Raw genomic sequence first — 53,643 nt, forward strand, 5'->3', positions numbered from 1 at the left:
CATCGAGGACCAAGTTCACGTCTTTGAGCAGGTGGCGTGTCGAGAAGTTCGGCCGGTCATAGTTTCGGTCCGTCAGCCGCGGGAGCTTCTTGTCGAACATCGGAGCATAGAGGGCGCTCTTGCGGAGCAGTGCCATAAAATCCTCCACCGTGATGCCCGCTTGCCGCACCAGGCCCAGACTGAGGGCAAAGGCGGTGATCTCTGCGGCAATGAGCTGATTCAGCGCAAGCTTCAGCTGGGCCGCGGTTCCGACCGGGCCGATTAAGCGCACGTCGGACCCCAAGCTGCGCAAGAGCGCTTCCTGTTCGATAAATAACTCCGTCGTCGATCCGACCATGATGAGCAGATGACCGGCCAGCGCCTCCGCAATACTCCCAAGGACAGGCGCCTCCATGTAGCGACCTCCCAAACGTTCGACGGCCTGCTGGAGAGCCTGGCTCTCCTGCGGCCCAATCGTGCCCATCTGGATGATGGTGCGCCCTCGGATGGCTCGGCTCTCTTCGGGACCGAAGATGACCGCCTGAATGGCCGATGTATCCGAAAGCAGGAGCAGGACCGCCTCTGCGGTGGCCATGGCTTCGGCGGCCTGGGAGGTGATGCGGATTCCGGCCTGCGCAAGCGCCCCCATCTTTTCAGGAGAACGGTTATAGGCGCTTACCTTGTGGCCGACGACGTGTAATCGTTTCGCCACAGCGTGCCCCAACAATCCTGTCCCCAACAGAGCGATGTGCATGGATCTCCTCCTCACGGTACGGTCAAGGTCCGTATCGTACAGGGATGTGGTCCGGCTGAAAAGGTTCAGCGGGAGGAGGCAGGTCCGGCGGAGGCTCTGCGCCCGAGGCGGAGCAGCTGGGTGCGAGCGGCCTCCGGTGTCTTTGCGCCGATCGCCACGGTCCCCTGCAGGCGTGGGTCGGTCCGATTGAAGGCAAACGGCTCACCTGCCGGGGTCGTTGCACTGCCGCCGCCTTCTTCAACGAGCAGGATGCCGGCGGCGATATCCCATTCGTTACCCCCTTGAAGCATCACCGCTGCGTCGGCCTGTTCCGACGCGACCAATGCGAGGGCGTAGGCGATCGAACCGATCGGACGACAACGCATGTGTGGTTCCAGGGAGCGAAGGTGTCCGGCTCGATGTTCCCAGGGATTGACCAGCGCCACCGGGCGTTCGGCCACTGAAAATGGCGGTTGAGTGGGCGGGGCCTTGCGTTCCATGCGGAGGCCTTGATTGCGGATGGCCGAAAACAACTCGCCGGTGGAGGGGTTGAAGATGGCGGCGACGATCGGCCGTCCTTTCTCCACGAGGGCGGCCGATAGACAGAACTCCGGGACCCCTCGCACGAACGCCCTGGTACCGTCGATCGGATCCACGATCCACACGCGGGGTCGAGAGAGGCGGTCTGGACTATCCGCCGTTTCCTCCGACAACCAACCATCATCCGGAAAGGCGGCCGACAGGTGGTCGCGCAACATCTGGTTCACGGCCAGATCGGCCGAGGTGACCGGTGAGCGGTCCGCCTTCGTGTAGGTGTCAAATCCTTCCACTGCCAGCCGAAGCGCTTCCTGCCCGGCTCGAATCATGATATCGGCTAGAGTGGCCAGTTCTCGTTCCATGGTACACGCTACCAGGTCTTGAGCCCCCTTGACCACTGTCGAGGTTCCGCGTACAAGCTGAGAAAGGTATGAAGCTCGTCCATAAACATTCCCGCAAGGCGGGACTGCCCCCCGGTACGCTGGTCCATATCGGAGAAAAGAAATCCGAGACGGTCAAGATTACCGTGTATGAGTATGGGGAAGGCCAGTTCCACGAACGGTCCGTCGCGAAACCGGAAGAGGTGATCCTGGTGGGGGAACCGACCGTCCGGTGGGTGGACATCGGCGGCATCCACAAGATGGAGGTCCTGGAGGCCTTTGGAAAACTGTTCGGGCTCCATCCACTCTTACTGGAAGACATCGCGAATACGGATCAGCGGCCCAAACTCGACGATTACGGCACCTATGGCTATGTCGTGCTGAAGATGCTCTACGAAGGGCGGCGCGAGGGCGATATCAACGTCGAGCAGGTCAGCCTGGTGTTCGGGGAGAATTTCCTTCTGTCATTTCAAGAGAACGGCGGCGATGTGTTTCAAGGAGTCAAGGAGCGTCTGCGGAATGGCAAGGGACGCCTGCGGCATGCCGGCGCCGACTATCTGCTCTATGCCTTGATGGACTCGATCGTCGATCGATACTTCGTGGTGCTGGAACACTTGGGGGAGAAAATCGAAGCGTTGCAGGATCGCTGTGTCACCAATCCAGGCCCGGAGACATTGCGGGATATCCACACGCTCAAGCGACAGCTGCTGTTCCTGCGCCGCTCCGTCTGGCCCCTCCGCGAGGTGATGAACAACCTCTCGCGGTCGGATGGCCAATTTCTCCAGGGATCGACGAAGGTATTCTTTCGCGATGTGTACGACCACATCATCCAGATCGGAGACACCATCGAAACCCTGCGCGAAATGGTGTCCTCGATGATGGAGGTCTACCTGTCGAGCGTGAGTTATCGCTTGAATACGGTCATGAAGGTCCTGACGATCATTACCACGATCTTCATGCCGTTGAGTTTCATCGCCAGCATTTACGGGATGAATTTTGAGCACATGCCGGAACTGAAATCGCCCTGGGGGTACCCGGCGGTGCTGGGTGTCATGGCCGTGACTGGAACGGCCATGCTGTATTTTTTCAAACAGAAGGATTGGTTGTAGCGGAGAACCGAAAGGGGCTCAATCCATGAGCTCGACGCGATCGACGAAGTAGGTCGTTTCGCCGAAGCAGGTCGTGGGGATATAGCGATACTCCTTGTAGTGCAGCACTACGCGTTTTCCCATCTGGCCGTCCAACTTCTTGGCGACCGCCTCGTCCCAGACGCTGAAATTCCATAACACCGGCGCCACACCGGGAACCGTGGTCATCGCCAGTTCGCCTTCCTGCGTCTTGCAGACCCACCCTTTGCGGGAAAATTTCTGAAGGTAGCCGACGCGATCGCCATCCGAATAACTCCAGTTGAAGACGATCAAGAGATAGGCCGCTGCGCCGAACAAGAGCACCGCAAGAAACCGTAGCATAGACCTCCTATTCTTGGGTGGCGTCTGGAAACAGCCAGGGGGCGTCGGCACGGCGGCGCCGCTCATAGGCGGCGATGGCATCGGCATGTTGGAGCGTCAGGCCAATGGCGTCCAGGCCGCGATAGAGACAATCTTTTCGGAAGGGATCGATGGCGAAGGGATAGGACGTGCCGTCCGGGGTGGTGACCCGTTGGGCGGCGAGGTCCACCGTGAGGCGATACCCTTCCTGGGCGGCGACTCCCTCGAACAGGGCTTGAATTTCGACCCCCGCCAACACCACCGGCAGAATGCCGTTCTGAAAACAATTGTTGTAGAAAATGTCGGCAAAGCTGGGCGCGAGCACGCAACGGAATCCTTGGTCCAACAGGGCCCAGGGCGCATGTTCACGCGACGAGCCGCATCCGAAGTTATCCCTTGTCAACAGGATGGTAGCGTGTTGGTAGCGGGGCTGGTTGAGAAAGAAACTCGGATCCGGTGATCCATCCTTCAGGCGGCGCCAGTCGTAGAACAATCCTTCGCGTAACCCGGTCCGCTGGATGGTCTTCAAGAACTGTTTGGGAATGATTTGATCGGTGTCGACATTGAGCCGATCGAGGGGGGCCACGAGGCCTGTGAGTGTGGTGAAGGCTTGCATCATCTATCCTTTGTTATCTCATGCAGTCAGCCGAGCAGGCTGTGCTGTCAGGACCAATGGCGAATGTCTACGAAGTGCCCTTCGATGGCGGCGGCCACGGCCATGGCAGGGGAGACCAAATGGGTCCGCCCGCCCGCTCCCTGCCGGCCTTCGAAATTGCGGTTGCTGGTGGAGGCGCAGCGTTCGCCCGGTTGCAGCACGTCGGCGTTCATCGCAAGGCACATGCTGCACCCCGCTTCCCGCCACTCGAAGCCCGATTCCTTGAAAATGCGATCCAGCCCTTCCTGCTCCGCCTGTTGTTTGACCAGCCCGGACCCGGGGACGACCATGGCGTGGACCGTGCCTGCCACCTTTTTCCCCTTCGCGAAGGAGGCGGCGAGGCGTAGGTCTTCGATGCGTGAGTTGGTGCAGGAGCCGATGAAGACTCGGTCGATCTTGATGTCGCGAATCGGCATGCCGGGCGTCAGCGCCATATACTCAAGGGCCCGTTCGGTGGCCTGCCGGAGCTTGGCATCGTCCATGGTCCGGGGATCAGGTACCGTTCCGTCCACACCCGTCACCATGCCTGGGCTGGTCCCCCATGTGACCTGCGGGGCAATAGACTCGGCCTTCAGCTCCACGATCGCGTCGTAACGGGCGCCGGGGTCGGTCGTGAGTCGACGCCATGCCGCGACCGCCTGATCCCAGAGGGCGCCCTTGGGTGCCATCGGCCGGCCCTTGATGTAAGCAAACGTGGTCTCATCCGGGGCCACCATCCCGGCGCGGGCTCCGCCTTCGATGGACATGTTGCAGAGGGTCATCCGACCCTCCATGCTCAGGCTGCGAATGGTCGAGCCCGTGTACTCGATGACGTAGCCGGTACCGCCGGCCGTGCCGATTTTGCCGATGATGGCGAGGATCACATCTTTGGCGGAGCAGCGCGGGGAGAGTCGGCCCTCCACCCTGACTTCCATCGTTTTCGGGCGCTTCTGCACCAGGCATTGTGTGGCCAGCACATGCTCGACCTCGCTCGTCCCGATTCCGAAGGCCAGCGCACCGAAGGCGCCATGGGTGGAGGTGTGCGAATCGCCACAGACGATTGTCATGCCCGGCAACGTGAACCCCTGTTCCGGCCCGATGACATGGACTACCCCCTGCCGGATGTCGTTCATCCCGAATAGGGTAATGCCGAAAGCGGCACAATTGTCTTCCAAGGTTTGAATCTGCTTGGCACTGATTGGGTCGGCAATGGCGAGACGACGATCCGTGGTCGGAACGTTGTGGTCGGGCACTGCCAGCGCGGCGGCGGCCCGGCGCGGCGTCCGCCCCGCGACCCTCAATCCTTCGAACGCTTGCGGTGAGGTCACTTCGTGCACCAGGTGCCGATCGATATAGAGCAGGGTGGTGCCGTCGGCTTCAGCCCGCACCACGTGCTCGTCCCAGATTTTTTCGAATAATGTGTGCGCGGCCATGGTTCTACTCCTTCATAGCGCCGTGCGACCGAGACGCCGGAACGGCGCGGAAATACAGCGGCATCATTATACATGCGAGCAGGCCCGTCGCATCAAGGGCAAAGGGGCCGGCGCGTAAACTCTCTTTAGATTTTTCGACCGGCATCCGATAGAGGGGCCATGGCACAGGAACCTCCCGAGAGCGAACGCATCACGATCCCGCGTTGGACGATCAAGCGCGACCCGCGGGCCTTGGGCTGTTCGGTGTGTGGCTCGGCCATCGTGAAGATCACGGCAGAGTGGAGGCAGGTGTCCTTCTGCACCTGCCGCTTGATCGAATACCGCGTGTTGCCGCGCGCCCCCAAGGCCTTGCCGGCTCCTCCGGCCGCCGACCTACGGAACGACCCCTGATCGCCCGTCTGGTTGTGCGACTGCACGGACCATCGCCCGCCTTTCTGATGAATCGTGACTGCCCACTTGGTGCGATCACCTTCTGATCGCGACACAGAAGGAGGATTCGATGAAGCGAGCCGTGGAATTATTGGTATTGCTGAGCCTCCTTCTGACGGTAGATCTCACCGAAGCGCGGGATCGCCTATCGGCCTCATCGGCCGGCGCGGCCAAGTCTGCCATTGAACAGCAGTCCCTACGTCTCTGCGTGGGCAGCGACCTGCCCGGCAATTGGCGACTGGTTCAATTCGGAGCGCCCCGTCGCTTCAAGAACTCGCAGGCTCCGTACCTTTTTCCTCACCAGACGTTTCAGTATTCCGTCGAAGGCAGCATGCGGTCTGTGCATTCGCGGCAGCCGATTCCTGATCGGTTGGATCGCCTGTTCGCCTCCGTGCCGTCGGCCTTGAGTTATCGCATCGACGGCGCCGGCCGCGTGGTCCTCACGGTCGACGGGCAACGCACTGCCGTGGAGACCTGGTCCTGCCTGGTCGTAAGTCGTGGTGGCTACGATCAGACTCAGGAGATGGCCCTGCAACCGGGCGACCTGGTCATGACGTTGCACGGCTCGCAGGGACAACCCCTCTTCGTGCGCCAGTTGCGCAGGGTCTAGTTGCCGACCGATTGCATCGGGCCCTCCATCGTGGTACGACCGTGCGGATATCTGTTCGCCGGTTGTTCCCTGAGGAGCCATGCACGAAACGGAAGAGATCTGGTCTCGGCCGTCGGTCATCGAATGGAGTCAACACTTGCTGGACAGCTACCGCCACTGGATCGGTCGGGAATTGTTGCCGCGGGCGGGATCACCGGCTGAGCAGGCGTGCGCGCTCTTTCTGGCTCCCTTCGTCGTGGTGTCGCACGGGATAGAAGCCGACCCGATTCTCAACTACGGCTCGGACCTTGCGTTGCGCCTGTGGGAGACCAGCTGGGAGGAATTCCGCCGCACCCCCTCGCGTTTGACGGCGGAACCGGTGAACCGGGCGGAACGAGAACGGTTGTTGGAGCAGGCCCGTACGCGGGGGTTTGTCGAGCGCTATCGGGGCGTAAGGGTGTCGAGCCAGGGACGACGTTTTCTGGTCGATCAGGCAACCGTGTGGAACGTGATCGACTCGGCCGGTCTTCAGATCGGGCAGGCCGCGACCTTTTCAGGCTGGACCTTCCTCCAGCCGGCGGAACCGAGGGATCAGGGTTCCGCCGACCGGGACTGATTCGAGAAACATCTCCATCGGTCTGATCCACAGACTCCCTTCCCCATAGAGCTGCCGATAGACCACAAACTCTTCTTCGGTCTCGGAGTGGCGAGCCACGCCGACAACCTCGTAGTCTTGGCCCTTGTAGTGCCGATAGCGACCTGGTTTGATCATGGTGTATCCTGTTCGGCGAATGATCACAATAGTGTAACGAACCCTGCATGTCGCGACAACTCGACTCCGTTCCAGAGCGGCGACACGATGTCGTCGTCATCGGCGGTGGGTCGGCCGGCTATGCGGCGGCACGCACCGCCCGTGATGCCGGCGCCGACGTTGCCATCGTCGATGAAGGTCCCTTAGGCGGCCTCTGCATCCTGCGGGGCTGCATGCCGACCAAAACCATCTTGCGATCGGCAGAAATCCTCGCGCTCATGCGGCGCGCGCGCGAATTCGGGCTGGCACCCACCCAGGTCCGCGCCGACCTATCGGCCATCGTCGACCGAAAGAATCGCTTGGTGCAGGAGTTTGCGCAGGACCGTATCGCATCGCTGTGCGATTCAAAGTTCACCCTGTACGAGTCGCGCGCCGAGTTTGTGTCGCCCCAGGAGATACTTGCGGGCGATGTGCGTGTTCGCGCCCAGGTCTTCGTCATTGCCACCGGTTCCGAAATCAACGACGTGCCCATTCCCGGCTTGCAGGAGGCCGGCTATTTCACCAGTGACACGATCCTTGATCTTCGGCAGCTGCCGAACTCCATGCTCGTGTTGGGCGGGGGAATGGTGGCGGTGGAAATCGGACAATTCTTCGCCCGCATCGGGACCAAAGTCACGATGCTGCAGCGTGGTCCCACCCTGTTGGCCGACTTGGATAGCGACATCGGCTCGGCGCTGGAAGGCGCCTTTCGCGAGGAAGGCATCGAAGTCCTGACGAATTGCACCTTGCAGGGCATCACGGCGACGCCCGGGACCAAAAGCCTGCAATTCGTGCGCGAAGGCGTTGTGCAGAGCCGTTCGGCCGACGCCCTCTTCCAGGCGCTAGGGCGCCGGCCTCGTCTTGGAGGGCTGCACCTGGAGGCGGCTGAGGTGCTGGTGGAGGACGGTCATGTCGCCGTCGGGCCTGATATGCGGACCTCCCAACCGCACATTTTCGCCGTCGGCGATGTGAACGACCTGACGCCGATCGTCCATCTGGCCATCCAGCAAGGAGAGGTGGCCGGCTTCAATGCGACGCACCCGCAGGAGCCTCCGCGGACGATCGACCACCGGCTCGACGTGGAAGCGGTGTTCACCGATCCGCAAGTCGCGGTGGTGGGCCTCAGCGAGCGGCAATGTCGGCAACGGCGGATCCCGTACCTGGTGGCTTCCTACCCATTTGCCGATCACGGCAAGGCGATGTGTTTGGGCGCTGCCCATGGGTTCGTCAAACTCCTGTGTGACCCGACGCGCGGCGAAGTGCTCGGGGCGCAGATCGTCGGACCAGAGGCGGCGGAACTGATCCATGAATTGATCGCCGTCATGTATTTTCACGGGACCGCACAGGATCTCCTCCGCATTCCTCACTACCATCCTACGCTGGCGGAGATTGTCACGTATCCGGCGGAATCCATCCTTGAGCAAATGAGCCGACCATGAGACCGATCTTGGGCGCCTGCGTTGCCGTGCTGCTTGGGCTGGGAGCCGTGGCTTGCGGTCAACAGACGTGGGACAGTGCCATGCAAGCCGGTGATGCGGCGCTGCAGCGGGGACAATACCAGGAAGCGGAACGTATTTTTTCGCTCGCGGTCCGCAAGGCGGAGGAATTCGGTCCACAGGACCGACGGCTGGCCGTGGCCTTGAGCCATCTGGGCCAGGTCTATAGCGCGCAGGGAAAATTTGTGGAGGCAGAGCCGGTCTACCTCCAGGCGCTCAAGATCTATCAGGACGTGCATGGGGAGAATCATCTCGACGTCGCCGCCATGTTAAACAATCTCGGTGTGTTGCATCGCAAGCATGGGCAGTTTGCCGATGCGCAACGACTCTTGACGCGGGCACTCTCCATCAAAGAGCGGTTGCTGGGTGTGGACCATTTGGACGTGGCCTTGGCGCTGAGCAATCTCGCGGCGATGCATGTAGCTCAGGGTGATGCCGGTCAGGCTGCGGGATTCCTTGCGCGCGCCTTGAGCATACGAGAAAAGCAATTGGGGCCTGATCATCTGGAGGTGGCCAAGACCCTGGAAGAGTATGCGGGCGCACTCCGGAAGCTCGGGCGCCAAGTAGAGGCTGAGCCGTTGGAAGCGAGGGTTGCGGCAATCCGGAGCAAGACGATGCCGTGAGGCGTCTCCATGTGTGAGTTGAACAGGTAGTCAGGGTCAGTGTAGCGTACGGGTTCCTAGGAAGAGACCATGTCGGACTTGCGGACCAATGCGATGATTGCGCGCGGAGTCGGCGTCGCCTGTATCTCCGCAGGGTTCATGCTTGGTATCTATGGGCTGGAGCATCCTGAGACGCTGTGGTTGCGGACGGCACTGGGCCTGTTGGTGACCGGGATGCTGGCTCAGGGGTATGCGATGTATTGTTCGATTCAATGGGTGAGACGCCAGCGTGATTCAAAGTGGTAACAGCATGAAGGACGGCACCTCGGGCCGGAGGCACCTGCGCGGCTGGCAGTGCGGCCTGCTTTTTGTGCTCTGCGCCCTATTCCTGGGCGGGTGCGGCGGGCCCTGGCGCGACCAATACTTGAAAGGCGGCGTCCGGAAGCTGACTCAGGACGACGTAGTCGAGAAGTTCGGTCCTCCCCATACGGCGAAAACCCCTGTCTTGGGTGGGGACACCGTCTGGACGTACCGTGTACCGATGGGGGATCGGGAAGTTCATCCCTGGGATCCCAGCACCTTGACCGCCGGGCGTAAGACCAAGGCGCCTCCCTCCCCTTCGCCCTTCGGCAAGAGTTTGGCGGGCAGTGAAGAGCCCTATCGGGAGCCGCTCTACTGTTATCGTTACACCCTGGCCTTCGACGAACAGAAGATCCTCAAGGAGTGGAAACGGGAGGAATGTGTTCCCCGCCAAACAGAGGACGAGGGGGCGTCTCAGTAAGGCCGAGCCACACGATGCAAGACTACCTGCCGGTTATCGGGTCCAGCGTCTTTTTCGATCTCCTGAAATCCCTTCTGCTGCTGTTGCTGCTCCTCATTACCCGCACCCTCCTGGTTCGCTCGATCGCGCGCAATGCGACCTTGTCGATTGAGGCGAAGCGCCGTTGGATCGTCACGGTCCGCAACAGTACCGTGCTCAGTTTGAGTGTCGGGTTGGTGGTAATTTGGGCGCATGAGTTGGAAGCCTTCGCCGTGTCCTTGGTGGCCCTGGCGGCCGCGGTAGTCCTTGCGACCAAAGAGTTGATCCTCTGCTGGAGTGGAGCTGCCTTACGAGTGGGCGGCGGTGTCTATGCCGTGGGTGATCGGATCCAGCTAGGAAATTATCGCGGCGTGGTACTGGACCATGGGGCATTTGCGACCAAGTTGCTGGAAATCGGGCCGGGTCAGACGTCGCATCTATACACAGGCCGCATCGTCATGTTTCCCAACAGTTTGCTGTTAAGCAGTCCGCTGGTCAAAGAAAACCCATCGCAGGAGTACGGTTTGTATGTCTTGTGTGTACCGCTGCAGAGCCACGAGAATTGGCGCGCGGCGGAACATGCGCTCCTCGAAGCTGCCAGAGCGGAATGTGCTCCCTTCATGGACGAAATGGGTCGGCAGATGAAGCTGTTGGAACAGCGCAACCTGCTGGAAGCGCCGTCGCCCGATCCGCGTGTGACCATCCAACTCCCTGAGCCAGGCCGAATCCACCTCGTGCTACGGTTCCCTGCTCCGGACCGAGGCCGCTCCCGAGTGGAACAGGCCATCCTCCGGCGGTACCTCGCGGCCATGCGTCCCTGACGGCGGCGGGGTCTGCCGCTCTGATCACGGCGCAGGAGCCGGTCTCCCCGCAAAAACCGGCAAATTAATTGGCAACTGATCGGCTTGCAGGTATTCATAGGTACCGCGCTCGATCGATCCCTTCAGGGAATCGGGCGTCGGAGTTCAACCTTGAGGGAGGTCTGTCGATGAGAAGGTCGATCGGGTGGGTGGTTGCCGCCGCCGTCATGGGCGTCAGTTCGTTTGCCTTCGCCGACGAGCTGGGGATGGGAAGAATGTCGGAGGACATGCGCCAGGAAATGGGTGGGATTTCGGATGAGATGAAGGCGCACAAGGATGTGATGGTTGAGGACCTCAAGAGCCAGAAGGAGTCCACGAAGAGTCAGATGAAGGCGAAACGTGAAGAGGCGAAGGCCAAGCGAAAGCAGGCCCAAGCTGCAGCGAAGGCCAAGAAGGAGCAGCTCAAGGCCAAAGCCAAGGCGAAGAAGGACGCGGCGCATGCCAAGGCGAAGGAAGCAAAGAGTGCGGCTGCTGATATGGCTCAAGGGGTCGAGGATACAAAACAAGACTTCATTGACGCGGTTCGGAACTGACGCACCAGACGAGGTGGCGGGAAGGCTCTCTTCACCGCCGGTGAGCGATGACGGCCTGCAGTCGATCTCTCGACTCGCAGGCCGCCGTGTTTTTTCCCGTCCGAGTTGTTGGCGTTGCCGGTGCTCTGGTAGAATCCGCGTCTCGCCATGAAAATTGCGACCTTCAACGTCAATTCACTTCGGAAGCGCCTGTCCATCGTCCTGGGGTGGCTCGAGCAGCATCAGCCCGACGTATTGTGTCTTCAGGAGACCAAAGTTCAGGACAGCGAATTTCCCTTGGCTGCGCTGGCGACCTCCGGTTACGAAATTACCTTTCGCGGCATGAAATCGTACAACGGGGTCGCGATCCTCAGCCGCACGAAGCCCGAGGCGATCGCCTATGGATTTGATGATGGTGGGGATGTCGAAGATGCGCGCCTGTTGCGGGTGGTCATTCGAGGGATTCCGATCGTCAATACCTACGTTCCGCAGGGCTTTGAAATCGATTCACCCAAATACCAGTACAAGTTATCCTGGTTCGACCGGCTGCGGAACTATTTCGACTCTCACTTCTCCCCGAAGGAGCCGGCGATCTGGTGTGGGGACATGAATGTGGCCCCAAGACCCATTGATGTCCACAGTCCGGAGAAGCATCTCAAACACGTCTGTTATCACGAAGACGCGCGCAACGCCTATGGGAAGACAATTGCGTGGGGCTTCGAAGATGTGTTCTGCAAACTGTATCCAGATCGCCAGCAATTCACATTTTGGGATTACCGAGCTCCGAGTTCATTCGCTTCCAATAAGGGATGGCGAATCGATCATATCTTGGCAACCCCCCCGCTGGCCGAACAGTGTCTGCGGGCTGACGTGGACATTAATCCACGGCGCGCCAGCGATCCGTCCGATCATACGGTGCTCTGGGCAGAATTCAACATCTGACCTTCCATCGAGTCGAAACGGGGCTGTGTCCCGTCCGGACTCTTGAGGTCTCCTCACTGTAACGCCTCCACCGGTTCCAACAACAACTGCTCAGCCATTCGTGTGCGCCGATTTTGTTCGATCAGAGGATCGACGATTGATCCACAGTTGATACATCGCCATACAAACGTTTCCGGAGAAAAATCGGGGCGCCATTCATCGACCATAAATCCTTTGCATCGTCCGCATGTCATGGCTTCTACCTCCTTCAGTTTGTATTCCCTCGGGGGGACGTACCCACGAGAGGAAAGGTAACAGCGGGAGATTAGAGAGGAGTTAGCGAGATGTTAAAACAATTTAATCCTCAATGGTGAGGAATATGAATGACTTGAGACTCGACGATTGGACAAATCAGCAGGCCTGTGGCGCAGGTCTGTCTAAGGGAGAAGATGCGAATCGTGCGCGGCCAACATCAACCACTGACTTTCTTGACAGATATCCGATGATCCGATAACGGTTGAACGCTATGGGTAAACCGCTGATCTGCCCGCAATGCGGACAAGCCAATGTGTTGCGTTCCCGCTGCCGAACGCTCCTTGAGCGCTTACAGTCGCTCGCCTGTTTCGTGCCCTTCCATTGTCAGTCCTGTACCTATCGCTTCCCCGCTCCTCGATGGGGCCGCGGAGCGGGGGGGCGGATCATGGACAGGCGGGAGCATCTCCGCATTCCGGTGCATCTTTTTCTGTCGTTTTCCGGCGGAAAAGTTCGGGGTGAAGGCGTGGTGTTGGACATTTCGATGGGTGGGTGCATCATCGAGAGCCAAGCGGCGGTGCATGTGGACGATATCTTCTATCTCCAGATTGCGCTGGACAAGGATCAACCACCTCTGGAGGTGGCGGCCATGGTCCGGTCCGTGAGCTCGCGGGGGATCGCCTTCAAATTTCTCCGGGCCGCTCAAGAAAATCAACGGCTCCTCGCCTTCGTGCAGGCCAAGACCGAGTCTTTGGGGAGTAGTCACGCGGCTGCAGTCAAAGACTGACGCTGAGTCTTCCGGCCGGAATCAGCGAACCCTTCCGCGACCTTCAGAGTCAGCTGGAAGGCACCGAAAACCGCGTCGCCGTCGCGCGCAAGCGGTATATCGACAAGGTGGCCGAATTCAACAAGATGGTTCGTTACTTTCCCACAAATCTCACGGCCAAATTTCTCCTGCACCTGGAGGAGAAGTCCAACTTCACGGTGGCGGATGAGGAGGCCGTGGCCACTCCTCCGACCGTGAAGTTCTAACTGGGACTTATTGACAGGAAAGGAGCGCCGATGTGGCTGTTGGGTCGAGGACAAGCCGCTGCCTTCGTCGGCACATGGCCGGCCACGATCCGTCTCCTCGCCTCTCGCGAACGCATGCATCAGAAGGTGGCGTTGAGGGCGGAACGCGCCTTCGCCCATTATGGGATCGGTCGAACTCGGCGTGGAACGGGCTTGCTGCTCATGGTCTCGTTGCTCGAGCGCGAGGTCCCCTCACCCGTGTCTGTCCTGTCGTTGAAGGTGACAATCCGAACGAGGTGATCCAGGATATCTGATGCCATTTCCTTAACCGGCGATGGACGCTTCCGCGCGGTTTCGCTACAATCCCTCCCAATGTCCGAGCCCACCGCTTCTGCCGAAACATCTCGCCAGACTCCGAACGAAAACCATTCCGTGGTCAAGGCGGCCGGTCTCATCGGCGTGGCCACCTTTTCCAGCCGTATTCTCGGCTTTGTGCGGGACATGGTGCTCGCACGGTTGTTCGGCGCGACCCCTGCGGCCGATGCCTTCTTCGTCGCCTACCGTATTCCCAACCTCTTGCGCGAACTGTTCGCGGAAGGGTCTATGTCGGCCGCATTCATTCCGGTCTTCACCGAATACCAGACGCTCAAGACCAAGCGGGATGCCTGGGAGTTGGCCAGCGCGACCTTCACCACGTTGTTGACCATCGTGACCGCCGTAACGATGCTGGGGATTGCTGCGGCCCCGGCCATCGTCTGGCTCTTGGCGCCAGGGTTCCATGCCAGCCCCGACAAGCTGGCCCTCACCTCGCTCTTGACGCGCGTCATGTTTCCCTACTTGCTGTTCGTCAGTCTGGCGGCGCTGGCGATGGGAATTCTCAACTCCCTCCGGGCCTTTGCGGCCCCGGCCTTCTCGCCGGTCTTCTTCAACATCTGCACCATCGCCTGTGCGCTGGTTCTCTCACCCCTGTTGGCCGAGCCGATCGTCGGCGTCGCGATCGGGATCGTCGCCGGCGGTGCCGCACAGTTCCTCATGCAACTTCCCGGCTTGCGGGGGCGAGGCATGTTGTTCGGTTTCAGGTTCAACCCCGGTCATCCCGGCGTCAAACGCATCGGTCGGCTGATGATTCCTTCGCTGCTGGGACTGTCCGTCACCCAGATCAATATTACGGTCAGTACAATCCTGGCCTCGTTTTTTGCCGGAGGACCGACCTATCTGTTCTACGGTATGCGGCTGATCCAATTTCCGCTCGGCATCTTCGGCGTCGCCCTTGCCACCGCGATTCTGCCGACCCTTTCGGCGCAAGCCGCCCGTGGTGCGTTGGATGAGTTGCGCGCGACGCTCGGCTTCGGTCTGCGGATGATTTTCTTTATCATTCTCCCGGCCATGCTGGGGCTCATCCTCCTGCGACAACCCATCGTGCATCTGTTTTTCGAACATGGCTCGTTCACATCGGGCGACACGCAAGCCACAGCGACAGCGGTGCTCTGTTACGCTGCGGGACTCTGGGCCTTTGCCGGCGTACGCATCATCGTCTCCGCGTTTTATTCTTTGCAGGACACGAAAACACCGGCGGTGACTGCGGGCATTGCTGTGGTGGCCAACATTCTCCTCTCAGTGTGGTTGATGACGTGGTTGCAGGCGGCGGGCTTGGCCCTCGCCACGGCATTGGCCTCCATGCTGAACGGCAGTATCCTGGTGGCCGTGTTGCATCGGCGTCTGGGGTCGGTGGATTGGGCGACGATCGGTCGCTCGGCGCTGCGAGTCCTGGCGGCCTCCGTTCCGCTCGTGGCAATCTGTCTGTGGGTTGCGGAGTCTGCCGTGTGGTCCGCGCCGGGGGCGTGGGTGGCCAAGACCGCGGTGTTGGCCGGAGGGATCGGCGCGAGCGTGTTCGGGTACTTGGGGCTGCATATCTGGATGGGCTCGGAGGAGTTGGACGTCGTCTTGGGCATGGTCAAACGCAAATTTGGTCGGCTGACTCGTCGAGCGGGAGGGAATTGAGCGATGCGCGCCATCATATTTCAGTCGTCCTGGGGTTGGGTGACGGTTGCGGCTTCCTCAAAAGGGGTGACCGCTATCGATCTATCGCCGACTGTACCTCGCAAGGAGGTATTCGCCGCGGCATGTGGCGAGGACGCAGCCGTGACGAAGCTGCTGGGTGATGCACGGGCACAACTTCTCGCGTACTTTGCGGGTACGATGCGGGAATTTTCATTGCCCTTGGACTTGTCAGGGGGGACGTCGTTTCAGCGGAAAGTGTGGACCGCCATCCAGCGGATCCCCTACGGACGTGTTCGATCCTATCAATGGGTGGCACTTCGAGTAGGAGGAAAACAATATGCCAGGGCGGTGGGGATGGCGCTCGGCGCGAATCCCGTACCAGTGGTCGTGCCCTGTCACCGGATCATTGCCCACGACGGCTCGCTGGGCGGTTTCTCCTGCGGCCTGACGTTGAAGCGGCGGTTGCTGGCATTGGAAGGCACGCTTGCGCAGCTCCGGAGGGTACGATAGGCGGGACGGATCGACGATGAGAGCGGTCATCCAGCGGGTGTCGCAGGCCTCCGTGGAGGTGGAAGGACAGGTCGTCGGTAGGATCGCGGCCGGATTGGTCGTCCTGCTGGGGGTGGCCCAGGGCGACGCCGAACCGGACCTCCTATATGTCGTCGACAAAATCCGAACGCTCCGCATCTTCGCAGATGGCACGGGCAAAATGAATCGCGCAGTGATGGATGTTGGGGGCGCTCTGCTGGTGATCTCACAATTTACCTTGCTGAGCGAGACGGCGAAGGGACGCCGACCGGGGTTTGACCGTGCCGCCCCGCCGGATGACGCGCGGAGGTGGTATGAACAAGCGATCAGCCGCTGGAAAGCCGCTGGTCTGCCGGTCGAAACCGGGGTGTTCGGCGCGCATATGCAGGTCACATTGACCAACGATGGACCGGTGACCTTCATCCTGGGCAGTCGACGGGAGCCATAACGATGTCGGACAAGCGGCTCAAGTTTCGAGCGACGGTGCCGACAAAGAAACGCGGGCGCAGGGTTCGAGCGACGCAACCTCTTCTGTTATACTGGCGTCAAAGGGCAGGGATTGCCCGGGAGGTCGTGATGGGAAGTCCTGTTTCGCGCAGCCATCCACTCCGTCAACTGTTCGGGGCGCTGACCGAAAAGAGCTTCACCGAACATCTCGGGTGGCCGGATCTCAATGTCACCGAGTACGTGTCCAATCTCCTCGTCGAATTCACCCACACCGATCAACTCTACCAAATCCGTAACCGACAGGGCCGTGCGGCAGACTCCGTCGTCGACATGCTGTTTGAATCGGAGGTGCTCCTGGAGGCCCAGTCCTTCGATCGCGAACGTGAGGTCCATCGCCACATCGGCGACTATACGTTGTTCATGACCGGGTTGTTCCCCGAATACCTGCGCCGCTTGAAAACTGCCGGCCTGGTCTACCACAAAGATTTTCTGGTGGATTACGTCAAGACGGGCAAGCGTTCCTATGGACTGGTGGCGGAGTATGGGGGGTATGATCCTGAGCAGGATTCCCCGCTCTTTCGAAAGCTCTCGGAAAATTTTGAACTGTGCGTGACCGGCCTGGGGTTCGTCCGTAGCGATTTGGATCGTATGCAAGATCCCGCCTACCGTCACATGAAGACGCTGCTGCTCAATTGAGACAATCCCGCCCGATTCTCCTGGTCCATGGTGGTGCGGGTCGACGCGCCATGACGCTCACCCAAGCCGCTTGCATCGAGTCGGCCTTGATTGAGGGGCGACAGTTGCTCGTGGCCGGGGCTCCGGCGTTGTCGGTCGTGGAGGCGGTGATTCGCAGGTTCGAAGCGTCCGGACTCTTCAATGCCGGATTGGGCTCCAATCAGCAGCTCGACGGGGTACAGCGGATGGATGCTTCCATCATGGAGGGCGATCGGCTGCGCGCCGGAGCCGTGGCTTCCGTCGAGGCCCTCGTCCATCCCATTACGGCGGCTCGACTGGTGATGGAGAAAACCTCTCACGTCTTCCTGGTGGGGCCGCCGGCCACGCGGTTTGCTCGATATTGCGGCCTGGAGCGAGCGCCAGGGAAGAAGGCCGGAAGGCAGGCGAGACAGGGAGCCTCACCTTCGAGTCGGGCGCCGGGTCGCCTGCTCCGTCTGCATCAAGCGCTGTCTCGGGCTGGGCGTATCCAAGCCCGCAGTCTGGGCAAGGAAACGGTCGGCGCCGTCGCGCTCGACCTGAATGGCACCGTTGCCGCCGGTGCCTCGACTGGCGGCGTGGATGTCATGTTGCCGGGCCGGGTCGGCGATACCCCGTTGATCGGCTGCGGCGTCTACGCGGATAACGAGGGTGGGGCCGTTTCAATGACGGGGTTGGGCGAAAGCATCATGCGCGTCGCAGTGGCCAAAGAGATCGTCGATCTTCTGGAGCAGGGAGCCGGGCCCCTGTTCGCGGCGAACCGTGTGTTGAAAAAGGTGGTGCAGCGGGTACGGGGCGCCGCAGGCGTCCTCGTGCTCTGTCCGGACGGTCGGTTCGCGATCAGGCACAGCACGCCGCATATGGCCGCCGGGTTTGTCGGCGGAGACGGCCGGCCCACGGTTCGTGACCGGTTTGCCTAGGCGCGCGAGAGGCTGATACAGTGAGGCGAGGTATCAGCCCATGGCAGCTCTTTTTCATCTGGCGTTTCCGGTGCATGATCTGACCGCGGCGAAGCGGTTTTACGTCGACGGCTTGGGCTGCGTGCTGGGTCGGGAATCGTCCACGGCCGTCACGTTCGGGCTCGCCGGCCATCAACTGGTGGCGCATCTCGCCCCCCTCCCGAAGACGCCGCAGCAAGGGATCTATCCGCGACATTTTGGACTCGTGCTCACCGAGGAGGAGGAGTGGCAGGCAATGGTCGATCGTGCCAGGAGCCTGGGGCTCTCGTTTTACCAGCAACCGAGGACACGATTCGCGGGAACGGCGGTCGAACATCGCACCTTCTTTCTGGAAGATCCCTCTCATAACCTGCTCGAGTTCAAACATTACCGCTTTGCATCGGCCATCTTCGGCGAACGAGCCATCGCCGCGGTCGGAGACGCCGACTCCCACTAGGGACGTCCGACGCGTGGTCCGCGTCCAAGGCGTTCAGTCCTGGGTCAGAGACAGCTCTTCTGATTCTGCGCTGCGGCGCCCGTTGGAAATGGCGTGGGGGCGTCTTCCGCTTCTCCGTTCCAACCAGCGGATGATGTGATGCTGCCGTCGATTCAAGTAGGCGGTATGACGAATGGGATCGTACCGGCGAGGTGAGGGAAGAATCGCCGCCAGCAGGGCGGCTTCCTCGACGGTGAGCTCCTTGGCTGGTTTGCCGAAATGGTGCCGGGCCGCTGCTTCAGCTCCGAATACGCCTTGTCCCCACTCGGCGACGTTCAGGTAGAGCTCCAGGATGCGTTCTTTGGTCAAACGGTGCTCCAGCGCGCGTGTGATCAAGGCTTCACGAGCCTTCCGGAGCAGCGACCGTTCCGAGGACAGATAGAGGTTCTTGGCTAGTTGCTGGGTGATGGTGCTGCCGCCGCGTTTAAACTCGCCCACTTCCAGGTTGTAGAGGGCCGCATCTTTGATGCCCTCCCAGTCGAACCCTTCATGGGCGAAGAACGACGCATCCTCCGCCGCGACCACGGCCCGTTGAAGCGAGGGAGCGATGCGTGATAGCGGCATCCACATATACTGAATGCGCAGGGAACGGCCCTGTTCCTTGGCCTGCGCTCGTCGGGCCTCCATGAGCGCCGTTTCGGTGGGATGGCGTTGGGCGAGCGCAGCCACGTCCGGCAGCGTCGCCAGCCAATAAGCCCCCACCGCTCCCGCCGGGAGAGCGACGAGCACCGTGAACCAGAGGAGCACGCGTCCGAACCGACTGCCTGTTGACTTGCCCATTCCCGTCGCTCTATCTAGAGGTATCTCGTCCACCCATCGAGACGAGGCGGAATGTGAGCGCCCGCCTTCATTGCGGCGGGAACGAATGACGACATGAAGCTACTCGGCGCCGAGTTTATCAAAAGTTGCGGGGCTCCAGCACAGTTTCCTGCCGAGCGGCTACCCGAGATCGCTTTCGCGGGCAGATCCAACGTCGGCAAGTCCTCACTCATCAATTCGCTCTTGCACCGGCGCAAGCTGGCCAAGGTCAGCAAGACTCCCGGCAAAACGCGGGCGGTGAATTTCTTTGCCGTCCGCACCAGCGATCCCGCCCTCTCGACTCTGACGCTGGTCGATCTTCCCGGTTATGGGTATGCCAAGGTGTCGAAAAGCACACGGGCGCAATGGGGGCCGTTGATCGAACAGTACCTTGCCGAGCGTCAGACGCTGGGCGCGGTGATTCTGTTGATCGAGTCGCGGGTGTGGACGCCGCAGGACGTCATGACGGTCCGCTGGGTCCAATCCCTGGGATGCGGTCTCATCGTCGTGTTGACGAAGGCGGACAAACTGAAGCGAAGCGAACGCGACGCGGCGGTCACGGCCGTGAAGGCCGCTTGTGAGCTGAGTCCGGACGTGCCGGTCATACTGTATTCGGCCGAGACGCATGAAGGCCGAGACGCGCTCTGGGGCGAGATTCGCGCGCAGCTCAGAACTTGATCTCGATGTAGGCCTTGTTCTTCAAATCCGCCATCCAGATCTGATACTGGTCTTCGGTCTTTTGTTGGAAGACCAGGGATTGGATTTCGGTCTTGACCTGCTCGTAAGGGCGGAACTGCCGAGGTTTCTTGTCGTCGATGCGGACGATATGCAGCCCTTCCGGCGTTTCGACGATGTCCGTGATGTCTCCGATCTGAAGCGCGGTCAGGGCCTGTTCCAAAACCGGAATCAGCTCACCTTGCCGGACTAACCCCAAGCGTCCACCACGAGACGCATCGGGCCCGTCGGAAAAGCGCAACGCCAGTTCCTCGAAGGACTCACCTTGTTTCAGCGTGGCCAGCAAGGCCTCTGCGCGACCTTGGGCAATGGCGCGGTCTTCCTGGCCGCGCGGCTTGATCAGAATTTGGCTCAGCTGATATTCCTCGGGGTAGGCGAACCGGTCGCGGTGTTCCTGGTAATACCGTTTCATTTCGGAATCCGCCACCATGATCACGCCGCGGACTTCCCGATCGACCACCCGCATCAATGTCAACTGTTCGCGCACGCTCCGGGCAGTATTGGGGTCGGTGCTGTCGATCTTCTCGCCTTGCTTTTTCATTTCCTCTACGGCCTGGACCACCTCTTGATCGGATACATCCAAGCCCTTTTTCTGGGCGGCTTGGAGCTGGAGCTTTCGCTCGATGAGTTTGGTCACCGCCATGGCTTCGGCGGTCTTGATGCGTCGCTCCAATTCTTCGCCCTGGTACAGTTTGCGAAGCCGCTCCTGGTCGGGGAATAAGTCCCGCTTCAATTCCGAGAGCATGATCAGGTCGGAATTGACGACCGCCACGATGCGATCCTCAAGCTTGGCCGCGCTGACGGGCGAGGCGCAGAGGCACAACAGGCAGAGCCACCAACCGTATCGACCGACCGCTCGGGCTCGCAGCCGGCCGGGCCGATTCAGGCTGGTGAAGGCAGTGGTCAAGGAAGAGGTCCCCTCGTTCATAGAAATTTGGATTGTACACAATCGACGGGTCGGAAAGGGAGCATGCCGGTGGTGAAAAAGAGGCAGGCTGCGATGTGCAGTCGAGGGGGAGCCGGGAGAACGCCTTACGGGTGGCCTGCGCCGTCGGTCACATACCGGGCGGCGTCGGCGAGGCGGATCGTGGCCCCGGAGCGGAGCTCCGCGAAGATATCATCCAACCGCTTCCGGCGTTTCTCGGCGAGCAGTTCTTGTCGAAGCCGTTCTCGGGTGGCCTGGTCGGCTTGGAGTATCTCGGGCTCCAACGGGCTCACCTTCATGAGGTAGTAGCCCTTCTCCGTCTTGATGGGATCGCTGATGGCGCCTGGATGGAGGGTCGGAACGAGCGCGTCCAACTCAGGTTCGAGCAATCCTCTGCGATAGGGGCCCAGCTCTCCGCCTTTGCCGCGGCTGCGTTCATCGATCGAATACCGCTGCGCGAAGCGCGAGAAGTTGCCACCGCCCTCCACCTGCCGTTTCAAATCCTTGGCAGCATAAATGTTCGGGAGCAGCATGACCGAGACCTGCACTTTGGGATTGGCCAGCAGCTGGTTGGCATGTTTTTCCAGGTACTGGTCCAATTCGTCTTTGGTGACCTCGACCTTGGTCTTGATGCGGTCTTTGAGCAACTCGTCTAGGATCAGCTGTTCCCGATACCGCAACGTCTTTTCACGGATGTCGTCCGACTGATCCAAACCTTGTTTTCGGGCCTCTTGCATCAGCAGTTCGCGCATGATCAGCTCGTCCAGGAATCGCCTCTTTCCGCCTTCCTTGTCGTACCGAGCCCGGGTGGCTTGCGAGAGTTCGCCCCACCGCATGTCGAACTCGGACTGCGTGATGGCACGGCCGTTGATCATCGCCACGACGGGTTCTTCCTGGGGCGGTTCCGCGCAACCGGTCAACCAGGCGCATGCGCAGAGGCCGAAAGCGGCGATGCTGAGGCGGACGGTCTGGCCTGCGGTCTGTCGAGCGGGCGATGGCGTCATGCGGGTGGAGTGGAGCATCCTCTGCGAAGGTCAGGGTAAGCCGGACTCGCGGCTCTGTTTGTTGGTATCACAGACGTTGAGGGTTTGCAAGATTGCGTTCAATTCAGGAAACACCAAACTCCAGTCTTCATGCGGCATCTGGAGATCGAAAGACACGGGCGAGAGAAAGCGAAGCCGTTTCTTGTAGCGGTCCATCAACGTCTGCACCGCCGATTCGGGGACCCGAGCCTTCACATCGAACGTGATCACCACGGCGTGGGTCTGCTCGACGACCGAACTCAGTCGCAGCTTCTTGGCCAGCAGCCGGATCTGCATCAGTTCGAAAAGGCGTTCCACCGGATCGGGCGGATGGCCGTACCGGTCTTCGATTTCGCCGTGCATCAACGCCAAGTCTCCGAGCTGATTGCACGACGAGAGCCGCTTGTAGAGCGACAAGCGATGATGAGTGTCCGCTACATAGTCTTCGGGGATGAAGGCGGACACGTTGAGCCGTAGCGTCGGATCCGGTTCTTCCTCCACCACCTGGCCGCGCAACCGTTGGACGGCCTGTTCGACCATCTGGAGATAGAGGTCCAATCCCACCGCGGCGATGTGTCCCGACTGCTGTTTTCCGAGCAGGTTCCCTGCACCCCGAATTTCCAGGTCGGCGGCCGCGATGCGGAAGCCGGAGCCCAGCTCGGTAAATTGCTGGATAGCCGTCAGGCGCTTCTGGGCATCTTCGGAAAGGGTCCCTTCGTCCGGCACGAGGAAATACGCATAGGCCTGCTCGCCGCTGCGTCCCACCCGTCCTCGGAGCTGGTACAGCTGAGCCAGTCCGAAGGCATCGGCGCGGTTGACGATGATCGTGTTGGCGTTCGGTACGTCGAGGCCCGATTGTATGATGGCCGAGGCCAGCAGAATGTCAGCTTCCTTGTGAAAAAATTTCAACATGACCGCTTCGAGCGGCTTGGAGTCCATTTGGCCGTGAGCCATCACAATGCGGGCCTCAGGGACCAGCTCTTGAAGCCAGGCCCCCATGCGCTCCATGGTCTCCACGCGGTTATGGACGAAGTACGTCTGGCCGCCTCGTCCCAATTCGCGGAGGATCGCTTCGCGGATGGCCTTATCGTTGAAGCGGAGCACCTGCGTGCGGATCGCCAATCGCCCCGACGGAGGCGTCTCCATCACCGATAGGTCCCGCACACTTGCCATCGTCATCTGCAGGGTCCGCGGGATCGGTGTCGCCGTCAGGGTCAAGACGTCGACCTGGGTGCGCAGCTGCTTCAACCGCTCCTTGTGCTTCACGCCGAACCATTGTTCCTCGTCGATGATCACGAGGCCCAGGTTGCGGAATTGGACGTCCTTCTGCAGCAGCCGATGGGTGCCGATCACGATGTCGATGACGCCCGCCGCCACATCCTTGAGAGCGGCCTTGGTGTCCTTGGGGGATCGAAACCGCGACAGGAGCGCGATCCGGGTCGGAAAGGGCGCGAACCGTTCGGTGAAGTTTTCATAATGCTGATGCGCCAGCAGGGTGGTCGGAACCAAGACCGCGACCTGCCGGTTTTCCTCGATGGCCTTGAAGGCGGCGCGCATGGCGACCTCGGTTTTCCCGTAGCCCACATCGCCGCAGACGAGCCGATCCATCGGTTTCGTAGAGGCCATATCGTTGATGATGTCTTGGATCGCACGGCGCTGGTCCGGGGTTTCCTCATACTCGAACGCGGCTTCGAATTCGTGGTAGAGCAGGCTATCCTGGGCGTATGACGTGCGCTGGACCAGTTCTCGGTTCGCATACAGTTCGACGAGCTCATGCGCCATTTCCTCGATGTCTTTCTTGACCCGCGCCGTCGTTTTGGCCCAACTCGTGCCGCCCAGGCGATCCAACCGCGGCACGTGCGACTCTGCCCCCGCATACCGTTGCACCTGATGGAGGCGATCCAACGGGACGTACAGTTTGTCCGTTCCGGCGAATTCCAGGACCAGGTAGTCGCTGTCGAACTCCTGGACCGACAAGCGCCGCAACCCCTGGTACCGGGCGATGCCGTATTGCACATGGACGACGAAGTCGCCCACGTTCAGGTCCTCCAGCGACGACAGGAACGTCGCGGCCTTGCTCTTCGGCGGGGGCTTGTGTCGCGCGCCCTTGGCGAAGAGTTCCTCCTCGGTGAGGACGACGAGGCAGAGGTCGGCGGAGAGAAAGCCGGCCGAGACATCGCCGTTCAGTACGGCAAAGGGTGCCTTTTGGGCGCCGCCCGCGGAGAGGGCCGAGGGGGTCCATTCCACGGCTGGTCGGTCGTGTTCGCGGAACAGGGCCAACAAGCGGCCGACCTGTCCCTGGCTGCGCGCGACCAGCGCCACCGGCCCGTTCTCGCGCAATCGATCGAGCACGTCGAGCGTCTGGCTGAAGGCGGTCCCTCGCAGTCCGAGCCCGACGCTGGCCGGGGTTTGCGCAGGGCAGGACAACACGGGCGCCCAACTCGCATCGGGCGGCGTTACCGGTTCAAGGGCTAGGCAGGCACAGCGTTGCGTGTCCGCGAGGATCTGATCCCACGTGAGATAGAGCCGGTCGGGAGTGGGGTAGGGATTCGGATCGGACCGGTCTTCATGACGGAGATAGCCCTCCTCGGCGGCCTTCCAACAGGTCTCGCTTTGGGCCTTGAGCGTGGCTGGTTGATCCAGCACGAGCAGGGGCGGCTGGGGAAAATAATCGAGCACGCTATCCATGGCTCCGTAGACGGCCGGGGCATGCCATTCGGCGTCGGCGGTCAGGGGGGCGAGTGCGTCGGGCGCATCCTCGGGGCGAATCAATTCGCGCGCCGGCAGGACCAGCGCCTGTTTGATTTTGTCGGTCGACTGTTGCGTCGAAGGGTCGAACAGGCGCAGCGATTCGATCGTGTCACCGAGAAATTCGACTCGCAGCGGGTCGGGATAGGCCGTGGAATAGATGTCGACGATGCCTCCGCGGATGCTGAACTCGCCGGGGATTTCCACCACCGAACTCTTCTGGTACCCCAATCGCAAGAGGCTGGAGACGAGCGTCTCGCGCTCGATGGTCCCGTTCGGTTGGAATTGGAGGATTGCGTCGTGCAGGACCAGGGCGGGAAGCACCCGTTGCGTCAGGGCGGGAACCGACGTGAACAGCACGGTGCGCGGCGTCGTGCTGAGGCGATGGAGCGTGCGCATGCGCCGAGCCACCAGGTCGATGTGCGGCGCCGTCGACTCATAGGGCAGGGTCTCCCATTTGGGGAAACAGGCCAAGTCGTCGCCGGACTGACCGAGGAGCGTGCGGAAGAACAGGGTGTCGGCATGCAACCGTTCCGCCTCCTCATCGCTTTTGGCTACGATCAACCAGCTGCGATCGGGGAACGGATGCGCGGGCAGCCGATGGGTCAGGAGGGCCAGGCTGAACCCGGCCGTCGAGCCATGCAGTCCGGTGAGACAGGGTTTACCCTCTCCTGCGCGGAGGGCTTCGAGCGCAGGCATGAGCCACTGACTGAGATGGGCGGGAATGGGAGGGGGCACGGGTTCCTTAGGCTGTGGTGGCGCGAATCCGTTGCACTAACATGGTCGTCGATACGCCGGGCACGAGGGGGATGGTCTGGACGCGTCCGCCGCGGGCCTCGACGATCTCCCGTCCTACGATGCGATCGAGCGGCCAGTCTCCGCCTTTCACCAGCACATCCGGTTGAATGGCCGCGATCAACGCCCCCGGGTCTGGTTCAGAAAAAATCACCACAGAGTCCACGCAGGCCAGGGCCGCCAGGACTTCTGCCCGTTGGGCCTCCGGGACGATCGGGCGGTTCTGGCCCTTGTTCAGGCTGCGGACCGACTCGTCTGAATTCACACCGACTACCAGCAGGTCTCCCAGGTTGCGGGCGGCTTGCAGGTAGCGGACATGGCCGATGTGCATTAGGTCGAAGCAGCCATTCGTGAAGACGACGCGGTGACCCTGACGGTGACGATCTGCCACAAGGGCGGTGAGTTGATCGCGAGAAGTAATCTTCGTTTGCATGCTCGTGTCGATTGAAAGGCCTCATCTTAGGGGGAGGTCGTCGTGCGAATCAATGCCTCGCCCTCTCCCTGGTCTTCGTGTTACGCCACCCCGTCGCGTGGGCGCGCCCTCCTTACCCTGAGGAAGGCCTCCGAGCCGGACCACGTGGCTGCCATGCCGCTCGATCAGTTGATCGAGCGCGGCCACCGCATCACGTTGTCGTCGGTCGAAGAGCGGTTCAGGGGCCGGCACCAGATCGGAAAGACCCAGCCCGACCAGCCGGTACCGCATCCGCGGCTGCATCAATCCGTTCAACGCCCGGCGAATGTCGGGCCACATGGCTGGGTCGTAGTTCAGCGCGGTGGGGAACCGACGTTGGCGCGTCGTGATATGGAAGTGGGCGTCCTTCAGTTTGACCGTGAAGGAGCCGGCGGCCAGCCCTTCAAGCCGCAGGTCGTGCGCCAACTGCTCGAGAAAGCCATGGACGACGGGCTCCAACAGGGCGGGGTCATCGGTGTCTTCCTCGAAGGTCGTTTCGTAGCTGACGCTCTTGCTCTCGCGACCCGCCACGACCGGTTCGGTATCCTGTCCGCCGGCCAACGCTCGGAGCGGTGCCAGGCGCGTACCGAGCAGATGGGTGAGCAGCGGCGCAAACCGGGGTTCCAGCAGATCGGCGATGATCCGTAGGCCGAGACGCTCGACCGATTCTGCCGATTTGGGCCCGATCCCCGGCAGGGATCGAAGGGGAAGCGGCCCGAGAAAGGCGGCTTCAGAGCCGGGCGTGATCACCGCGAGCCCGTCCGGCTTGTGCGCGTCGGCGGCGATCTTCGCGACCGTCTTGCCGGTGGCCAGGGCGATTGTGCAGGTCAGTCCGGTCGCTTCACGAATGGCGGCCTTGAGCGCGACTCCCAACGCCGTGGGATCGGGATGGCGCGTCTGCAAAGTGGTGGTCTCGGCGTAAAACTCGTCGATGCTGGTCCATTCGGTGGCAGGAAAAAACCGATCGGTCACCTCCTGAAGGCGACGGTGAAGGCGACGGTACAGGGGGCGGTCCGGCGGCACCAGGATGAGGTGGGGACAGAGGCGCAAGGCTTGAATGGTCGGCATGGCTGACCGAACGCCGAAGCGCCGGAGTGCATAGCTGGCTGCGGCAATGATGCCGCGCGGCGGCGGGCCACCAACCGCGACCGGTTTTCCAGCCAATGAGGGATCGGCCAGCACGGCGGCGGAGGCAAACATGGCGTCGATATCGCCGAACAGAATCTGACGAGGCCATCGGTCGGTCATGAGGCTTCTAGCGTGCGTGAAACGGTAAGGCCAGCTGCAAGCTCTCCGTCTGGTCTTCTTGTACGGGTGAGACTTCGCGCAAGGGGCCGCGACAGGCTCCGCAGCGGTGCCGACGCGGATGGATGCTGCGACGTTGCCGCCGGTAAAGGTCGCCGCAGGTCTGGCAACGCCAGGCGTATTTCGCCAAAGCGGCCACCTCGCGTCCCAAGGAGTGATAGACCGTGATTCCCAAGCCTTCTTGATTCATCCGTGCCATCATCCGGCGAAAGTCTAGGCCGTGGTTGGGGCGTCGTTTGAGAATATCGTACTGCCACTGGTGGATCATTTCGTGCGCGAGCGTGGAGCGGGTCTCTTGCTCCCACTCCGACTCGTCGCGGCGGAGGAGGACCGACGAGAGTCGGATCCGGCGGCGGCTGCAGTCGTCCCGTTCGGGCCTGGGTGGTTGACGAGGGCCGACCCGGCAGACGAACAGGCCGGCGGAAGCAGTGAGCCGGCTACTCCATTCGATGCGAATCGGCGGCAGGCAGCTGCGGAAAAAGCGGAGATTCAGTTCTTGCCAGAGGCTCTGCAAGGATGGTTCGGAAGACGACATGCGATCTCTTCCCGACGTCGTAGGATGGGCCGGCCAGCCGGGTGCGTTCGATCAGCGGCCTGAGAGTTCCTCGATGACGGCGGCGGCCAACAGCGGCACCATGATTTCGTGGTGCCCCGTCAAGGCATACCCCTTGCCGCCTTTCTGGGTGGGGCGGCGGACGACGTTGGTCATGGGGCGATAGTGCGTGAGGAAGTCCATGTTCACCGTCGTGATGTCGGTCAGGGAATGGCCGAGATTCCGTCCGAGCGAGACGGCCTTGAGGAACACTTCCGGCAAAATGACGGCCGACCCAAGATTCAGGTAGACGCCACCCTCCATCTCCGCGACGACCGCGGCCAAGCGCCGAAAATCCAATAACGAGCCCGCGCCGATCGCCGCGCCGTCGGCTGACGGATGCATGTGGATGATGTCGGTGCCGACCGCCACATGCACGGTCACCGGAACCCCCAGCCGGATGCCCGTGGCCAGCAGGCTGGTGGCGCGGTTAGGGAACTGCTGCTTGTGCCGTTGAATGTAGCGCCCGAGCGACTCGCCCAGGCCCCACCCTTCCTTCATGCCCAGGGTGATGGCTTCGTTGAGCAGGCGGCCGGTTTCCTCCGCCATTCCGAACCGGCCGGAGTCGATTTCGGCGTCCACCTCCTCGGAGGTGTGGCCCATGAAGGCTAGCTCGAAGTCATGGATGATCACGGCGCCGTTCATGGCAAGGGCGGTGACGATCCCGCGTTTCATCAGGTCGACGAGCAGCGGGCCCAATCCCACCTTCACCACGTGCGCGCCCATCCCGACGATGACCGGGCGGCCTCCGCGATGGGCCTTGGCGATGGCTCGGGCCACTTCGCGCAGGGTCTTGACCGCGAGGATATCCGGAAGCGAGTCGAGAAACCGCGAGAAGGAGCCGCCGCGCTTCCAGACCTTGGCGAAGTTCGACACTTGGACCTTGCTGTGACGGCGTTGAAGCGGATAGGTCTTCAGGCGCGAGGCATCGATCGGCGGGATCAGCGCAGGCGGCTCGGCGGATCGGCTGGTGCGTTTACGGGTGATCGGCAAGGACCTGATCCTCAATGAGTTCGCACAGGACGTGACCCAAGGTGATATGGCTTTCCTGTATGCGGGCGGTCGAGGTGGAGGGCACGACGAAGGCGACATCGACGAGGCCTGCCAGTTTGCCGCCTGTGCCACCGGTCCAGGCGATGGTCGTCAGGCCGAGGTCCTTGGCTGCCACCACCCCGTTCACCACGTTGGCCGAGTTGCCGCTCGTGCTGATAGCGATGGCGATGTCGCCCTTCTGCCCATGGGCGCGGACCTGGCGGGCGAACAGTGCCTCGAAGCCGTAGTCGTTGGCGATGCAGGTGATGGCGGCGATGTCCGTGGCGAGGGCGATGGCCGGCAGGGGGGCGCGCTCGCACTTGTAGCGACCGACGAACTCGGCGGCGATGTGAGCCGCATCGGTCGCGCTGCCGCCGTTGCCGAAGAGCAGCACCTTTCGCCCCTCGCGAAACGCTCGACCCATCAGCTGCGCAACCTGCGCGATTTTCTCGGCATGGTCGCGTACGAAACGCCGTTTGACCTCAGCGCTCTCGTCAAAAGCCTTGATGGCGAAATCTTGCATGGCGCGGATTGTAGGGAAGGTAGAAATCTCTGTCAAACTTAAGAAAGCCCGGGCGAAAGAGGAAAAGCCTGACAGGGAATCAATCGAAAAGTGAAACTAACTTCTTTTCCGGCATCTCTAAGACGTCATCATCAAACGGTAAAAGGTTTTCGATGTTCCGTCTGTCAAATCTATAACGACTGCCCTGCAAGTATCCTTCGTTCATCTCAATGGCAGTCCATCTGCGAGATTCGCGCTCACAGGCCTCACCGGTCGTATTACTTCCGGCGAATGGGTCGAGCACTAGATCGGACGGGTTGGTCAAGAAGCGAATAAAGAAGAGCGGTATTTGGATCGGAAATCTAGCAGGATGAGGCTTGACTCCGGATTTCTTGCAAGCCTCCATATAATACCCATTGCTATCGTTATTTCCGAACGTCAGTAAATTTGATGGAATCGCTCCACCATTATCCCGAAACTTGTTGGTAATTGTGTGTCCAGAGGGGCGTGCTTTAGGGCGATATCCTTTAGAAAGCAATCGCTTCATGTCCGGACTGTATTCATTCAGCACTTTTTGGTTGTTTGCCTTAGGGGTCGGAGTTTTGGATAACCACCATATGCAATTCACCGAATCCTAGAGGGGGCTCCGGAAATTCGGACAGTGTGATCAGTGGTAGCCTGGCTTCAGCAAAGCCACCGCGAGGTGGCGACACAAAGGAGCGAGGTAATGAAGAGGACGAGACGGAACCACGGAGCGACCTTTAAGGCCCAGGTGGCCTTGGCCGCAGTCAAAGGTGACAAGACGGTGGCCGAGTTGGCCGAGCAGTTCAGGGTCCATCCCACCCAGATCACCGAATGGAAGCAACAGCTGCTGGCTCGGGCGGCGGATGTGTTTGGCGGCTCAAAACCGCCGTCGGAGGCGCCGGATCTCAAGACCCTGCATGCCAAGATCGGGCAACTGACCCTCGAGAATGATTTTTTAGAAGGCGCGCTCACCAAGGCGGGCTTGCTGAGCGCAAAGCGATGAGTGATCGCACCCATCCATTACCGATCGGGCGACAATGCCAGGTGCTGCAGCTGGCCCGGTCGACCGCGTACTACCAATCGAAGCCTGTCTCCGCCGCGACGCTGGCACTCATGCGCCGGATCGACGAGCTCCATCTGCAGTATCCGTTTGCTGGCGCTCGCATGCTGCGGGATTTGTTACGGCAGGAGGGCCATGCCATTGGGAGACGACAGGTCGCGACGCTGATGCGACGGATGGGCATCGCGGCGATCTATCGGAAGCCGAGGACCAGCCAGCGGCATCCTGCCCATCGGATTTATCCCTATCTGCTGCGTCAGCTGACGATCACGCGGCCGAATCATGTGTGGGCGTCTGATATCACGTACATTCCGATGCGGCGTGGCTTCGTGTATTTATGCGCGATTCTCGATTGGGCCAGTCGCCGGGTGTTGGCGTGGCGGCTGTCCAACACGTTGACCACAGACTTCTGCGTGGAGGCGGTACGGGAGGCAGTCACCCGGTATGGCACACCCGAGATCTTCAACACGGTGTCAACACCGATGATGTTTGTCCCCAAATCACCGACGTAGAATGTCCCCTGTTCACCGGTCTTCCTGTCCGCTCGTCGATATCATGGTGTCTCGGCGGGCTCGTCGTCCCCGATCGGTCGACGTCCCAGGAGCCCGGCCTTTTTCTTCTCACGGAGCCGGTAACTCTCGCCTTTGATATTAATGGTGGTCGCGTGATGGAGGAGGCGGTCCAGGATGGCCGTTGCCAGCACGTGGTCGTTGAACACCTCGCCCCAATCCGCAAAGCTTTTGTTGCTGGTCACGATCAGGCTGCCCCGCTCGTAGCGGCGGACGAGCAGGCGGAAGAAGAGCCTGGCTTCGTCGCGCGAGAGCGGCAGATAGCCGAGTTCATCGAGGATCAGCAGCCGAGGATACGCCAGCTGTTGTAACGTGCGCTCGAGGCGATTCTCATGGCGCGCCCGGATCAAGCGCCCCATGAGGCTCTCTAACGTTAAGAAGAGGACCGAGGCGCCCGCTTCGACGGCTTTGACGCCGAGCGCAATGGCCAGATGGGTTTTCCCGACGCCGGGAGGACCCAGCAGAATGATATTTTCCGTCCGGTCGATAAAACTGAGTCCGGCGAGCTCCCGAATCACCTTCCGATCGATGGAGGGCTGGAACTCAAATTCAAACTGGTCCAGGGTCTTCAGCCATGGGAACCGCGCGAGCTTCAACCGACTTTCAATCCCACGCTGCTGGCGACCCCGCCATTCTGCGTCCAAGGCGCGGAAGAGAAACCCTTGGTAATCGAGATCGCCTTTGGCGGCCTGCTCACAGACTCCATCGAGTTGCGCGAGCAAATGGTCCATCTTGAGGCGTTCGAGCAGGTGCGTTAGCTCCATGTGCTCACCTCCTCGTATGCGCTCAAGGGCCGCCGTTCGACCTCCAGCGCCGTCGTCCACAGGGCGGCATGATGGTCTGGGACGGTGACCCAGCCGGCGGTCGCCGGCACCAGGGTGTGCCGCGCGATGCACATCTCCCCGTCGAAGACCATCACCACGCCGTCAAGCGACAGCCGCACCGAGACACGGCGGCCAGCGAGGGCGGCCGGGACGCTGTAGCGATTGCCGCGCACCTCAATATAGGCGTCCCAGCTCACCTGGCGCAGTTCCCAATAGGAGGTGTCGTAGCGCCGTGCGGGGAGTGGCTGCAGCACCGGCGCCTCGGTCGCAAACCGCTCCGCCACAATTTGACGGACGGTGCCGTGGCGGCGCTGGTCGGCTTCTTCCCGGAGCCAGTGCTCCGCCTGTTGATTGAGATGGGCCCCACTCTCGAAGTGGCGATAGCGGACGAAGAAGTGGTGTTTGATGTAGCCGACCATCCGTTCGTCCTTGCCCTTCGTCTGCGCGCGGGCTGGACGACACGCTTTCGGGACGAAGCCGTAGTGCCCTGCCAGATCGAGGAAGCGCGGATGGAACTGCACCACGCCGCTCCGCGGATGCTCCAGCACGGCCGCCTTCTGGGTATCGACCAGGACTTCTCGCGGGACGCCGCCAAACCATTCGAAGGCGCGAATCAGCCCCTCGTAGGTATGTTCGGCATCGGTTGAGTCGCTGCACCAGAAATGCACGCGCCGGGAGAAGCCCAGCGTGTTGACGATAAAGGCGACGGTCGTCGTCCGTCCGGCAATCTCCGGCTGGATGGTCGCCCAGTCACTCTGGAGCTGGTGCCCCGGCTCGGTTTCAAACCGCACGGTCGCGCGGCTGGGGCGGAGCGTCCGCTTGGGCCGGATGTAGTCCCGCAGGATCGAGACCTGCCCGGTATACCCCTTCGCCTGTAATTCGCGGAAGATCACCACGGCGTTCCAGACCCCGGCAGTCAGGAGGCGATCGATGTCGGCCCGGTACGGATCCAGCTGACTACGCCGCCGGCCCCGGCGCCCTTCGGGCGCCTTGCCTCGCCCGAGCGCCCGCCGAATCGTCTTTGGATGCACGCCGAGCTGCCGTGCAATATCGCAGAGGTAGACTCCCTGTCGAATGAGTGCTTGTATCACGATAACGTCCTCCTTTCTCAGCATCCGTCCCTCCTCCTGTGCTGGTGTGTCCAGGAGGGACATTGTCATCGCTGTTGAGGGGACTTCCTAGGGAAGGTCTGATTTATTCTCTTTGCATGATGTGCTAAGGGTAGCGCAGCACTGAACTGGAGGCGTGCCCCATGCAGCAACAGACGTTTGCCGAAGTCTCGTTTGAACAGTATCGCAAGCCCACCCGCCGGGAGCAGTTTCTCAACGAGATGAACCAGGTTGTTCCATGGGCGGAATTGGTAGCGGCGATCGAGCCGGTCTACCCCAAGGCCGAGGGCCCAGGGCGTCCGCCCGTGGGTGTCGAACGCATGTTGCGCCTCCATTGTCTGCAACAGTGGTTTAACCTGTCGGACCCGGCGGTGGAGGAAGCGCTGTACGACTCACACGCCATGCGGCAGTTCGTGGGGATTGATCTGGGCCGCGAGCCCGTACCGGATGAAACCACCATCTGTAAGTTTCGGCATCTGCTGGAAGCCCACCACTTGGGCGCACAGCTCTTTGCGCGGATCGGCGCGTATCTGGCTGCCCACGGGCTGAAGGTCAGCCGGGGCACGATCGTGGATGCCACGATCATCAATGCGCCCAGTTCGACGAAGAATCGCCAGAAAGAGCGAGATCCGGAGATGCATCAGACCAAGAAGGGGAACCAGTGGTATTTCGGCATGAAGGCGCATATTGGAGTGGACAGCCGGACGAAGCTGGTTCACTCAGTGGCGGCCACGGCGGCGAATGTCCATGACAGCCAGGTGTTGCCGGAGTTGCTGCATGGACAGGAGACACGAGTATGGGGCGATGCCGCCTATAGCGGGCAACGCGACATGATTCAGCACCATGCTCCCCATGCCAAGAGCTTCGTCCAGACGAAAGCCCATCGCCATCGGCCCTTGAGCGAGACGGAGCGGGCCCGCAATCGGACGAAGTCGAAGGTTCGTGCCAAAGTCGAGCATGTGTTCTTGGTGATCAAGCGGATCTTCGGGTGGGCCAAAGTGCGGTACCGGGGGCTCGCGAAGAATGCGCACTGGTTGTCTATCAGTTGCGGCTTGGCGAATCTGTATGTAGCACGCCGGCACTTGCTGGCGGCAGCCTAGCGGACGGGGGTGCGAACGGGGCGCGGGCCGCCTGACGGCGGAGGAATCCGAGAAAGGCGCTCTCGGACCAGCGGGTTCCCAGCTGATGGCCCGTCTTGATCCACCGAGAAACAGATTGCTTCGTGGAAACGCGAATTAATCAGACGTTCCCTAGATCGGTGTTCAGGAGACTTCTATCATCGGTGCTGACACACGGATCAAGGCTGCCAGTTCACCAGCCAGGAATTCACCGGGTTTCTCAAAGACCAGGGTATCCAGATCAGTATGGATGGGACGGGACGGTGGCGGGACAATGTGTTTGTCGAACGGCTGTGGCGGAGCCTCAAATACGAAGAGGTCTATCTGCACGCGTACGAGACCGTCCGAGACGCCCAGGACGGGATGGTACGGTATCTGACCTTCTATAATCAGCTCAGGCCGCATCGCGCGCTTGACGGACGCACGCCCGATCGCGTGTACTGGGAGAGCGTGCCTGCACGGCCTACGGCCGCGTAGGCGTACACCGCCCGGCACCACTTAGGAACTGAAAGATTCTGTCCAAAGAAGCGGAGCCATCTCACCTTTACTCGGATTTTGCGGACAGTGACCCACTCAGCAGGTGATGGTAACTTAGCGGGGTTGTGCCAATAAAACTCCTGAGCAAGGTGAAAACCGGTTTCTTTACACAAAGCGATAAGCAGTTCGAAATGGTAGAGCGAGCGAGTAGGGCGTCCTTGTTGCCAACTACCCCCTAAGTCGATGACTAGGCTCCCGTCTGGCCTCAGAAGCCTAAAGAATTCTTCTGCAAAACCCATGAACCATGCCACATATTCTGCCTGGGACTTATTGCCATACTCTTTCTTGAAGTGGAGTGCGTATAGAGGAGACGTAAGAATTAAATTTACGCTCTCAGAGGGAAGCTTTCGCATTAGGGAGAGAGAGTCGCCAAGGTAGGCATGGCCCAAAGAGGTGCTATAGAATGGCGTGAATGGAAATTTCATCTCGGCCGAGCCCCAGAGGATTTCCGGCGCAAGCATTCGTTTATAGCTGCTTCTAGAGAGGAATGCCAGGGGGGTGTTGCTGTGAATGGCACGGGGTGCATTATTTTCAAGCACTCTATTTCGTTTGGCCTGACTTCCAGTTTTGCGGTGCAAACGAATAGGTATTCCCAGTGCTTCGTATGATTAAAAAGGCACGCGGCAAGGATATCAAATTCATTTCGTCGATCCTCGCGTATTCGTTCCATCCTTTGAATTGCGTGTTTTCTGCAGCTCGATTCTGTAACTGGGAGGGGAACGAAAAAGTTGCCTGCTCCGTATATTCTTGCATTCGATCTTCAGGGGATGCCCTTGGCACTCCACCAAGAAATCTGGTTGTCCGTCCTTATCCGTCCAAACAAACTCTGCCACAAGCCCCTTCCTTTTTAGTCGCTGGATCTCCTTTAGCAGGAAGTACTCGGCGAGCTTGCCTTTGACATCGATTATCGTGCGAAACCCTTTCTGAATAGCAGATAGAATGTCTGATGCATCCGCGTTCAAGTCGTGCTCCAGTGGATGGGTTCGCATGGTTCCCATCCTTCGGAAATAAGTCACGAATAGCGACACCAAGTGCTTGAGCAATATCTGCAATAACGGCCAAGGTGATATTCCGTTCTCCTCGCTCGATGCCGCCAATGTAGGTCCAATGATGCCCGGCTCGCTCGGCAAGTTGCTCTTGCGTCCAACCTTTCTTGAGTCGCAGCTGTCGAACTCGCATGCCGAGGCGCTGTTGGAGAGGCTTCATGCTGGGAGGAAAGCAGAGGGGAAGCTTATCGGTCTAGAGACTATGAGTATTGCTTGGACGAAGGGAACGTCCGGAGGTTTTTGCGTTGCCTTCGCGAAATCGTGGGGATGTGCCTGTCGCCCATTCGGGGTCTGTTGAACCGGCTAGCCGGAAGAAGTCACTTACTGACTGGAGGAGGAGGCGAGGGTTGTTTCCCGATCATGTTCATGGCCAGCGTCAGCATGGACCCCACGTCCGACAGATTGGCGGGGAGCACGAGGGTATTGCTGCTCTTGGCCAGTTCGCCGAACTTGCCGATGTACTGCTCTGCCACTCGCAACTGCACCGCTTCGTAGCCGCCGGGAACCTGGGTAGCCTCGGCGACCTTCCGGAGCCCCTCGGCGGTGGCGGTGGCAATGGCCATGATGGCCGCGGCGGCCCCTTCGGCTTCGTTGATCTGCTGCTGCTTCTTGGCCTCCGAGGCCTTGATGACCTGTTGCTTTTCGCCCTCCGCCTGGTTGATGGCGGCGTCGCGTTCGCCTTCGGAAGTGAGAATCACCGCGCGCTTCTCCCGTTCTGCGCGCATCTGTTTTTCCATCGCGTTAAGCACGTCTTTCGGCGGGGTGATGTTCTTGATCTCATAACGCAGGACTTTGACGCCCCAGGGTTCCGTAGCCTTGTCCAACTCCGCGACCACCTGACTGTTGATATTGGTCCGTTCCTCGAAGGTGCGGTCGAGTTCGATCTTGCCGATTTCGCTGCGGAGCGCGGTCTGAGCCAATTGGGTGATGGCGAACCGGTAATCGCTGATGCCGTAGGAGGCTCGCTGCGGGTCCAACACCTTCGAATATAGGATCCCGTCGACGCCGACCTGGACGTTGTCCCGCGTAATGCAGATCTGCTCCGGAATGTCGATGGCCGTTTCTTTCAGCGAATGTTTATATTGCACGCTGTCGAGAAACGGGAGCAGGATGTGAAAGCCCGCGCCGAGTGTCCGTGAGTAGCGACCCAAGCGTTCGACCACATAGGCGCTTTGCTGCGGCACGACCCGCGCCGTTTTCGAAATCACCAACAGGACCAAGCCTGCGAGAAATACGAAGACCCAGAGTCCGCCCGGCATGCCGCTCTCCTCCATGATGATCCGCCCTCACTCAGGTTTGATCCACAGGGTGATTCCGTCCACCCGGTCGACGCGGACGCGCTGCCCGTTGCGCAGCGGTCCGTCGCCGCCGTTCCGTGCGTTCCAGACGCTGCCCCGACATTCGGCCTTCCCCAGGCTGCCGGGCGCCAGGTCCTCAAGGGCCAGCGCCGTTTCACCGACCATCGTATCCATAGGGGAGAGGCCGCCCGAGGTGTTCGACATGAGGCGGCGGAGCGACGGCCGGAGAAGGAGCAGCGAGGCCACGGAGATGACCGAGAACAACAGCCACGACATCCAGTCCGGCGCGACGAAGCCCAGCCCGACCAGCAGGCCGACGGCCAGCGCGCCGATGCCGAAGAACAGCATATAGAATCCGCCCGGCGTGACGACCTCGCCGCCCAGCAGAGCGAGTCCCAACAACGCCCACAGCCACCAGCTCATTGCGGCTCCTCGAGCGGGACGGTTTGTCGATCGCACGTCCCCGCTGGCGAAAGTCTAAGCGGCTTCCCGTAGAGGGTCAAGAACTGTGCAAGATGGCTCGTTCGTTGAAGCAGCCGGAAGGTGGTGGTATAGTCCGGCGGTCATGGCGCCAGACAGCCCCGTCAAAGCCCTCGTCCTCGCCTTCACCGACGCATCGGCGCCGGCGGCCTATGTGATCAACCGGCTACAACCGGAGCTGCTGTGCTTCTTCGTCCCGGAGTCGGCCAAGGCGCAGGTGGAGGCGGCCGTGCAACCCTTGGTGCGGCAGATGCCGAAGCGGTGGGATTGGGTCGTCACGCCCGATCCGAGCGACGTCATTGCCTGTCACCAGGCCCTGTCGCGGTCTCTTCACGATCTCTTTCAAACCTGGGACGTCCGGATGGGCGAGGTCGTTGTCGATTTGACCGGGGCTACGGCTGCCATGGCTGCCGCCTTGGCCTCTGCGAGCCAGCCCTGGACCTCGCGCGTCATCAGCCTGGTCGATGCGCAGGGGACGGAGGAATCGGAGCCCATCGTCATCGATGGCATCGGCAAACGCTGGGTGCAAGGGAACCCATGGGATGACGCGGCAGTCGTCGTGCGGCGCGAGGCCTGCGAGGCTTTCAACCATGGCTCATTCAAGTCGGCGGCGATCCTGTTTCATACGCTCGAAGCCAGGGTTAGCGGCGGCCAGAAGCCGCTCTATCGCGCACTCGGCGATTTGGCATTGGGGTATGGATTGTGGGAACAGTTTCACTATCGACAGGCCTGGGAGAAACTCAAGACTTCTTTTAAGGCGCTCGACATGGCCTCGCTTTGGGGGGGACCACCGGGCTTGAAAGCGCTGCTTCCCGCCATCAAGGCGAACAGCGGATTTTTAGAAAAACTCGTGCTGGATCCGGCCGAGGTGAAGGACGGAGTCGTCCTGGATTTGCTGGCCCATGCGCATCGCCGCGCGCAGGTGGACCACGATCCCGAGCGAGCGATGGCGACGCTCGTGCGGGCGCTGGAAGCCGTCGCCCAACGACAGCTATTCAAACAACACAAAATCAAAACGTGGGATGTGCAGCCGGACCAGCTGCCGGCGGACCTCCGCGACACCTGTCGCACCTGTTGCCTGGACGATGTCGATGGGAAATACAAGCTGCCCTGGCAGGGACAATTCCGCGTACTGGCCGGATTGGGTGATCAGACGGGCCAGGCGTTTCTTCGTGAGTGGCCCAAGATGAAGCCGCTGATCGATGCCGCTAACCACGCGGTGCTCGGCCATGGGTTTGAGGCGATCAAGGCCGAGCGGGTGCAGCAGCTGGCCGAGATCGTCATGAAACTCAGCGGCGTCACCGACAACGCGTTGCCCAAGTTCCCGGTGCTCGCTCTCTAGGCGCCGATAGCCGCACCGCGCGATGGATGTGCGCATCTACTACGAGGACACCGACTGCGGCGGAGTGGTGTATTACGCCAATTATCTGAAGTATTTCGAACGGGCGCGGACGCAGTATCTGGAAGAGCGCGGCCTCTCGGTCTCGGGGCTACGGGATCAAGGGACGCAGTTCGTGGTCGTGCATGCGGAGGTGGACTATCGCTCCCCGGCCCGGTATGGCGAGACCCTGATTGTGGAAACCACGCTGGGACCGGTCAGCCAAGCTTCTTTTACCTTTGCCCATGTCGTGCGCGAACGACAGAGTGGTCGCCTGGTGGTCGAGGGCGCGGCCAAGTTGGTGACGGTGGACGATCAGTTGAAGGTGAAGCGGCTCGACAAATCGACTCTGGCTACGTTACAAGGACCTCCACAGACGAGGGGCTAATGGAGAAACTCGGTACATGGTTGGCCATCACCGGCGTGGCAATCGGCTTCGTCGTCCTCGCCTGGCTGCTCTTCTCGGAGAATCCAAAAGATAAGAAAAAGAAATAGAGCCATGATTGCGGCGCTGTCCCTGCTGCACTCGTGAATGGTGCGGGCTAGGTGTCCAGAGGGACCGCCTTGGCTCGGCTGCGGAGAAATGCCAACAGCGGATCGAGCTGAGGCACCATGCTCATGTCATCCACCACCGCGCGCAGAATCTGCCCGGCCTCTTCGACGACCACCTCATAGCTGGTCAGGTCGCGACCCCGTTCTGTTTTCCGTACTCCGATCTCCTGGAGTTTGGCTTGTTCTACCAAATGGGTCAACCGGAGCCCCTCGCTTGGTGACAGTGTGGCGGTATCCAGGTCGCATCCGAGGACGAGACCTCCAAATCCTCCCGTTTGACGGAAGCGCACTTTCATAACGTCAGAATCCTACGGCTTTCCAGGCTTTCACCACGGCCTTGTATTCGGCGCTGCCGGCGCCATACAGGGTGGATGCCGTTTCTGTCGAGCTCTCGACCATATCGTGAAACTGGCTGGTGGAGGTCAGTTTCAATAATGTCTTGTACCAGATTTGGCCGGCACGCTCCCAGGCCTTTCCGCCGATCTCGGTCGCGACCAGGTAGAATGCGTGATTGGGGATGCCGGAATTGATATGTACACCGCCATTGTCGCTCGAGCCATTGTACTTGTTCCTGAGGTGTTTGGGTTGGGGATCGGTTCCCAGCAAAGGATCATTCTCGTAAGCCTTTTCGGCTTTGAAAGTGCGAAGAGATTTGGCGGTAGTCGCCGGACCCATGATGTCATTCCCGATCAGCCAGTCGGCGCTCTTGACCGACTGCCGCCGGCGCCACTGCTTCACCAGGCTGCCGAACACGTCGGCGAAGTGTTCATTGAGAGCACCCGGTTCGTTCGAATAGACCAGGTTGCAGGTGTGTGAAATGATACCGTGTGAGAGTTCATGTCCGACGACGTCCAACGATTTGGTGAATCGGATGAAGATTCGACCGTCTCCGTCGCCATAACACATCTGTTCGCCGGTCCAGAAAGCGTTATTGAGATTGCGTCCCAGGTGGACACTGGAAATGAGACTCATGCCACGATCGTCCAGCGAGTTCCGCTGAAATACTTTCTTGTAAAAATTGTAGGTGGTTCCCGAATGGGTGTAGGCCTCGTTCACCGCCGGATCGTCGCTCCGCGGGTCCCTTTCCTCCCGCATGAGTGTGCCGGGGAGATCGTTGAAGTTGCCGTGCTTCACATCGTAGACCAACCGATGGCATTTCGCGGATGGTGAGGGGACTGCGGCCCACCCCGCCATCATGGCCAAGGTAGACCGGACAGCGCGCGCAGCGGACCCCGCAGCGATGGCGTCGATCGCCAGCTGCCGAACCTTGCTGTCGTCCGACTTGGCCAGCTGATCGAAGACATAAGGTGGAATGATGGAGCAGAAAGTCTGGCACTCAGACGAATGGGTTCTCTGATCAATCTGCATAGGTCACTCCTGCTGGTGAGCCGCGTCTTGAGAGTAGGTGAAATGCTTCGTGAGGAAGAAAGCAATCTGGATGCCGCGAGAGGGAGTGGGGGAAGGGAGTGGATTTGTTCGCGTTAAAATACGGGCAATTCACCCCGGCCGTTTCGATGTAGGGGAGACGTATCGGAAGTGATACCGCTTGTGTATCGCAACGGATACGAACTGAGCGAGGGACCGACGGTGGGGAGAGGCCTTGCTGCTGCCCAGCCACGAGGCTGCCCTACGGAACCCTATGGACGAGACTGAGGCCCGCTGCTTCGCGTGAGGGCATCGATGGGGCCGGTGACTTCCACTTGAACCTTGACTCCTTCGATTGTCGTCGGAAGCTGCTTCGTCACGGTTGCATCGTGAACACCGATCACGATTACGGGGTCGCCTAGGAGGCCTTGTCCTATTCCCACCATTTCCACGCCGGCGATGCTCATGAGCCGACGACGGTTCGTTTCCAAGACTCGTTCTATCGTACTTTGCGGTACGTCGCGCTCGCTGGGTGCGTAGGGCATGGCTGCCTCTTCGTGCGCGTGCTCGTCCATAGTTTCTCCTTGGGCAGAGGGCCTCGGATACGATTGTACTCTCCAAGACGACGTGCTGCAAAGCAGTCTGCCAGGAAGAGGTGGAAGGAGGGGCACGTTTCATTCGTGCCCCTCGCGATCCTACGGTCGCCGTTAGGTGTACAGTCTGATAGCAAGGGCGGAGAGCACGTGGGTGATTCGATTCGCAAAGGTCCAGCCGCCGCCTCCGGCGAAGAGCAGGCCGACCGGACTACGACGACCGTCCCACGTCCAGATGAGCGAACCCGAGTCCCCGCCCGCGCTGAAATCTCCGGACAGTCCCTTGATGCCGATCTGGTCGCGAAAATGGGCTACTCGGCCGCCGCCGTAACCGACGTTTACGCTGACGCCCACCGACATGATACGTCCGGTGGTGATCTGAGTGGTCCGTCCGGACTTGCCGACCAGCATCCCAAGTTGAGCGGCCACGGGCGCGCTGCTGACGGTAAAGAAGCGCGGCTGGCCCTGTTGGAGATAGACCAATTCCTTGCGGACCCGATCCGGCCAAGCCCAACCGGTCGCAGCATCTACGTAATTGACGGTCCCGCCGCTGAAGTTGATGGGAACAAATCGTTCCAAAATAGCGATTTGATCTTTCGGGCACGCTCCACCGTCGTAGGGGCCCGGCTGGCAAATGCAATCACCGTATGCGGCATTGTTTGAATTGGCCAGTACATGGTTATTGCTCAAGATCATCAGGCGCGAGTTGCGGGGCGCACTCAGTCCGGTCGCCAAGCACCCCAATGTGCCGGCGGTGATCCGAAAATGGCCGGCCGAAATCCCTCCCGGGGCCGGTCTCATCCTGAAGCGGTGCGGTTGTGCATCGATGAATCCGGTACGGACGATGGACAACGGAACATCGTCTCCGCTCAGGACTGAAATTCCCATCGACTCTACCATCACCGACTTCATCACGTCCGCCGATGTCGATTCAACGACATAGATTTGCAGGCAGGGCATTCCTGGCTCTAGGCTCATACTCATGCCGTCGGCCTGGCCGTAATCGGATGCGCCCAGCGCGATCCCCACGCCCACGATATTGTTCATTCCGGTGTACGTATCCTCGGCCAGTGCCCTGGTTCTCATGGAGGCGGCCTTCAACTGCTCCTCTACTTGATGTTTGATGTCCAGAAGTTGAGCATCCACTCCCAGGACCGCCGCCCTTGTCTCTGCCGCTGCGGCCTCTTCGGCGTTGTCCGGTGTGGGTTCCTCAAATTGCTCTGTCGTCGCCTCCTCATACTCGTGCTCAGTGTCCTGCGGCGGCTTCGGCGACGGAGGGTCCTGGAATCCTTGTTGCTCGACCCGTCTTTTCGGCTCATCTTTTCTGGGAGTCTTCTCAGCCATGATCGTTCTCCCTCAAATCATGAATTGATGCGATGAGTTTGTCGTGGTGCGACGGCTTCGGCTCAAGGAGCGATCAGCGAGTCGAACGTCGCCTCGCAACCATCGTTCTGCGCGCCGGATTCAGGCTGCGAGCAATAGTGAGTAGGAGCCGCCATTGTCATCCCCTCTTCATGGGATGATCTCGAGTTCCGTCACGGTCGTATCGCTGTCGGGCGCCCGCCGAAGCACGCGAACACGCTGACCCGGTCGGAGCACGCCCGGGTCGACGAGGACTCCGGCTCGATATATGCGCACATTCTCATCCAGCACCACGTCTTCTCTCACGGAGTCACTCTGCAACACTAATTGCAGTGGCCAGCTTTCCATTATGTGAATGATCGTGGTTTCCATCGAGATGGTGTATCCCAACCGAGGCGGACAACCCCTTCGGTTGCCCGCCCACGGTCACCGGCATGGAATCAGCTGTTCCGCCAGCTCATCATGTTGTTGAACACTGCCGTAACGATTCGAGTCGAACTGTTGGGGCAGCCACCATAGGCGTGGATACCGACGGCATGGCGCTGACCGTTCTGAAAGCGCCATGTCGGACTGCCGCTTTGGCCACCGTAGGTATCAAGCATGTAATAGATCTTGCGAGCCGTGACATTGGTCACGCGTCCCGCGTTGTACCATTGGGTGCCGAATGGTTTGTCGCCGGGATACCCCGAATTGTTTACCAGGAGATTCTGTAGAGAGGCATCGGTCAACGCCGCAAATCCGAAGTAGCCCAGTTGATTGCCAAGATTGGGACTCGGCAGGATGATGCATCCATAATCGTAGTTGGGGTCGCTGTTTTGTGTCCAGCCAGTGACGCTTCGGAAGGACGTTCCGATCATGGATCCGTACGGACGAATGGCCCCTCTCATGCCGGGAATGACTTCGATCTGACGCGCCCACCCACCGTTGGCCCGTGAATACACGCAATGGCCGGCCGTCATGACCGCTTTGGGCCCGATGAACCAACCGGTGCAGCCACCGCTCGCACCATTTGGAAACGTGATAATGAGCTTGCAAATCCACCGCCATGGCACGATGGTCGTGTTTGTCACCTCGACACGATCGTCTCTGCCGCACACGGTTTCAGGAACAAATCCCTCTGGTCGACACTCGCCAAGCTCCAGCAGCTCGTCGGTCAGGATTTCCTTGGGCATTCCTTCGCCCAGCGCACGCTGAGGATCAAATCCCGACAAACTCTCCAGTTCTCCGCCAAGCGCGGCCCCGTCGAAGCTCTCAGCGACTTGATCGACGACGATGGCGGCTTCCCCTGCGCTGCCTTCGCCGCCGCCTTCGCTGCTCACCGGAGCGTGTGGTGAACGCGCGGATTCTCCCGTGCCTCCCTCACCGCTGCAGCCACATCCAGGCTTTGAGCCGCCGCTATCGGCCGGCTTTTCAGATTCGGACTTGCTTTCATTGTGTTTCGACATACGAACACCTCCCTTTCCGATCGATGAAGTGAACCGTCAATGTGGGTGACGACGCTTCAGGGAGGAAGCAAAACCGGTACTCAAAAGATGGAGCAGGGGGCTTCGCTTATTTGATGCCGCGATACGAATGGAAGGATTGCTTGGGGCGGGAGACCACGAGACAAGGGTGTATCTAAACGAAAATGCGTGCTTTACCCAAAGAGATACAGGGACATAAGCCTTCCTGCCATCTGCAGAGGCGAGGCTTCCTTCGGCTCTTCCGGGAATGTCTCGTCGAAGTGCGGAGAGAGCGATGGAGACTGACGCCGCCCGCTCTATCGGAGGGGCCGGTGGTCGGAACCGGGCCGGTCAAGATCCAGGCGGAATGGAAGGGGAACGAACCGTCAGCTGGGACTTGCTCAAGAGGCCGTCGAGTTCTCGACTCACCAGTTCGGCGACGATGCGGTGACCGCGTTCATCCGGATGGGCGAGGTCCAGATAGAGACTGGGGTCTTGTGCCAGCACCTGTCCCGCTTCGACGACGACGGCGCCGTACTCGCGCGCCACGGCCCGCACGATGTCGTTGTACTCGCTGTCGAGTCGTAACGGTCGTCCGCCGTGCGTCAATTTCCACGGGGGAAGCGTGAGCATCGCCATGCGCGTCGCCTCGCCCGCGGCCCCCTGCCGTTCAAGTAAGCCGGCCAGGTATTTTCTGGCCAGGTCGGAAAACCAATTGTCCATGTTGACGGCAATGCGTAACTCAGCCTCGGCCTGCTCGTTGCGCCCTTGCGCCAAGTGCGCGAGTCCGGCGCGCAGGTGCTCGGCGTGCGCCGGATTGTCTTGAAAGGTGATGAATAGCAGGGGGACCTCGCGCTCCCGACAGAACCGCGCGATTCCCTCCAGGTTGGCGCGATAGTGCTCGGGCGAGACACGCGTGGGCGCCGTGCGCGCGTCCACCGCCAGGCCACCGTCTCCGTCGCCTTTCAGGAGCCCGGCCTTGACCAGTAGGCGCTGGATCAAGCGGTAGAGATAGATCTTTTCGCGCACGACGTCGGTGCGATGGAGCAGTGCCTCACGTTCGAACTTCTCTCGACTGTCCGCCGCTTCCGCGGACGGCACCACACGCCGATCGTTGAAGCTGAAGGAGGCAATCACCATATCCGGGTGGACGGCATCAAAATATTTGCGCAGGGAGGCATAACCCTGAAAAGACGAGTAGCCGCTGACGCCCAGGTTGATCACATCCGCATCGGAACGCAGCGCATCCAGCACTTCGGGAAAGGCTTGGCTGGTCGGCACGCCCCACCCGAAAGTGTTGGAGTCGCCGATCGCCAAGATGCGCTTGTGGGCCGTATCCCGGACTTGCGCGGTATCGATGGTGAAGAAGCCGTGGGCGTCGAACTCGCGAAGGTACTGCGACGAATCCCGATGCCGCAACTCTCCTGCGACCAACCCGTTGAAATGGGGGCGGCGTTCCCATCCCAGGTCCGCCGCATATTGATACCAGTCGGTCGGTGTCGACGAGAGGTCGGCCCGCACGGAGAAGACGACCCGAGACAGGCCTTCCAACGCCAGGAGTGAGGCGAGGGTCAGCCCCAATCCGATCAGGGGCGCGGTCCAACGACGAGTCATACCCGAACTCCGATGAGGGGTGAGATCGCCTCGCGCGTGCCGATCTGCGCGGGGCGGCGTACGCCGGTTGGATCAGTATTGAGGAAGCGATGCATCTTGCCAAGCAAAGCGCAAAGTTTTGCAGGGGGAGCGGACCCAGAGGCGGCGTAGAGGGAAGATGAAGCCGGGAAACGGGCGTTACGGCGGGGCTGTCAGGTCGGTCCGTACCCAGGTGAGGTAAAAGAGCGCTGTGTATTGATCGTAGCGCGTGCGGCCGATGATCGTGGCCGAAGATCCCTTGTATTCGCCGGTGTGGTTGTCGAACACGTCCAGGTGGAAGCGCGCATAGCCGCTTTGCGACTGCAATTTATAGAGCGTCAATTCCGGCAATGCGAAGGGCACGATGACGCTTTGAATGGGCGGCATGCCGATGAAGGTCAGCCCCTGCATCGTGCCCAGCGCCTCGATGGCAATCTTGACTACGTAGGGAGGGCGATCTTCCCGGTGCTTGATCCGGTACCCCATTTGCCCGAGCGCGACGGCGACCGTGTCCTTGACGAGGAGAAAATCCACCGCCGGGTCCTGCACGACGCCGCTGGTCTGGTCGCGCATGTTCAGCCGCGCGCGATCGATGTAGAACCCGCTCGCTTCCAGATAGACCTCAGCCTGGGCCGGCAGGGTGAGGGTCAAGTTGGTGAGCGCGCGATCCACCGCCTTCGTCAGCAACAGTTGCTCGACGGCCGTGCGGGGAGTGCGGGAAATCTCCTGCTCGATGGCACAGCCGGCGCACAGAAGCAGAACCGCTGCCGAATGCATGATGCCGCGCCAGTGATGGCGACGGTTGCAACCTGCGACGACGCGACGCTCCATAGGAGACCATCCTGCCAAGTTCAGCCGGCCAATTCCACGGAATAGTTGAGGGGCCTCTCCTTTCAAGAGCTTCGGGTCAATACGTGCAAACCGGTGCCTCTGGCTTGCTCCTTGCTCCTCTCCAGGATGAGACTCCAGGAGAAACGTTGCGAAAGGAGGATCAGCCATGAAACGCCGCTATACCATGCTAGGCGCGATCGGCATGATGGTTCTCGTCACCGGCTGCGTCGCCCAGCACACATGCAGCAGTCAGGACATGATTGGGATGAAGGAGAAGGGATTTGCCGTGGACGAAATCAACAGCCTCTGCACCACCTACAAGCTACAGGATGAAGCGATTCAGGCCATGTCACAGGCGCTCCAGAGCGAATTTGCAAAATCCCGGCAAGGCGGTGCTCAAACGACCCCGGTGACGGCGGCGAACGCTGCCCAGGCCCACTCGCCTGGAGGATGGGCACCTCAGGCCGCCACCTGTACGACGCAGGTTGGGACCTGTCGCTTGATACAACCGGTGGATCGCGGGCTGGACTGCACCTGCTTCACGCTCTACGGGCAGATTCCGGGCGTGACACAGTAGGCCGACGATCCGCTGCCGTCTCAGCCTTGGCAGCAGCCCTTGCGGTCCGTCTCCGGCCCGATGGATGAAGCCGGTGCCGCCTCCGCCGCGACGCGCGGTATGCCGTCCTCCGCATCCTTCGCCAACACCAACTTTTTCAGCCGAGCCCATGGAAACTCCGGGCCCGGGTCGCTACGCCGCGTCGGATCGAGCTTGGCGTGGGAGACCACATGCTTCAGGTTGGGGTACTTGGCCCAGCAGTACCGCACGAGCTGCGCGGTCGCGCGGACCTGCCACTCGGAAAAGGCGTCTCGGCTGAGTTGACTGTTCACGACCTCGATGCCGAGCGACCAATGGTTCACACGGTCGACCCCGCCATTGACGTCGGGGTGGCAACACGCGTTGCGCACATGCCATGCGGCTCGGGCCTCCGGGGCGCAGGCCCAGACGAGCTGTCCATGTTGCGGCTCGTCTTCATCGGGCACCAGCCATTGGAACGAGGCCTTGCCCTCCTTCATCACCGAGACGGCTCCTGCTGAACTGGAGCCGGCGGTGGCGTGAACCACCACTGCTTTGATGCCTAAGATCGCATCGAAGATGCGGCTCGACGTGCTGGTTTCCCAATAGGCCTGGATGCCGGGGTACCAGACTTCGTTCAGGATTACGCCGGACGGACGCCCTTTTCGCGGCAGATTGAATTGATACTTGATGGGATTGGGCATGGGGACCTCCCTGGTTCGATCAGCTGTCGGACTCGTTCGGTAGATGCGTCGCTCTGCTCTCTGGTCCAGGGTGCCGGATAGTACCGCATGACATCGGTATCGGCGTTCATTACTGCGAACGGCGCAAGGTCGTCGCCCCGCCACTGTCGGAGCGTGAGGCGGGAGGTGGCGATGGGAGCCTATCCATCCAGGGAGTCGGTGCACGGGCTTCGCCGAGTACGCAGTCTTGATCGGCATAACGCCCATGGTTCGGGGACGTAACGGGGTGCCTGGCTCAAGTCTGGACGCTCTGACAGCCTCTGCAAGGGCGTTCACCCACAACACGCCAGCCGCGATGTTATCGAAGCGAGCACATCGACTCCGATTTCCTCCAGAGCAAGACGAACACCGACGAATCTTGTAGGTTGTGAGAATTCCGTCTGGCTTAGCTAGTCGACCAGGACAATATCAAGGTGCATATACTCGCTTTTCAAGATTTTGCGTCACCGAACGCCTATGCTGTGGGGTGCGAGCCGCAACGCGGTGAAGCATCCCGCACGAGCGCCTTGCGGGGGCAATTTGTGTGACAGATGCGTCACTTAAAATGGGGCACAGAGCTGCCCGACGCTTGGCTTCATCCGCCGAAAACCGCGAAGGGATTTGAGATCGGATGCAAGCCGTTATTGGGCTACGGATCTGTAAGACCTTGCTCACTGCTGACCGACGAGATGGCGAATGTGCATGTAGTGGTCGTCAAGGTGGATTCCGCAACTTTCCAGAAACGACAGAATCCCCTCAAGATCGCCTTTCATTCCGACAACGATTCCACGAAGCTGTTGCTCAACTCTCGCCTTCTGGACCGGGCTGTCCATCAGTGCAAGTTGCGGGTAGACTTGCGACCACACCGCATAATGGTTCTCCATGGACTGTTCAAGAACCTTGATGTGTTGGAGCTGGCTGGGCGGGAGATTCACAAGATCCTGAGCCGTGATCCGCTGGACAACCTGGCCATGGGAGCTTGCAACAATATCCGCATCAGATTTCTCGATCTTGAGTCTGTGCTCCTTTGGAACGTCTGGTGTCGGCCGTTTCGTAATGAACCTCTCAATTTGGTCCGCCATCTTGTCGAACAACTCAATGGCTGATGTGGCGGCGCCAATCGCAGCGATGATTGTCGCTATGTCAACCATATGCCTTACTCCTGTTCTGAAGGGACCTATTCGTCTCGTCGCCCAATTAATAGGCCTTCTGCAGCCTACCCGCGCGACAAGTAGTCCTGATCATCGAAATATCGTGTCGGTCCTCCAGTAAATGGGTGGCAAGTGGTCTGAAGTCCTGGCCACAAGCCATGATAACGAAAGAACATGTCTAAGCGTTCCACGCGCTTTCACCCCCTCCTCCCGAATCCCTCCCCCATCATCACGTCTGCCACGTTCTGGCCGTTCACGTATACGTCGGCGAGCGTGCGGCCGTAGACATCGTGGCCATGGGGTACGATGTCGATGGCTCCTTGCTGCATCAGTTGTCCCAGTCGCAAGGCGGCCTCTCGTCCTCCCGGTTCCGATAACTCCGGCGCGTTATATCCTCGGATGCGAATTCGGTCCGTGCCGTAGCGAATGGTATCGCCGTCCACGGTTCGCACCTGCCAGCTCTCCACGCTCCGGGCGAATCCGCCGATCGAGAGGAATTGACGCGGCAGGGAGCGTAGCCCCCCGTGGCCTCGGGATGTTTTCGCAAAGGGGTTCTTGTGCGGCCGCGGCCCTCGTTCGTGGTGACTCCTCTTGAACCGTGGCGCTTGATGCTGGGAGAGCGGCGCCTGATCGCCTTGTCTAAGGGACCAACAATGGTCGCAATGGAAGGGGCTGGGGCAGTCCGTGGGAGAGGGGGCGGCCGGCGCGGGTGTATAGGTGCGCAGAGTCGAGCGAGGTGCTTCCGAGGGGTCGTAGGCGGAAGTGATCGACGGGAGCAGGTATCCGCACAGGACGACCAGGGGCGCGAGCCGGATGCCGGGCACGAATCGTTGAGCCATGGGACTGCGACCTCCTTGTTTCGTTGCGAAAGAAGCAGTCTCCATGCCATGACAGCTGGGGAGGGTTCCGCGGTTGACAAGCCAAAAAACCGCGTGCTCAAATGCCCACCGGACTCAGGAGTCCTTCACGCATCGATCAGTAGACTCGCGACGATCACGGAGGTTGAACTCATGGATATGTTTGGCAAAGTGGGACTGGTCGAGATTCCGATCTTGATCGCGCCGGATCAAAAGGCCTGGATGGATCGCATGATCAAGGAGGGCAAGATCGCCATTCCCCCGGGTGGGACGCTCGAAAAGGGCTCACTCTATTCGATGTTCGTCCGCATGCTCCTGCACAATGCGATGGAAGAACAGAAGCGGCAGGAAGCGCTGGAGATGGACGACGAGGACGACGACGAATAGGGAGGCTGCCGTTGTATCGGAATGGATGCATTCCGTATCGGTTCCGATACGGAATGCGGTCCGCCCGAATGGGGGTCAGAGGTTCTTGAGCGCGTTGTGAGCCGCCTTGATGGTGCGCTCGATGTCTCGTGGGGTGTGGGCCAGCGACATGAAGGCCGCCTCGAACTGGGAGGGGGCCAAGTACACGCCGTCTTCCAGCATCTGGTGAAAGAATTTCCCATAGGTCTTGGTGTCGGCCTTCTTGGCCGACGCCCAATCCACCACCGGTCCTGCCGTAAAGAACGCGCACATCATGGAGGCGATGCGGGTCTGAGTGAGGGCCACGCCAGCCTTTTTCGCGGCCTTGCCGATGCCATCGGCCAGCGCGGCTGAGCGTTGCTCGAGTTGCTCATAGACGCCGGGCTTTTTCAGCCGTTTCAAGGTCTCGATCCCGGCGGTCACGGCCAGCGGATTACCTGACAGGGTCCCCGCCTGATAGACCGGTCCGGCCGGGGCGATCAGTTTCATGATGTCCTTGGCGCCGCCGTAGGCGCCCACAGGCAGGCCGCCTCCGATGATCTTTCCTAGGATCGTGAGGTCGGGTTTGATGTCGTAGAGGGTTTGCGCCCCGCCGTACTGAACGCGGAAACCGGAAATGACCTCATCGAAGACCAGCAACATGCCATGGGCGTCGGTCAATCGGCGCAAGGCCTGGAGGAATTCCGGCGTGGGGGGGATCACGCCCATGTTACCTGCGATGGGTTCGACGATGACGCAGGCCAACTGCCGGAAGTACTTCTTGATGAGCTGCTCGACCGCTTGGATGTCGTTGTACGGCGCGGTGAGGGTGTGCTTGGTGAAGTCCTCCGGGACGCCGGGGCAATCGGGAATACCCAGGGTTGCGAGGCCTGATCCAGCCTTGGCCAGGAGATAGTCGCTGTGGCCGTGATAACAGCCTTCGAATTTGAGGATGCCGTCGCGTTTGGTGTAGGCGCGGGCGACGCGGATAGCGCTCATGACCGCTTCGGTGCCTGAGCTTACCAACCGCACCAACTCCATAGAGGGGAGGGCTTCGCGAATCATCGTGGCGAGCTGAATTTCCAACTCGGTCGGGGCGCCGTAACTCGTACCGTTGGCGGCGGCCTGCTGAATGGCTTTCGTCACGCTGGCCGGCGCATGGCCTAAGATCATCGGTCCCCAAGACAGCACATAGTCGATGTAGCTGTTCTCGTCCACGTCGTACAGCCGCGAGCCTTTGGCACGGGCGATAAAACGGGGTTGCCCTCCCACCGAACGAAAGGCCCGCACCGGGCTGTTGACCCCACCGGGAATGATCTGTTGCGCCTCTGCAAAGAGTTGTTCGGACCGTTGTGTCTTCATACGCCTCTTTCCGTAAGCCGTGAATTGGGGCGCACCCTACCATGGGAAATTCAAAACGGTCAATGCGCTGCCGGCCTTAGGGTGACACCGGCGCTGACATGGCCATGCCTACCCAGGTGTCCTGACATAGGAAACGCTGGGCGGAGGGACGCGGAAGGCCTAAAAGGGGCAGGAATCGTCACAATGCCGCGTTGTGTACGGACCGACAGAACGATGGAACAACGTATCGTGCTGAAAACATTGCGAGATGGTCCGGCGGGCGTGATTGGTGCGACTCTTGCGCCCCTGCGCTCGGACTGTCGCTCGCTTCGAAGGGGGGATCTCCAGTGAAAGTGCTGTGTGCCTGGTGCCTACGAGAAGGAAAGCCGGCGTTCATGCGAGAGAAGCTGCCATTGGAAGACCCCAGCGAAACGCACGGGTTATGCACCGACCACTTTCACTCCCTCCGCGCCGGAGTGCAACTGACCATGAGGGCGAGCCGATGGTGGGTCCGTCCGTTGACCCGCCTCCGTTGGATGCTTACCGGCTGGGTGCATCGGCGGGTGGGTTGTTGGTTGCCCCTCTGCTGACCAGGCCGCTCGACCTCTTAGCCCAGTGTGCCCCGCAAGAGGTTCAATCCCTGTTCGACCAAGTTGGAATCCGGGAGTTTGCCCTCCGGCGTGAGTTTGTCGATGAGGCCGGGAAGGAGGGCGGCCAGTTGGCCGCCGGCGGCCTCCGAACTCAGCCCCGTCTGTGCGGCAAGTTGTTTCAGTAGGTCACCGCCCAATCCCTGCCGGACCTGTTCAGCCGAGATGGGCAGGTTCTGACCGGTGCCCACCCACGAGTTCACGATGTCGCCCAGACCATTCTTCTGAAAGGCTTGCACCAAGCCGCTGAGTCCGCCGATGTGACTGTTTTGCCCCAACAGGCCGATGACGGCCTGCAGCAGGGGATTCTTCTCACCGCTTCCCAACATCCCCGCCGCTGCCTGTCCAACGTGATCCAAGAGACCCATGCTGACCTCCTGTGAAATGGGAACCGTTCGTTTACCGCGTCGACTTTTTTGCCTTGCCGCCCTTGCGTTCCATGGCCAGAGGGGGGGCGAACCAATTGTGGCGCGCATGTTTGTGTCGGTCCGAGACGACCAGTACGGCATGGAAGGGTAATCCATTGCCCGTCGCGTCGTCCGACTCCTTCAGGCTCCAGGCCTCTCCGGCCTCGCTCAGGATTTCCACAAAGGTTTCGAAATCATCCTCTTCGTCGGGCTTGGTCAAGACCTGATCGGCGTCGATGACCACCACCAGATATCCCTTGGCCGGCAACCAATCCAGATCAGCCAAACATTCTTCCAACGCATCCCAGTTGTGGCCGAAGTAGTCGGGGAAGGAGAAGACTCGGCTGAACTCGTCCAAGAGGCCTCCCTTGGTCTTGCACTTTTTCCCGGCGATCGTCTTGGTGATGAAATGTGCGGGAACGGACAGGACTTTCTCAAGGGACTCTCCCTCCGCCTGCACGTACAGGTGAGCCCAGGGTTTCTTGATCGATTGGAGCGCGGTCAGTGACATGCGTCCTCAGTTCATCGGAGTAAAAGAGTTGTAATGGTCGTGCGTGTAATACGCCTTGTCGGTCCGCTGTTCAATGACGATCCGCTCGGCGCCGCGATTCTTGCCCGGCACCTTCGGATGGACGTCGTATTCCCGATAGCGTCCGCGAGGGAGTTTGCGCTCGCGATTCTGAAAGCTACGCCCGCCGACGTACCCCGGCGGCGGCTCGCCATATCGCTCCTCAATCGCCTTCAACGTCGCCCGGGCGGAAGCGGGAATGGTTTGGTGAGTGTCGGTCCCATCCTGGTCTGTCGTGATGCGGTCGTGAATCGAAGGGGCGGCTTCGGTCGAGAGCGGAGCGGGGATGAAACTCGGTGCTC

65 protein-coding genes and 2 pseudogenes (2 of these 67 running past the window's edge) are annotated in these 53,643 nt (G+C 60.6%); 28 read left to right on the forward strand and 39 right to left on the reverse strand.

From position 1 onward, the window contains the following. Together HRU82_11250 and HRU82_11255 are read right to left on the reverse strand one after the other, a co-directional pair. Positions 1-733, reverse strand: the 5' portion of a protein-coding gene (locus HRU82_11250) for an NAD(P)-dependent oxidoreductase (protein QOJ35479.1). It extends 137 nt beyond the left edge of the window; the window shows 733 of its 870 coding nt (coding positions 1-733); it begins with the start codon at positions 731-733; its stop codon lies beyond the left edge, outside the window. Between the two features lie 65 nt (positions 734-798). Beyond that, positions 799-1,611 carry a 3'(2'),5'-bisphosphate nucleotidase CysQ gene (locus HRU82_11255; GenBank protein ID QOJ35480.1) on the reverse strand — a complete coding sequence of 271 codons (813 nt, stop codon included), beginning with the start codon at positions 1,609-1,611 and terminating at the stop codon, positions 799-801. Positions 1,612-1,679: 68 nt separating this feature from the next. Between HRU82_11255 and corA the strand changes: the two genes are divergently transcribed. After that, a complete protein-coding gene (gene corA / locus HRU82_11260) occupies positions 1,680-2,738 on the forward strand; it encodes a magnesium/cobalt transporter CorA (GenBank protein QOJ35481.1) in 1,059 nt (352 codons plus the stop codon). A gap of 18 nt (positions 2,739-2,756) precedes the next feature. On the opposite strand, the gene HRU82_11265 is transcribed toward corA, so the two are convergent. From HRU82_11265 to leuC, 3 genes are read right to left on the reverse strand one after another with little or no spacing between them, the layout of a single operon-like run. Beyond that, a complete protein-coding gene (locus tag HRU82_11265) occupies positions 2,757-3,098 on the reverse strand; it encodes a hypothetical protein (GenBank protein QOJ35482.1) in 342 nt (113 codons plus the stop codon). 7 nt (positions 3,099-3,105) lie between these two features. After that, positions 3,106-3,732, reverse strand: a complete 627-nt coding sequence (gene leuD / locus HRU82_11270) for a 3-isopropylmalate dehydratase small subunit (GenBank protein QOJ37187.1) — start codon at positions 3,730-3,732, stop codon at positions 3,106-3,108. A gap of 47 nt (positions 3,733-3,779) precedes the next feature. Continuing rightward, positions 3,780-5,183, reverse strand: coding sequence for a 3-isopropylmalate dehydratase large subunit (gene leuC, locus HRU82_11275; protein QOJ35483.1), 1,404 nt, complete (start codon positions 5,181-5,183; stop codon positions 3,780-3,782). 159 nt (positions 5,184-5,342) lie between these two features. Here leuC and HRU82_11280 point away from each other — a divergent pair, with 159 nt between their 5' ends. The 3 genes from HRU82_11280 (at position 5,343) to HRU82_11290 (ending at position 6,817) form a co-directional block, all read left to right on the forward strand. Next, positions 5,343-5,573 carry a hypothetical protein gene (locus HRU82_11280; protein ID QOJ35484.1) on the forward strand — a complete coding sequence of 77 codons (231 nt, stop codon included), beginning with the start codon at positions 5,343-5,345 and terminating at the stop codon, positions 5,571-5,573. 109 nt (positions 5,574-5,682) lie between these two features. Further along, the gene (locus tag HRU82_11285) at positions 5,683-6,222 is read left to right on the forward strand and encodes a hypothetical protein (GenBank protein QOJ35485.1); all 540 of its coding nucleotides are present in this window, start codon (positions 5,683-5,685) and stop codon (positions 6,220-6,222) included. A gap of 79 nt (positions 6,223-6,301) precedes the next feature. Next, the gene (locus HRU82_11290) at positions 6,302-6,817 is read left to right on the forward strand and encodes an MEKHLA domain-containing protein (protein QOJ35486.1); all 516 of its coding nucleotides are present in this window, start codon (positions 6,302-6,304) and stop codon (positions 6,815-6,817) included. Here HRU82_11290 and HRU82_11295 read toward each other — a convergent pair. Continuing rightward, positions 6,755-6,973, reverse strand: a complete 219-nt coding sequence (locus HRU82_11295) for a DUF1653 domain-containing protein (protein ID QOJ35487.1) — start codon at positions 6,971-6,973, stop codon at positions 6,755-6,757. The genes HRU82_11290 and HRU82_11295 overlap by 63 nt on opposite strands. 47 nt (positions 6,974-7,020) lie before the next feature. Here HRU82_11295 and HRU82_11300 point away from each other — a divergent pair, with 47 nt between their 5' ends. The 7 genes from HRU82_11300 (at position 7,021) to xth (ending at position 12,202) form a co-directional block, all read left to right on the forward strand. Beyond that, positions 7,021-8,430 (forward strand): FAD-dependent oxidoreductase, encoded by a 1,410-nt coding sequence (locus HRU82_11300; GenBank protein QOJ35488.1) that lies wholly within the window; start codon positions 7,021-7,023, stop codon positions 8,428-8,430. After that, positions 8,427-9,110, forward strand: a complete 684-nt coding sequence (locus HRU82_11305) for a tetratricopeptide repeat protein (GenBank protein QOJ35489.1) — start codon at positions 8,427-8,429, stop codon at positions 9,108-9,110. Before HRU82_11300 ends, HRU82_11305 begins: the two co-directional genes overlap by 4 nt. Before the next feature lie 69 nt (positions 9,111-9,179). Continuing rightward, entirely contained in the window at positions 9,180-9,395 is a 216-nt protein-coding gene (locus tag HRU82_11310) for a hypothetical protein (protein QOJ35490.1), read from the forward strand. Beyond that, entirely contained in the window at positions 9,379-9,870 is a 492-nt protein-coding gene (locus HRU82_11315; GenBank protein QOJ35491.1) for a hypothetical protein, read from the forward strand. The genes HRU82_11310 and HRU82_11315 overlap by 17 nt, the downstream gene beginning before the upstream one ends. Positions 9,871-9,884: 14 nt before the next feature. Beyond that, positions 9,885-10,709 carry a mechanosensitive ion channel family protein gene (locus tag HRU82_11320; protein ID QOJ35492.1) on the forward strand — a complete coding sequence of 275 codons (825 nt, stop codon included), beginning with the start codon at positions 9,885-9,887 and terminating at the stop codon, positions 10,707-10,709. A gap of 167 nt (positions 10,710-10,876) precedes the next feature. After that, positions 10,877-11,281, forward strand: a complete 405-nt coding sequence (locus tag HRU82_11325) for a hypothetical protein (GenBank protein QOJ35493.1) — start codon at positions 10,877-10,879, stop codon at positions 11,279-11,281. A 147-nt stretch (positions 11,282-11,428) separates the two neighbouring features. Continuing rightward, on the forward strand, positions 11,429-12,202 hold the full coding sequence (gene xth, locus HRU82_11330; protein QOJ35494.1) for an exodeoxyribonuclease III: 774 nt from the start codon (positions 11,429-11,431) through the stop codon (positions 12,200-12,202). Positions 12,203-12,255: 53 nt separating this feature from the next. On the opposite strand, the gene HRU82_11335 is transcribed toward xth, so the two are convergent. Beyond that, positions 12,256-12,435 (reverse strand): hypothetical protein, encoded by a 180-nt coding sequence (locus HRU82_11335; protein ID QOJ35495.1) that lies wholly within the window; start codon positions 12,433-12,435, stop codon positions 12,256-12,258. A 272-nt stretch (positions 12,436-12,707) separates the two neighbouring features. On the opposite strand from HRU82_11335, the gene HRU82_11340 reads away from it, so the two are divergent. The 9 genes and pseudogenes from HRU82_11340 to HRU82_11380 all read left to right on the forward strand — a co-directional run bounded on the left by HRU82_11340 (position 12,708) and on the right by HRU82_11380 (position 18,526). Next, on the forward strand, positions 12,708-13,220 hold the full coding sequence (locus HRU82_11340) for a PilZ domain-containing protein (protein ID QOJ35496.1): 513 nt from the start codon (positions 12,708-12,710) through the stop codon (positions 13,218-13,220). 32 nt (positions 13,221-13,252) lie between these two features. Next, positions 13,253-13,465: pseudogene (locus tag HRU82_11345) on the forward strand (LemA family protein). A gap of 30 nt (positions 13,466-13,495) precedes the next feature. Continuing rightward, positions 13,496-13,744: a hypothetical protein gene (locus HRU82_11350; protein ID QOJ35497.1), complete on the forward strand. Its 249-nt coding sequence runs from the start codon at positions 13,496-13,498 to the stop codon at positions 13,742-13,744. 72 nt (positions 13,745-13,816) lie between these two features. Beyond that, complete coding sequence (murJ, locus tag HRU82_11355; protein QOJ35498.1) at positions 13,817-15,445, forward strand: murein biosynthesis integral membrane protein MurJ; 1,629 nt, start codon at positions 13,817-13,819, stop codon at positions 15,443-15,445. 141 nt (positions 15,446-15,586) lie between these two features. Continuing rightward, positions 15,587-15,955: a methylated-DNA--[protein]-cysteine S-methyltransferase gene (locus HRU82_11360; protein QOJ35499.1), complete on the forward strand. Its 369-nt coding sequence runs from the start codon at positions 15,587-15,589 to the stop codon at positions 15,953-15,955. 16 nt (positions 15,956-15,971) lie between these two features. After that, complete coding sequence (locus HRU82_11365) at positions 15,972-16,421, forward strand: D-tyrosyl-tRNA(Tyr) deacylase (GenBank protein ID QOJ35500.1); 450 nt, start codon at positions 15,972-15,974, stop codon at positions 16,419-16,421. A 128-nt stretch (positions 16,422-16,549) separates the two neighbouring features. After that, complete coding sequence (locus tag HRU82_11370; protein QOJ35501.1) at positions 16,550-17,116, forward strand: hypothetical protein; 567 nt, start codon at positions 16,550-16,552, stop codon at positions 17,114-17,116. Between the two features lie 50 nt (positions 17,117-17,166). Continuing rightward, a complete protein-coding gene (locus HRU82_11375; GenBank protein ID QOJ35502.1) occupies positions 17,167-18,051 on the forward strand; it encodes an isoaspartyl peptidase/L-asparaginase in 885 nt (294 codons plus the stop codon). 40 nt (positions 18,052-18,091) lie between these two features. Continuing rightward, positions 18,092-18,526 carry a VOC family protein gene (locus tag HRU82_11380; GenBank protein ID QOJ35503.1) on the forward strand — a complete coding sequence of 145 codons (435 nt, stop codon included), beginning with the start codon at positions 18,092-18,094 and terminating at the stop codon, positions 18,524-18,526. Positions 18,527-18,559: 33 nt separating this feature from the next. Here HRU82_11380 and mtgA read toward each other — a convergent pair whose 3' ends face one another. After that, positions 18,560-19,345, reverse strand: coding sequence for a monofunctional biosynthetic peptidoglycan transglycosylase (gene mtgA, locus HRU82_11385; protein ID QOJ35504.1), 786 nt, complete (start codon positions 19,343-19,345; stop codon positions 18,560-18,562). Positions 19,346-19,438: 93 nt separating this feature from the next. Between mtgA and HRU82_11390 the strand changes: the two genes are divergently transcribed. Continuing rightward, positions 19,439-20,041, forward strand: coding sequence for a YihA family ribosome biogenesis GTP-binding protein (locus HRU82_11390; GenBank protein ID QOJ35505.1), 603 nt, complete (start codon positions 19,439-19,441; stop codon positions 20,039-20,041). Here the strand turns inward: HRU82_11390 and HRU82_11395 are convergent. The 9 genes from HRU82_11395 to HRU82_11435 form a co-directional block, all read right to left on the reverse strand. Next, positions 20,031-21,026: a peptidyl-prolyl cis-trans isomerase gene (locus HRU82_11395; protein QOJ35506.1), complete on the reverse strand. Its 996-nt coding sequence runs from the start codon at positions 21,024-21,026 to the stop codon at positions 20,031-20,033. The genes HRU82_11390 and HRU82_11395 overlap by 11 nt on opposite strands. A gap of 104 nt (positions 21,027-21,130) precedes the next feature. Continuing rightward, positions 21,131-22,027, reverse strand: a complete 897-nt coding sequence (locus tag HRU82_11400) for a peptidylprolyl isomerase (GenBank protein QOJ35507.1) — start codon at positions 22,025-22,027, stop codon at positions 21,131-21,133. A 30-nt stretch (positions 22,028-22,057) separates the two neighbouring features. After that, entirely contained in the window at positions 22,058-25,531 is a 3,474-nt protein-coding gene (mfd, locus tag HRU82_11405) for a transcription-repair coupling factor (protein ID QOJ35508.1), read from the reverse strand. Positions 25,532-25,538: 7 nt separating this feature from the next. Continuing rightward, entirely contained in the window at positions 25,539-26,021 is a 483-nt protein-coding gene (gene rfaE2 / locus HRU82_11410; GenBank protein ID QOJ35509.1) for a D-glycero-beta-D-manno-heptose 1-phosphate adenylyltransferase, read from the reverse strand. 21 nt (positions 26,022-26,042) lie between these two features. Continuing rightward, positions 26,043-27,287 carry a DNA polymerase IV gene (locus HRU82_11415; protein QOJ35510.1) on the reverse strand — a complete coding sequence of 415 codons (1,245 nt, stop codon included), beginning with the start codon at positions 27,285-27,287 and terminating at the stop codon, positions 26,043-26,045. A 7-nt stretch (positions 27,288-27,294) separates the two neighbouring features. Beyond that, on the reverse strand, positions 27,295-27,879 hold the full coding sequence (locus tag HRU82_11420) for a SprT-like domain-containing protein (GenBank protein ID QOJ35511.1): 585 nt from the start codon (positions 27,877-27,879) through the stop codon (positions 27,295-27,297). 51 nt (positions 27,880-27,930) lie between these two features. Then, a complete protein-coding gene (locus tag HRU82_11425; GenBank protein QOJ35512.1) occupies positions 27,931-28,929 on the reverse strand; it encodes a hypothetical protein in 999 nt (332 codons plus the stop codon). Further along, positions 28,913-29,491 (reverse strand): D-sedoheptulose 7-phosphate isomerase, encoded by a 579-nt coding sequence (locus HRU82_11430; GenBank protein QOJ35513.1) that lies wholly within the window; start codon positions 29,489-29,491, stop codon positions 28,913-28,915. Before HRU82_11430 ends, HRU82_11425 begins: the two co-directional genes overlap by 17 nt. Before the next feature lie 79 nt (positions 29,492-29,570). Then, positions 29,571-30,098 carry a site-specific DNA-methyltransferase gene (locus HRU82_11435; protein QOJ35514.1) on the reverse strand — a complete coding sequence of 176 codons (528 nt, stop codon included), beginning with the start codon at positions 30,096-30,098 and terminating at the stop codon, positions 29,571-29,573. A gap of 99 nt (positions 30,099-30,197) precedes the next feature. On the opposite strand from HRU82_11435, the pseudogene HRU82_11440 reads away from it, so the two are divergent. After that, positions 30,198-31,024: pseudogene (locus HRU82_11440) on the forward strand (IS3 family transposase). 83 nt (positions 31,025-31,107) lie between these two features. Here the strand turns inward: HRU82_11440 and HRU82_11445 are convergent. Both HRU82_11445 and HRU82_11450 read right to left on the reverse strand, forming a co-directional pair. Then, positions 31,108-31,887, reverse strand: coding sequence for an ATP-binding protein (locus tag HRU82_11445; GenBank protein ID QOJ35515.1), 780 nt, complete (start codon positions 31,885-31,887; stop codon positions 31,108-31,110). Continuing rightward, positions 31,878-33,062 carry an IS21 family transposase gene (locus tag HRU82_11450; GenBank protein QOJ35516.1) on the reverse strand — a complete coding sequence of 395 codons (1,185 nt, stop codon included), beginning with the start codon at positions 33,060-33,062 and terminating at the stop codon, positions 31,878-31,880. Before HRU82_11450 ends, HRU82_11445 begins: the two co-directional genes overlap by 10 nt. 137 nt (positions 33,063-33,199) lie before the next feature. Between HRU82_11450 and HRU82_11455 the strand changes: the two genes are divergently transcribed. Beyond that, positions 33,200-34,156 (forward strand): IS5 family transposase, encoded by a 957-nt coding sequence (locus HRU82_11455; protein QOJ35517.1) that lies wholly within the window; start codon positions 33,200-33,202, stop codon positions 34,154-34,156. 264 nt (positions 34,157-34,420) lie between these two features. Further along, a complete protein-coding gene (locus HRU82_11460) occupies positions 34,421-34,651 on the forward strand; it encodes a transposase (protein ID QOJ35518.1) in 231 nt (76 codons plus the stop codon). Here the strand turns inward: HRU82_11460 and HRU82_11465 are convergent. The 4 genes from HRU82_11465 to HRU82_11480 all read right to left on the reverse strand — a co-directional run bounded on the left by HRU82_11465 (position 34,564) and on the right by HRU82_11480 (position 37,478). Continuing rightward, positions 34,564-35,136, reverse strand: coding sequence for a hypothetical protein (locus HRU82_11465; protein QOJ37188.1), 573 nt, complete (start codon positions 35,134-35,136; stop codon positions 34,564-34,566). The genes HRU82_11460 and HRU82_11465 overlap by 88 nt on opposite strands. A gap of 382 nt (positions 35,137-35,518) precedes the next feature. Next, a complete protein-coding gene (locus HRU82_11470; GenBank protein QOJ35519.1) occupies positions 35,519-35,917 on the reverse strand; it encodes a helix-turn-helix transcriptional regulator in 399 nt (132 codons plus the stop codon). A 157-nt stretch (positions 35,918-36,074) separates the two neighbouring features. Further along, complete coding sequence (locus HRU82_11475) at positions 36,075-37,031, reverse strand: paraslipin (protein ID QOJ35520.1); 957 nt, start codon at positions 37,029-37,031, stop codon at positions 36,075-36,077. 12 nt (positions 37,032-37,043) lie between these two features. Beyond that, on the reverse strand, positions 37,044-37,478 hold the full coding sequence (locus tag HRU82_11480; GenBank protein ID QOJ35521.1) for an NfeD family protein: 435 nt from the start codon (positions 37,476-37,478) through the stop codon (positions 37,044-37,046). A 142-nt stretch (positions 37,479-37,620) separates the two neighbouring features. Between HRU82_11480 and HRU82_11485 the strand changes: the two genes are divergently transcribed. Together HRU82_11485 and HRU82_11490 are read left to right on the forward strand one after the other, a co-directional pair. Further along, on the forward strand, positions 37,621-38,877 hold the full coding sequence (locus tag HRU82_11485; GenBank protein ID QOJ35522.1) for a TIGR02710 family CRISPR-associated protein: 1,257 nt from the start codon (positions 37,621-37,623) through the stop codon (positions 38,875-38,877). 22 nt (positions 38,878-38,899) lie between these two features. Beyond that, positions 38,900-39,301 (forward strand): YbgC/FadM family acyl-CoA thioesterase, encoded by a 402-nt coding sequence (locus HRU82_11490; GenBank protein ID QOJ35523.1) that lies wholly within the window; start codon positions 38,900-38,902, stop codon positions 39,299-39,301. A gap of 154 nt (positions 39,302-39,455) precedes the next feature. Here HRU82_11490 and HRU82_11495 read toward each other — a convergent pair whose 3' ends face one another. The 8 genes from HRU82_11495 to HRU82_11530 form a co-directional block, all read right to left on the reverse strand. Then, positions 39,456-39,761 carry a hypothetical protein gene (locus HRU82_11495; protein ID QOJ35524.1) on the reverse strand — a complete coding sequence of 102 codons (306 nt, stop codon included), beginning with the start codon at positions 39,759-39,761 and terminating at the stop codon, positions 39,456-39,458. A 4-nt stretch (positions 39,762-39,765) separates the two neighbouring features. Beyond that, positions 39,766-40,833 (reverse strand): M4 family metallopeptidase, encoded by a 1,068-nt coding sequence (locus tag HRU82_11500; protein QOJ35525.1) that lies wholly within the window; start codon positions 40,831-40,833, stop codon positions 39,766-39,768. 269 nt (positions 40,834-41,102) lie between these two features. Further along, positions 41,103-41,405: a hypothetical protein gene (locus tag HRU82_11505; protein ID QOJ35526.1), complete on the reverse strand. Its 303-nt coding sequence runs from the start codon at positions 41,403-41,405 to the stop codon at positions 41,103-41,105. A 132-nt stretch (positions 41,406-41,537) separates the two neighbouring features. Continuing rightward, entirely contained in the window at positions 41,538-42,767 is a 1,230-nt protein-coding gene (locus HRU82_11510; protein ID QOJ35527.1) for a hypothetical protein, read from the reverse strand. A 168-nt stretch (positions 42,768-42,935) separates the two neighbouring features. Further along, positions 42,936-43,133, reverse strand: a complete 198-nt coding sequence (locus tag HRU82_11515) for a hypothetical protein (GenBank protein ID QOJ35528.1) — start codon at positions 43,131-43,133, stop codon at positions 42,936-42,938. A 92-nt stretch (positions 43,134-43,225) separates the two neighbouring features. Continuing rightward, positions 43,226-44,230: a serine protease gene (locus HRU82_11520; protein QOJ35529.1), complete on the reverse strand. Its 1,005-nt coding sequence runs from the start codon at positions 44,228-44,230 to the stop codon at positions 43,226-43,228. A gap of 348 nt (positions 44,231-44,578) precedes the next feature. Continuing rightward, the gene (locus HRU82_11525) at positions 44,579-45,841 is read right to left on the reverse strand and encodes a hypothetical protein (protein QOJ35530.1); all 1,263 of its coding nucleotides are present in this window, start codon (positions 45,839-45,841) and stop codon (positions 44,579-44,581) included. Positions 45,842-46,018: 177 nt separating this feature from the next. After that, complete coding sequence (locus tag HRU82_11530; GenBank protein QOJ35531.1) at positions 46,019-46,690, reverse strand: hypothetical protein; 672 nt, start codon at positions 46,688-46,690, stop codon at positions 46,019-46,021. 166 nt (positions 46,691-46,856) lie between these two features. On the opposite strand from HRU82_11530, the gene HRU82_11535 reads away from it, so the two are divergent. After that, a complete protein-coding gene (locus HRU82_11535; GenBank protein ID QOJ35532.1) occupies positions 46,857-47,267 on the forward strand; it encodes a hypothetical protein in 411 nt (136 codons plus the stop codon). A gap of 20 nt (positions 47,268-47,287) precedes the next feature. On the opposite strand, the gene HRU82_11540 is transcribed toward HRU82_11535, so the two are convergent. From HRU82_11540 to HRU82_11555, 4 genes are all read right to left on the reverse strand, one after another. Continuing rightward, complete coding sequence (locus tag HRU82_11540; protein QOJ35533.1) at positions 47,288-47,968, reverse strand: N-acetylmuramoyl-L-alanine amidase; 681 nt, start codon at positions 47,966-47,968, stop codon at positions 47,288-47,290. Continuing rightward, on the reverse strand, positions 47,908-48,141 hold the full coding sequence (locus HRU82_11545; GenBank protein ID QOJ37189.1) for a GNAT family N-acetyltransferase: 234 nt from the start codon (positions 48,139-48,141) through the stop codon (positions 47,908-47,910). The genes HRU82_11540 and HRU82_11545 overlap by 61 nt, the downstream gene beginning before the upstream one ends. A 516-nt stretch (positions 48,142-48,657) precedes the next feature. Continuing rightward, complete coding sequence (locus HRU82_11550) at positions 48,658-49,137, reverse strand: hypothetical protein (GenBank protein QOJ35534.1); 480 nt, start codon at positions 49,135-49,137, stop codon at positions 48,658-48,660. A 197-nt stretch (positions 49,138-49,334) separates the two neighbouring features. Then, positions 49,335-49,976, reverse strand: a complete 642-nt coding sequence (locus HRU82_11555; GenBank protein QOJ35535.1) for a thermonuclease family protein — start codon at positions 49,974-49,976, stop codon at positions 49,335-49,337. A 171-nt stretch (positions 49,977-50,147) separates the two neighbouring features. Here HRU82_11555 and HRU82_11560 point away from each other — a divergent pair, with 171 nt between their 5' ends. Continuing rightward, positions 50,148-50,381: a hypothetical protein gene (locus tag HRU82_11560; GenBank protein QOJ35536.1), complete on the forward strand. Its 234-nt coding sequence runs from the start codon at positions 50,148-50,150 to the stop codon at positions 50,379-50,381. 75 nt (positions 50,382-50,456) lie between these two features. On the opposite strand, the gene hemL is transcribed toward HRU82_11560, so the two are convergent. The 4 genes from hemL to HRU82_11580 all read right to left on the reverse strand — a co-directional run. Continuing rightward, on the reverse strand, positions 50,457-51,740 hold the full coding sequence (hemL, locus tag HRU82_11565; protein ID QOJ35537.1) for a glutamate-1-semialdehyde 2,1-aminomutase: 1,284 nt from the start codon (positions 51,738-51,740) through the stop codon (positions 50,457-50,459). 586 nt (positions 51,741-52,326) lie between these two features. Further along, on the reverse strand, positions 52,327-52,734 hold the full coding sequence (locus HRU82_11570; GenBank protein ID QOJ35538.1) for a DUF937 domain-containing protein: 408 nt from the start codon (positions 52,732-52,734) through the stop codon (positions 52,327-52,329). A gap of 31 nt (positions 52,735-52,765) precedes the next feature. Beyond that, positions 52,766-53,284, reverse strand: a complete 519-nt coding sequence (locus HRU82_11575; protein QOJ35539.1) for a barstar family protein — start codon at positions 53,282-53,284, stop codon at positions 52,766-52,768. A 6-nt stretch (positions 53,285-53,290) separates the two neighbouring features. Further along, positions 53,291-53,643, reverse strand: the 3' portion of a protein-coding gene (locus tag HRU82_11580; GenBank protein ID QOJ35540.1) for a ribonuclease. Its footprint extends 76 nt past the window's final position; only the last 353 of its 429 coding nucleotides appear in the window; its start codon lies beyond the right edge, outside the window; its stop codon occupies positions 53,291-53,293.

The organism is Nitrospira sp. (assembly GCA_015709715.1).
Classification (GTDB): domain Bacteria; phylum Nitrospirota; class Nitrospiria; order Nitrospirales; family Nitrospiraceae; genus Nitrospira_A.

What these genes read in the sequence shown, in the direction of transcription:
- hemL (QOJ35537.1), bottom strand. Translation starts at nt 51,740, where the DNA reads ATGAAGACACAACGGTCCGAACAACTCTTTGCAGAGGCGCAACAGATC.
- HRU82_11480 (QOJ35521.1), bottom strand. Translation starts at nt 37,478, where the DNA reads ATGAGCTGGTGGCTGTGGGCGTTGTTGGGACTCGCTCTGCTGGGCGGC.
- HRU82_11465 (QOJ37188.1), bottom strand. Translation starts at nt 35,136, where the DNA reads ATGAAATTTCCATTCACGCCATTCTATAGCACCTCTTTGGGCCATGCC.
- HRU82_11430 (QOJ35513.1), bottom strand. Translation starts at nt 29,491, where the DNA reads ATGCAAGATTTCGCCATCAAGGCTTTTGACGAGAGCGCTGAGGTCAAA.
- rfaE2 (QOJ35509.1), bottom strand. Translation starts at nt 26,021, where the DNA reads ATGCAAACGAAGATTACTTCTCGCGATCAACTCACCGCCCTTGTGGCA.
- HRU82_11305 (QOJ35489.1), top strand. Translation starts at nt 8,427, where the DNA reads ATGAGACCGATCTTGGGCGCCTGCGTTGCCGTGCTGCTTGGGCTGGGA.
- HRU82_11310 (QOJ35490.1), top strand. Translation starts at nt 9,180, where the DNA reads ATGTCGGACTTGCGGACCAATGCGATGATTGCGCGCGGAGTCGGCGTC.
- HRU82_11495 (QOJ35524.1), bottom strand. Translation starts at nt 39,761, where the DNA reads ATGAAAGTGCGCTTCCGTCAAACGGGAGGATTTGGAGGTCTCGTCCTC.
- HRU82_11400 (QOJ35507.1), bottom strand. Translation starts at nt 22,027, where the DNA reads ATGACGCCATCGCCCGCTCGACAGACCGCAGGCCAGACCGTCCGCCTC.
- HRU82_11575 (QOJ35539.1), bottom strand. Translation starts at nt 53,284, where the DNA reads ATGTCACTGACCGCGCTCCAATCGATCAAGAAACCCTGGGCTCACCTG.
- HRU82_11280 (QOJ35484.1), top strand. Translation starts at nt 5,343, where the DNA reads ATGGCACAGGAACCTCCCGAGAGCGAACGCATCACGATCCCGCGTTGG.
- HRU82_11415 (QOJ35510.1), bottom strand. Translation starts at nt 27,287, where the DNA reads ATGACCGACCGATGGCCTCGTCAGATTCTGTTCGGCGATATCGACGCC.
- HRU82_11265 (QOJ35482.1), bottom strand. Translation starts at nt 3,098, where the DNA reads ATGCTACGGTTTCTTGCGGTGCTCTTGTTCGGCGCAGCGGCCTATCTC.
- HRU82_11445 (QOJ35515.1), bottom strand. Translation starts at nt 31,887, where the DNA reads ATGGAGCTAACGCACCTGCTCGAACGCCTCAAGATGGACCATTTGCTC.
- HRU82_11375 (QOJ35502.1), top strand. Translation starts at nt 17,167, where the DNA reads ATGACGCTCACCCAAGCCGCTTGCATCGAGTCGGCCTTGATTGAGGGG.
- HRU82_11500 (QOJ35525.1), bottom strand. Translation starts at nt 40,833, where the DNA reads ATGCAGATTGATCAGAGAACCCATTCGTCTGAGTGCCAGACTTTCTGC.
- HRU82_11365 (QOJ35500.1), top strand. Translation starts at nt 15,972, where the DNA reads ATGAGAGCGGTCATCCAGCGGGTGTCGCAGGCCTCCGTGGAGGTGGAA.
- HRU82_11460 (QOJ35518.1), top strand. Translation starts at nt 34,421, where the DNA reads ATGGATGGGACGGGACGGTGGCGGGACAATGTGTTTGTCGAACGGCTG.
- HRU82_11340 (QOJ35496.1), top strand. Translation starts at nt 12,708, where the DNA reads ATGGGTAAACCGCTGATCTGCCCGCAATGCGGACAAGCCAATGTGTTG.
- corA (QOJ35481.1), top strand. Translation starts at nt 1,680, where the DNA reads ATGAAGCTCGTCCATAAACATTCCCGCAAGGCGGGACTGCCCCCCGGT.
- HRU82_11325 (QOJ35493.1), top strand. Translation starts at nt 10,877, where the DNA reads ATGAGAAGGTCGATCGGGTGGGTGGTTGCCGCCGCCGTCATGGGCGTC.
- HRU82_11490 (QOJ35523.1), top strand. Translation starts at nt 38,900, where the DNA reads ATGGATGTGCGCATCTACTACGAGGACACCGACTGCGGCGGAGTGGTG.
- leuC (QOJ35483.1), bottom strand. Translation starts at nt 5,183, where the DNA reads ATGGCCGCGCACACATTATTCGAAAAAATCTGGGACGAGCACGTGGTG.
- HRU82_11470 (QOJ35519.1), bottom strand. Translation starts at nt 35,917, where the DNA reads ATGAAGCCTCTCCAACAGCGCCTCGGCATGCGAGTTCGACAGCTGCGA.
- mtgA (QOJ35504.1), bottom strand. Translation starts at nt 19,345, where the DNA reads ATGGGCAAGTCAACAGGCAGTCGGTTCGGACGCGTGCTCCTCTGGTTC.
- HRU82_11295 (QOJ35487.1), bottom strand. Translation starts at nt 6,973, where the DNA reads ATGATCAAACCAGGTCGCTATCGGCACTACAAGGGCCAAGACTACGAG.
- HRU82_11290 (QOJ35486.1), top strand. Translation starts at nt 6,302, where the DNA reads ATGCACGAAACGGAAGAGATCTGGTCTCGGCCGTCGGTCATCGAATGG.
- HRU82_11335 (QOJ35495.1), bottom strand. Translation starts at nt 12,435, where the DNA reads ATGACATGCGGACGATGCAAAGGATTTATGGTCGATGAATGGCGCCCC.
- HRU82_11475 (QOJ35520.1), bottom strand. Translation starts at nt 37,031, where the DNA reads ATGGAGGAGAGCGGCATGCCGGGCGGACTCTGGGTCTTCGTATTTCTC.
- HRU82_11560 (QOJ35536.1), top strand. Translation starts at nt 50,148, where the DNA reads ATGGATATGTTTGGCAAAGTGGGACTGGTCGAGATTCCGATCTTGATC.
- HRU82_11525 (QOJ35530.1), bottom strand. Translation starts at nt 45,841, where the DNA reads ATGACTCGTCGTTGGACCGCGCCCCTGATCGGATTGGGGCTGACCCTC.
- HRU82_11540 (QOJ35533.1), bottom strand. Translation starts at nt 47,968, where the DNA reads ATGCCCAATCCCATCAAGTATCAATTCAATCTGCCGCGAAAAGGGCGT.
- HRU82_11300 (QOJ35488.1), top strand. Translation starts at nt 7,021, where the DNA reads ATGTCGCGACAACTCGACTCCGTTCCAGAGCGGCGACACGATGTCGTC.
- HRU82_11570 (QOJ35538.1), bottom strand. Translation starts at nt 52,734, where the DNA reads ATGGGTCTCTTGGATCACGTTGGACAGGCAGCGGCGGGGATGTTGGGA.
- murJ (QOJ35498.1), top strand. Translation starts at nt 13,817, where the DNA reads ATGTCCGAGCCCACCGCTTCTGCCGAAACATCTCGCCAGACTCCGAAC.
- HRU82_11320 (QOJ35492.1), top strand. Translation starts at nt 9,885, where the DNA reads ATGCAAGACTACCTGCCGGTTATCGGGTCCAGCGTCTTTTTCGATCTC.
- HRU82_11505 (QOJ35526.1), bottom strand. Translation starts at nt 41,405, where the DNA reads ATGGACGAGCACGCGCACGAAGAGGCAGCCATGCCCTACGCACCCAGC.
- HRU82_11380 (QOJ35503.1), top strand. Translation starts at nt 18,092, where the DNA reads ATGGCAGCTCTTTTTCATCTGGCGTTTCCGGTGCATGATCTGACCGCG.
- HRU82_11510 (QOJ35527.1), bottom strand. Translation starts at nt 42,767, where the DNA reads ATGGCTGAGAAGACTCCCAGAAAAGATGAGCCGAAAAGACGGGTCGAG.
- HRU82_11535 (QOJ35532.1), top strand. Translation starts at nt 46,857, where the DNA reads ATGAAACGCCGCTATACCATGCTAGGCGCGATCGGCATGATGGTTCTC.
- HRU82_11455 (QOJ35517.1), top strand. Translation starts at nt 33,200, where the DNA reads ATGCAGCAACAGACGTTTGCCGAAGTCTCGTTTGAACAGTATCGCAAG.
- HRU82_11370 (QOJ35501.1), top strand. Translation starts at nt 16,550, where the DNA reads ATGGGAAGTCCTGTTTCGCGCAGCCATCCACTCCGTCAACTGTTCGGG.
- leuD (QOJ37187.1), bottom strand. Translation starts at nt 3,732, where the DNA reads ATGCAAGCCTTCACCACACTCACAGGCCTCGTGGCCCCCCTCGATCGG.
- HRU82_11285 (QOJ35485.1), top strand. Translation starts at nt 5,683, where the DNA reads ATGAAGCGAGCCGTGGAATTATTGGTATTGCTGAGCCTCCTTCTGACG.
- HRU82_11395 (QOJ35506.1), bottom strand. Translation starts at nt 21,026, where the DNA reads ATGAACGAGGGGACCTCTTCCTTGACCACTGCCTTCACCAGCCTGAAT.
- HRU82_11420 (QOJ35511.1), bottom strand. Translation starts at nt 27,879, where the DNA reads ATGTCGTCTTCCGAACCATCCTTGCAGAGCCTCTGGCAAGAACTGAAT.
- HRU82_11515 (QOJ35528.1), bottom strand. Translation starts at nt 43,133, where the DNA reads ATGGAAAGCTGGCCACTGCAATTAGTGTTGCAGAGTGACTCCGTGAGA.
- HRU82_11450 (QOJ35516.1), bottom strand. Translation starts at nt 33,062, where the DNA reads ATGCTGAGAAAGGAGGACGTTATCGTGATACAAGCACTCATTCGACAG.
- HRU82_11255 (QOJ35480.1), bottom strand. Translation starts at nt 1,611, where the DNA reads ATGGAACGAGAACTGGCCACTCTAGCCGATATCATGATTCGAGCCGGG.
- HRU82_11530 (QOJ35531.1), bottom strand. Translation starts at nt 46,690, where the DNA reads ATGGAGCGTCGCGTCGTCGCAGGTTGCAACCGTCGCCATCACTGGCGC.
- HRU82_11390 (QOJ35505.1), top strand. Translation starts at nt 19,439, where the DNA reads ATGAAGCTACTCGGCGCCGAGTTTATCAAAAGTTGCGGGGCTCCAGCA.
- HRU82_11550 (QOJ35534.1), bottom strand. Translation starts at nt 49,137, where the DNA reads ATGGTTGACATAGCGACAATCATCGCTGCGATTGGCGCCGCCACATCA.
- HRU82_11555 (QOJ35535.1), bottom strand. Translation starts at nt 49,976, where the DNA reads ATGGCTCAACGATTCGTGCCCGGCATCCGGCTCGCGCCCCTGGTCGTC.
- HRU82_11485 (QOJ35522.1), top strand. Translation starts at nt 37,621, where the DNA reads ATGGCGCCAGACAGCCCCGTCAAAGCCCTCGTCCTCGCCTTCACCGAC.
- HRU82_11520 (QOJ35529.1), bottom strand. Translation starts at nt 44,230, where the DNA reads ATGTCGAAACACAATGAAAGCAAGTCCGAATCTGAAAAGCCGGCCGAT.
- xth (QOJ35494.1), top strand. Translation starts at nt 11,429, where the DNA reads ATGAAAATTGCGACCTTCAACGTCAATTCACTTCGGAAGCGCCTGTCC.
- HRU82_11350 (QOJ35497.1), top strand. Translation starts at nt 13,496, where the DNA reads ATGTGGCTGTTGGGTCGAGGACAAGCCGCTGCCTTCGTCGGCACATGG.